Consider the following 55,688-nt stretch of genomic DNA (forward strand, 5'->3'; position numbering starts at 1 on the left):
CGGCACGGCCGAGTTGCCAGCAGCCAAGCGCGATCAGCCCCGGCAGCAGCGCAAGCACCACCAGGGTTGGTACCCAGCCCGGACGAAACGGCCTCATCGGAGCCTCGTCGGGCCGATCGCTATACTTATCCACATCACCGCATCCCCCCGGAGTATCGCCATGCTCAAGGCCGCGATTGTCCTGATGCTGTTGGCCACGATTGCCAGCCTGTTCAGCGGCCTGGTGTTTCTGGTCAAGGACGATGAAAACTCGACCCGTTTGCTGAAGGCACTGACCGTGCGGGTGACCCTGGCGGCCCTCACCATCGGCCTGGTGGCCTGGGGCTTCATCAGCGGTCAGCTGGTCTCACACGCCCCCTTCTGAAGTTTTCACCTGACCCTGTGGGAGCGGGCATGCCCGCGAATGCGATGTTGAATGTACCGACGCATTCGCGGGCGCGCCCGCTCCCACAGGGTTCTCTATTCACAACACATAGACAAAGATGAACAACCCCACCCACACCACATCGACGAAGTGCCAGTACCAACTGGCCGCCTCGAAACCAAAGTGTTTCTCCGGGTTGAAATGCCCGCGCAAGATGCGCACGAACATCACGATCAGGATGATCGTGCCCAAGGTCACGTGGGCGCCGTGGAAGCCGGTGAGCATGAAGAACGTCGCGCCGTAGATACCCGACCCCAGCGTCAGCCCCAGCTTGGTATAGGCCTCGTGGTACTCGTAGGCCTGCAACGCGATGAAGCTGGCGCCCAGGACGATGGTCAGCGCCATCCAGAATTTCAGCGGGCCACGGTGGCCGCGACGCAGGGCATGGTGGGCGATGGTGATGGTCACGCTGGAGCTGACCAGCAAGATGGTGTTGATCAGCGGCAGGTGCCACGGGTCGATCACTTCCTTGGGCGGCGGGAACAGTTTTGGGTCGGGCGTGTGCAGCAGCGGCCAGGTGAATTCGAAGGTCGGCCACAACATGTGCGCAACACCCTTGGCCCCTTCACCGCCCAGCCACGGCCCGGCCAGCACGCGCACGTAGAACAGCGCACCGAAGAAGGCCAGGAAAAACATCACCTCGGAGAAAATGAACCAGCTCATGCCCCAGCGGAACGAGCGGTCCAGTTGCGGGCTGTACAGCCCCGCGCGGCTCTCCCGCACCACCGAACCGAACCAGCCGAACAGCATGTAGGCCAGGAACAACGCACCGATGAAGAAGATCAGCGGCCCGTGCGACTCGGGGTGGCCGGCCTTCATGTCGTTGAACCAGGTACCCAGGCCGAACACCGTGATGAACATGCCGATGGTGGCGATGATCGGCCACTTGCTCTGCGCCGGAACGTAGTAGTGCTCATGACTTGCCATTGCTGTTCTCCTTCCCTTAACGGGCGCCCTGGACGTCCTGGGCCGCGACATGCGCGACCGGCGGGTGGCGAGCGGTGATGTCGAACAAGGTGTAGGCCAGTGTCAGGTGCTTCACGCTGGCCGGCAGGTCGCGGTCGACGATGAAGCGCACCGGCATCTCGATGCGTTCGCCGGGCTGCAGCACCTGCTGGGTGAAGCAGAAGCACTCGGTCTTGTGGAAGTACGCCGCAGCCTCGGCCGGGGTGATGCTGGGGATGGCTTGCGCACTCATCGGCCGGTCGGTCGGGTTATGGGCGACGAAGATCATCTGGTTCACCGCACCCGGGTTGACCTCCAACTGGTCGGCGGTGGAGTAGAAGTCCCAGACCATGTCGCTGGCATTGGTCGACATGAACTGCACCCGCACCGAACGCGTCGGGTCGCTGACCTGGCTGCCTTCGTACTGCCCTCCGGTCTTGCCGTTGATGCCGAAGGCCTTGCACATCACGTCATAGATAGGCACCAGGGCGAAGCCGAAGGCGAACATCACCACCGTCAGCATCAACAGGCGCAACACCAGACGTTTCAGCGAAAGGCCGTTCATGGCACGGTTCCTATTTCACTTCCGGTGGCGTCTGGAAGGTGTGGTAGGGCGCAGGCGAAGGGATCGACCACTCCAGGCCCTCGGCGCCATCCCATGGCTTGGCCGGTGCCGGCGCGCCGCCGCGGATGCACTTGATGACGATGAACAGGAAGAAGATCTGCGTAGCGCCGAACATGAACGCGCCGATCGACGACACCATGTTGAAGTCGGCGAACTGCAGGTTGTAGTCGGGGATTCGCCGTGGCATGCCGGCCAGCCCCACGAAGTGCATAGGGAAGAAGGCCATGTTCATGCCGATGAACGATAGCCAGAAGTGCAGCTTGCCGAGGGTTTCGTCATACATGTGGCCGGTCCATTTCGGCAGCCAGTAGTAGGCCGAGGCGAAGATGCCGAAGATAGCCCCAGGCACCAGCACATAATGGAAATGCGCCACCACGAAGTAGGTGTCGTGGTACTGGAAGTCCGCTGGAGCGATGGCAAGCATCAGCCCGCTGAATCCGCCGATGGTGAACAGGATGACAAAGGCGATGGCGAACAGCATCGGCGTTTCGAAGGTCAGCGAGCCTTCCCACATGGTGCTGACCCAGTTGAACACCTTCACCCCGGTAGGCACGGCGATCAGCATGGTGGCGTACATGAAGAACAGCTCGCCGACCACCGGAATACCGACAACGAACATGTGGTGGGCCCAGACGATGAACGACAGGAAGGCGATGGCGCCGGTGGCGTACACCATCGAGGTGTAGCCGAACAGCGGCTTGCGCGAGAACGCCGGGATGATCGAGCTGACCGCGCCGAAGGCCGGCAGGATCATGATGTACACCTCGGGGTGGCCGAAGAACCAGAACACGTGCTGGAACAGCACCGGGTCACCACCGCCGGCGGCACTGAAGAAGCTGGTACCAAAGTGGATGTCCATCAGCATCATGGTGACGACGCCGGCCAGCACCGGCATCACCGCAATCAGCAGGAATGCGGTAATCAGCCAGGTCCAGACGAACAGTGGCATCTTCATCAGGGTCATGCCCGGGGCGCGCAGGTTGAGGATGGTGGCGATCACGTTGATCGCGCCCATGATCGAACTGATGCCCATCAGGTGGATGGCAAAGATGAAGAAGGTGACGCTGGCCGGCGCGTAGGTGGTGGACAGCGGGGCGTAGAAGGTCCAGCCGAAGTTGGGCCCGCCGCCCGGGCTGAACAGGGTCGAGACCAGCAGCAGGAAAGCTGCCGGCAGCAGCCAGAAGCTGAAGTTGTTCATCCGCGGCAAAGCCATGTCGGGCGCGCCGATCATCAGCGGGATCATCCAGTTGGCCAGGCCGACGAAGGCCGGCATCACCGCACCGAACACCATGATCAGGCCGTGCATGGTGGTCATCTGGTTGAAGAACTCCGGCTGGACGATCTGCAGGCCAGGCTGGAACAGCTCGGCGCGGATCACCATGGCGAACGAGCCGCCGAGCAGGAACATGATGAAGCTGAACCACAGGTACATCGTGCCGATGTCCTTGTGGTTGGTGGTCAGCACCCAGCGCATCAGGCCCTTGGCCGGGCCGTGCGCATGGTCATGGCCGTGGGCGTGGTCGTCGATCACTGCACTCATGTCCTGTCTCCTGCAATCCATTGATTGCCGCGAGTAACCCGGTTCATTGCGCTTCTGCCTGCTTCAGCGCCAGCACGTCCTTCGGCGTGACCATGTCACCCTTGTTGTTGCCCCAGGCGTTGCGCTCGTAGGTGACCACGGCGGCGATGTCGACTTCCGAGAGCTGCTTGCCGAACGCGGCCATGGCAGTGCCGGGCTTGCCGTGGAAGACGATGCCCAGGTGGGCTTCCTTCGGCCCGGTGGCGATCTTCGAGCCCTTGAGCGCAGGGAACATCGGCGGCAGGCCCTGGCCTTCGGCCTGGTGACAGGCCACGCAGGTGGTGTGGTAGACCTTGTCACCACGTTCCACCAGTTCTTCCAGGGTCCATTCCTTGCTGGTCAGCTCCTTGAGCTTGGCAGCTTCAGCCTTGCGCTCGCCCAGCCAGGTGTCGTAGTCGGCCTTGGACTTGACCTCGACCACCACCGGCATGAAACCGTGGTCCTTGCCGCACAGCTCGGTGCACTGGCCGCGGTAGATGCCGGGCTTCTCGATACGGGTCCAGGCTTCGTTGACGAAGCCGGGGATGGCATCACGCTTGACCGCGAAGGCCGGCACCCACCAGGAGTGGATGACATCGGCAGCGGTTACCAGGAAGCGCACCTTGGCGCCAACCGGCAGCACCAGCGGCTGGTCGACTTCGAGCAGGTAGTGCTCGTCCTTGGGTGCCTTGTTGTGGATCTGCTCAGTGGGGGTGGCCAGGTTACTGAAGAACTCCACGTCCTGGCCAAGGTATTTGTAGTGCCACTTCCACTGGTAGCCGGTAACCTGGATATCGATGTCCGACTCGCTGGCATCGTAGATGTCGATCAGGGTCTTGGTGGCCGGGATGGCCATGGCCACCAGGATCAGGAAGGGGACCACGGTCCAGAGGATTTCCACCCAGGTGTGCTCGTGGAAATGCGCAGCCTGCTGGCCGGTGGAACGGCGGTGGATGACCATGGACCAGAACATCGCGCCAAAGACAACGATGCCGATGATCACGCAGATCCAGAAGATGGTCATGTGCAGGTCGAAGACGGCGTTGGAGACTTCCGTCGCGCCTGGGTGCATGTTCACGGTCCAGGCGGCGTTGGCCTGACCAAAAACCGACCACAACAGGAGGCCCATCCAGACATGTGGATGTCGCATCATTGCGGGTTCCCCTTCTCGTTCTTGTAGTCCCGGAGGCGTGGCCTGCGGCAAGAGGGAACGGTGGTCAAGACTACCTGGCTTCGACGACCGAGCCCCTGCTAAAAGCAGTCGGGCCTCATCAACGAATCACGTTCACCGGGAGTATAGACAGCGACCAACGGCACGCAACGAAGCCCGTGAAATGAACTTCATGAAATGGCTGAATGGCCTGAAAACCGCGCGCTTGACACGGCATGGCACAATAATGGCTTTTCGATATGCCTGAGCATGCACACGTTTGCGCGAACTTATAACAAATGCGTCTTAGGTATTCTGTATACCGAGCTAATTTAGTGTCTTCCGTTTGAAACGTAATGTCCCTGGAGTTGTCATGAACATCGCTGCTGTACGCGAGCAGGTAAGCCAAGCCCATCAACACGAAGGCCAGACCGGCCAACTGAAAAAGCGTCTCGAGCTGCAACTGCCCCACCTGCACCCCTCGATCCAACTGCCTGAGCAGGACGCCCAGGGTACTTTGGCGCGCTTCGTCAGCGCCTACATCGACCAGGTTCCGGAACTGCTGGAGGCCGCCCATGAGGTCGCCCGCGAGGCCGGGATCGAATCGCAGATCAAACCTGTACTGAAAATCGCCGAAGCCTACTTCCTGCAGCCGCCCAGCCTGATGCAAGGGCATATGGGCCTGGACTGCCTGCTGGATGAGGCCTACCTGGCGCACCGCCTGGTGGAAGAGGTGAACGACCTGTACATCCGTCACTTCCAGCAACCGTTGATCCCGGTCGACACCACCGTCGCCAACCTAATTGCCCACCAGTTGATTGGCGAGACGTTTGCCAACCAGCTGGATGAAGTGGTGCACCACTCGGTGGATGAAATGTTGAACGACGAAAGCTTCGCGGTGGAGTCGGTGGAGGCCTACCGCGAGAAATTGAGCAGCCCGGAAACGGGCGCGGCGTGGAAGCGCTGGCCGTGCCTGTCGCGGCAGTTGGGGGTGGAGCTGGGCCAGCCGGCCTGAAGTTCCTGTCCCGGCCTCTTCGCGGGTAAACCCGCTCCCACAGGTACTCCACAGGGTTCATAGCCTGTGCAGTACCTGTGGGAGCGGGTTTACCCGCGAAGAGGCCAGTTCAGGCGATACAGACTTTCAGCTTCAGGCCCCAACCCCCGCCGTAGTCCGCATCCGCCCCTCGATCCGCCGCTTCAAGCGCCGCTGCTCGATCAGCAACCGCGACCCATTGGCCGAATTACTGCGCCCCCAATCCTCAAGCAGCTCAAGGCACGAGTGGTCGATATAGCTGAGGTTACCCAACGGCACATGCAGGGTGGTCCCCGCCGGTACGCTATCCAGCACCTGGGTCAGCGCCGGCACCTTGAGGAAGGTGGCCGCGCCACTAAGCCGCAATTCCATGTGCCCAGCCTTTTCCAGGCTGACCAGGTTGATCTTCAACCGAGCCGCCTTCAGTGCCAGCTTCAGCAAGGTCAGGGCAAAGCCCAGCAATACACCGGTCAGCAGGTCGGTAAAGATGATCGCCAGCGCCGTCGCCGCGTAGGTGAACATCGGCATGCGGCCATAGCGGCCCAGCCCACGAAACGCCTTGAAATCCACCAGCTTGACCCCGGTGAACACCAGCACACCCGCCAGGCTCGCCACCGGGATCTGCTGCAGCACGCTGCTCAACGCCACAACGAACGCCAGCAGCCACAGACCATGGAAGATCGCCGAAGCCCGGGTCTGCGCACCTGCCTGCACGTTGGCCGAGCTACGCACGATTACCCCGGTCATCGGCAACGCACCGAGCACCCCGCACAGCATGTTGCCGATGCCCTGGGCCGACAGCTCACGATCAAAGTCCGAACGCTGGCCGCTGTGCATGCGGTCAACCGCTGCAGCCGACAACAAGGTTTCGGCACTGGCGATGAAGGCCAGGGCAAAAGCGGCGACCAACAAGGTAGGGTCGGCCAGTTGCATCAGGTCACCAGGGCGGATCCAGTCGATGGCCTCGGACAGGTCGGCCGGCACCTGTACGCGGTTCACCGGCAAAGCCAGCCAGATGCTGATGGCCGTCATGGCCGACACACCCAGCAGGGCACCCGGGACGAAGCGCAGCCGCTGCGGTCGCAGCCGCTCCCAGCTCCACATGATGGCGATGGTGCCCAGGCCAAGCGCACCGGCCATCCAACCAGAGCCGGCGCTTTCCTGCGGCAGGGCGGCGGCCACGGTCGCTGGGAACTCCAGCAGGTTCTGCATGCCGGATGGCTGCGGCGCGGTGTCGAACATCACATGCACCTGCGAAAGCACGATCAGCACGCCAATCCCCGCCAACATGCCGTACACCACCGCCGGAGCGGTAACCCGGAACCAGCAGCCCAGGCGCAGGCGCCCGGCCAGTAACTGCAGCAAGCCGGCCAGCAGCAGGATCGGCCCGAGCATGGCCATGCCATGCTGGCGTACCAGCTCGAATACCAATACCGCCAGACCTGCGGCCGGGCCACTGACCTGCAGCGGCGAACCGGCGAGGAAACCTACGACAATACCGCCGATAATGCCGGTAATCAGGCCTTTGGCCGGTGGCATGCCAGAGGCGATCGCAATGCCCATGCACAACGGCAGTGCCACCAGGAAGACCACCACCGACGCCAGCAACTCACGCGGCAGGGCCGCTTTCAACTGTGTAATGTTCACCGTGTTTCTCCTTTCTTTGTCACACAGCCATTCCCCTGGCCGTGGGCACGTTTGCCCCTGACGAGCGCGCAGGCGCGGGCCGCCAGCGGGCGTGCCGGCAAGGCAGTCAGGGAATTCAAGGCAGCCGAAGGCCGTGCCACACCCCTACGGGGTGCAGCCGGCTATCAAGGTTCCAGCGGGTGGATGGGTCGCTTAGTAGCGGCCTCTCGGAGTAGCGCAGGGGACCGGCTCGCCAGCAGCCAAGGGCAGGAAGGTATCGCTGGCGGCGTCGTAGGCTTCGATCTTGCTGGTCTCGATGTCGTAGACCCAGCCATGGATGTACAGCTCACCGGCTGCCAGGCGCGAAGCCACCGAAGGGTGGGTGCGCAGGTGATGCAGCTGGGCGATGACGTTTTCCTTGGTCAGCACCTGCATGGTTTCATGTTCGCTGCCGCACGAGCAGTTGTTCTCGACCACGGTGCGGGCCACTTCGGCGTGGCGCAACCAGGCGGACACGGTCGGCATCTTGGTCAGCGATTGCGGGTTGAGTACGGCACGCATGGCGCCGCAGTCGGAGTGGCCGCAGACGATGATGTGATGCACTTTCAACGCCAGTACGGCGTATTCGATGGCGCTGGAAACGCCGCCGTTCATCTGGCCATACGGCGGTACCACGTTACCGACGTTACGGGTCACGAACAGGTCGCCAGGTGAACTCTGGGTGATCAGCTCGGGAACGATGCGCGAGTCGGCGCAGGTGATGAACATGGCTCGCGGGGTTTGCGCGGTGGCGAGCTTCTTGAACAGCTCTTGCTGCTCGGGGAAAACGTCATGGTGAAAACGCAGGAAGCCGTCGACGATGTGCTTCAGGGCGGCATCGGCGCTCTCCGCGGGGACCTGCGGTACGACCTTGGATGGGTCCTTGACGGGCATGATTCATCCTCTTGACGGTGTGTAGGTAAATCCATTTTACCGGTGAAAGATTCTGGCTATGCAGGGATTTAGATGACACGCACGGGCCTTAGATCACAGTCGGTGAAGACTGATTTCCTACGCTAGCGGGGAAAACTTAACTGAAACTTAATTCGAAGGCTCTAGAACGGGTGTTCCAGATGAGAAAGGCGGGTATTGGATAATAGCAAAAAAACATCAACTGCCAAGAGCCATTACTGCAATTATCAACTTGAATTAGTTGCATTGAGGGCTGGCAATGCGCCACACGTGGGAACCCGGAACCTGCGCAGAACCTGTGGGAGCGGGCGTGCCCGCGAAGGAGACAACTCGGTACATGGCACCGGCTGCGCCGGTGTTCGCGGGCGCGCCCGCTCCCACAAAGACCGTGCTCTGCTCAAGCATCAGAACAACGCCATCTGCCCACCCGGCGGGCAAAACGCCGAACAATCCAGCGCATGCGCTTCTCGCCCTTTGAACTCCAGCCGCTTCATGGCCTTGGCAAAACGCTGCGCCAGCAACTCGGCAAACACGCCTTCACCGCGCATGCGCGCACCAAAGCGGCTGTCATACAGTTCGCCGCCGCGGCTCTGGCGGATCAGGCTCAACACATGCGCCGCCCGCTGCGGGTAATGGTCCTGCAGCCATTGCTCGAACAACGGTGCCACTTCCAGCGGCAGGCGCAACATCATGTAGGCTGCGCTCTGTGCACCTGCCTCCCTCGCCGCCTCCAGCAGCCGTTCCAGTTCACTGTCGTTGATCATCGGAATCATCGGCGAACACAACACGCCCACCGGCACTCCCGCCTCGCGCAACACGCGGATCGCCCGCAAGCGCGCCTTGGGTGACGCCGCACGCGGTTCCAGTACCCGTTTCAAGTCATCGTCTAGCGTGGTCAGGCTGATCATCACTCGCACCAGGCGCTGGCGAGCCATCTCGGCCAGCAGGTCGAGGTCGCGCAGCACCAGCGACCCCTTGGTGACGATGGTCACCGGGTGGCGAAAACGCAGCAGCACTTCGAGCAGGCGCCGGGTCAGCAGTTGTTCACGTTCGATCGGCTGGTACGGGTCGGTATTGGAACCCAGGTTGATCGGCGCGCACACGTAACCCGGTTTGCTCAATTGTTGCGCAAGCACCTCGGCGGCGTTGGTCTTGGCAATCAGCTTTGTCTCGAAATCCAGGCCGGGGGAAAGGTCCCAGTAAGCGTGGGAAGGGCGGGCATAGCAGTAGATGCAACCGTGCTCGCAGCCACGGTATGGGTTGATGGAACGGTCGAAGGGCAGGTCGGGCGAGGTATTGCGGCTGATCACCGATTTGGCCGTCTCTACCCGTACCTCGGTGCCCTGGGTTTGCGGCACCTCCTGATACCAGCCGTCATCCTCCGCCATCGAATGGCTGGGGGCAAAGCGGTTGTGCGGATTGTACGCCGTGCCACGGCCCTTTTGCGGTGCTGGAGGAATCATGGCCTACCTCTGATACTGTATTCATGTACAGTATCGCGCATGCCTGATTCTTTCCAGCACCTCCGGTCAGCCCACTCTCACTTCAGGCCATGCCAACGCAGGAAGGGCAGTTGGCTTGACTGCCGGCCGAGAAACGCCTCAATGCCGTCACGTAAAGGTCGCGATGCCCCAGGGGCAAGCAATGTCTCCTGCAGCGCCCGGCCTGTGGCCCGGTCCAGCAGGCCTTGGGCCTTGAAGCGGGTGAACAGGTCGAATGCGTGCACGTCCGACCACAGATAGGCGTAATAACCGGCATCGTAGCCATTTACCAGATGGTCGAAGGCATGCGCCGGGTGCTCGAAATCGGCCAAGGGCCAGTAGCCACAACGCTCACGAGCATCGCCCAGGCGCTGCTCGAGGGACCGGCCATCGTTCGGCGTGCCATGCAGGTCCAGATCGAACAGCGCCATGCTCAGGTCGCGCGCGGTTTCCTCCACACCTTGCTGCCGCAAGCGGCGCAGGCATTCATCGACCCGGGCCCGGGAAAGCTTGCTGCCATCCTGAAGTGGCGAAGAGATCGCCACCAGGTAATCCGCGTCCCAGACCCAGCGCTCAAACAGCTTGCCGAACAGTTCCACGCCATCGGTACCGAGTTCGGTGACGTTGGACATCACGTGGTTGGTCGTGCGCACCAGCAAATGGTGCAAGGCATGGCCAAATTCATGGAACAGCTTGCGCAGTGATAGATGGTCCAGTAACGGCTGGCTACCCGGCAGCGCTGCAGGCACGTCGCTGTAGACCACCACCGAGGCCGCCTGGAAGATTCCCTCGGCATCGACCCGGCGGTTGCGAATGTAGGTGGTGAACACCGAGTCAGGTTGCTTGCCGGCATGCTGTACGGCGTCCAGGTACAGGAAACCGATCAAGGCGTTGTCCTGCCACACCTCGAACGGTTGCACGCTGTCATCCCAGGTTGCCAGCGGCTTGGCCAGCAGCGTTACGCCAAACAGTTTTTCCGCCAACTGCTGCAATGCACTGACCACGGCATTCAGCGGGAAGTGTTCGCGCAAGGCTTCGGTGGAAAGCACCTCGCGCGACGAGGCCTGCAGATAGGCAATGTCCCAGGGCTGGACATTCTCCAGACCTTTGGCTGCGGCCTGATGCTGCATTTCTGCACGCCACTGCAGCACGGCCGGCCGCACATGGTCGGCAAGGTCATGAAGAAAGCCGCGCACCTGGGCAACCGAACCCGCGCTCTTCGAATGCAGGCTCTGCTCCAGATGGCTGGCAAAGCCGAGCAAGTGGGCCTTTTCTTCCAGCAGCCTCGCCAGTTGCTCCAGGTGCGAGCGATTATCCTGCTGTTGGCCAAGGCCGACGCCTCGGGTGTTGTAAGCCCGGTATACGCGCTCACGCAGCTGCCGGTTGTCGGCATGCTTGAGCACGGCGTCGGTAGTCACGCTTTCACACGCAATCAACCACCCCGGCTCACCCGCCTCCTGTGCCCTTGTAGCCAGCTCGTCACGAATGCGTTGAGGTACACCGCTCAGTTCGGACTCATCCGTGATGCTCAGCCCTGGCCGGTTGATGTTGCTGCGAAACGCCTCCCGCGCAGTGCCGATCTGTTTCAGCAGTTCGGCCAGGCGAACCTTGCCTGCGGGGTCGAGCGATGCGCCACTGGAGGCGAACTTGTGCAGATGCCAGCGCAACGTAGCGCGTTTCTGGGCATCCAGCTGCTTGCCGATGTCGCTGTTGGCCAAGCGCTCATACAGGGCCTGCAGTGCGGAGTTGGTGAATTTCTGTTCGAACCGCTCCGTAGCCTTGGCGAAGAAGTCGGAAATGGCACCAGCCCAGGCTTCATCCCGACCAACCAATGGCGAGGCGGCATACAACACCGTCAGAAGCTGACTATCCAGCCCGTCCACCGCCAGCACCATGTCATCCCAGGTTGGCAGTGCCTGCTGGTCGCGGATGATGCGTTCGATGCCTTGCTCGTGCGCCAACAGCACGTGGTCGAAGGCAACTTGCATGTTTTGAAGCGTGATCGACGGATAATCGACGGGGATATGGCTATCTTGCAGAAGTGGGTTATCCATGGTGCAACACCTTGCTCGTAGGGAAGAGCAGGTGAGCTTGCATGGCCAGCGTGCAGTAGGTGGCCTGATTATCTACCACCCGGGCATGCCGGCCCGGGCACGGCGCCCGGGCGGCACGACGGCTTTATTCAGCCGGTTTCTTCAGCTTCGGGTTGGGGAAGAACTGCACCGTCTGTACCTTGGCCGGCGCGGCTTTCGGTTCCAGATGATTGACCCGGGTGCCGAGTTCCTTCGGCACCGACAAGCCCTGCTCGTTGAGGGTGTCGGTAAAGCCGCAGGCCACGCACTCGCGGTGCGGTACGCCGTCTTCGTTCCACATCATCAGCTTGTCGGTCTCGCTGCACGCCGGGCATACCGCCCCGGCAATGAAGCGTTTCTTGGTCTTGTTCACGGCTACCTCGCTCATGCTGCAGCGTCCTCGCTCAGGCCACTATGGCGCAGCAAGGCATCGATGGAAGGCTCACGGCCACGGAAGTCGACGAATAGCTCCATCGGCTCGCGCGAACCACCACGTGCCAGGATCGCCTCGCGGAAGGCTCGGCCGGTTTCGGCATTCAGCACGCCTTCTTCCTCAAAGCGCGAGAAGGCGTCTGCCGACAGCACCTCGGCCCACTTGTAGCTGTAGTAGCCCGCCGCATAACCACCAGCAAAGATGTGCGCAAAGCTGTTGGGGAAGCGGTTGTACGCCGGTGGGCGCATGACGGACACCTCGTCGCGCACGCCTTCGAGCACCTGCAGCACGCTGCGGCCGTCACCATGGGTTGCATGCAGCTCGAAGTCGAACAGCGAGAACTCCAACTGGCGCACCATCATCATTCCCGACTGGAAGTTCTTTGCCGCCAGCATCTTGTCCAGCAGGTCCTGGGGCAGGGGGGCGCCAGTTTCGTAGTGGGAGGAGATCAGTGCGAGGCCTTCCGGCTCCCAGCACCAGTTTTCCATGAACTGGCTCGGCAGTTCGACCGCGTCCCAGGCCACGCCGTTGATACCGGATACACCGGCATGCTCGATGCGGGTCAGCATGTGGTGCAGACCGTGGCCGAACTCGTGGAACAAGGTGGTGACTTCATCGTGGGTCAAAAGCGCCGGCTTGCCGGGCGCGGCCGGGGTGAAGTTGCACACCAGGTTGGCCACGGGGCTCTGCAACTGGCCAGCGGCTGTGCGGCGACGGTCACGCGCGCCATCCATCCAGGCGCCGCCACGCTTGTTGGCGCGCGCGTAGAGGTCGAAGAAGAAGCGGCCGACGTGCTGGCCGTTTTCCTTGATCTCGAACAGGCGCACATCCGGGTGCCAGCTGTCGAACCCCTTGAGCTCGGCAATCTCGATACCGTAAAGGCGCTGCACGATGCTGAACAGGCCACCCAGCACCTTGTCGATCGGGAAGTAGGCGCGCAGGGCTTCCTGCGACACGCTGTAGCGCTGCTCGCGCAGCTTCTCGCCGAAGTACCCGGCGTCCCAGCTGGCCAGCTCAGGGCAGCCCTGCTCGGCGGCATAAGCCTTAAGCTGCTCCAGGTCCTGGGCGGCGAACGGCTTGGACCGCTTGGCCAGGTCACGCAGGAAGCTCAGCACCTGGTCACTGGACTCGGCCATCTTGGTGGCCAGGCTAAGCTCCGCGTAGTTCTTGTAGCCCAGCAGTTCGGCCAGCTCCTGGCGCAGGTCAAGGATTTCTTGCATCACCGGGCCGTTGTCGAACTGGCCGGCATTCGGGCCCTGGTCCGAGGCGCGGGTGCAGTAGGCCGCGTATAGCTCTTCGCGCAGGGCGCGGTCGCTGGCGTAGGTCATCACCGCGTAGTAGCTGGGGAATTCCAGGGTGATCAGCCAGCCGTCGAGGCCCTTGGCCTGGGCGGCCGCGGCCATCTGCGCCTTGGCCGAATCGGTCAGGCCGGCCAGCGCGGCTTCGTCGGTAACATGCTTGGTCCAGGCCTGTGTGGCGTCGAGCAGCTGGTTGGAGAAACGGCTGCCAAGCTCGCTGAGCTTGCTCTGCACTTCGGCGTAGCGCTGCTGTTTATCCGCCGGCAGGTCGATACCCGACAGGCGGAAGTCCCGCAGGGCGTGCTCGAGGATAGTCTTTTGCGCCACATCGAAGCCGGCGGCTTCGGGGCTGTCGATCAGCGCCTGGTAGGCTTCGAACAGCGCACGGTTCTGGCCCAGTTCGGTAGAGTAGGCGCTCAGCGCCGGCAGGCATGACTCGTACGCTTCGCGCAGCTCCGCGCTGTTGCACACCGCATTGAGGTGGCTGACCGGGCTCCAGGCGGCGCCCAGGCGGTCATTCAGTTCGTCCATGGCCAGCACCAGGCCAGCCCAGGTAGGGTTCTTGCCCTGCTTTTCGAGGATCTCGGCAATGGCTTTACGGTTGTCGGCCAGGATCGCTTCGATCGCCGGCAACACGTGTTCGGCACGGATTTGCGAGAAGGGCGGCAGATCGTAGGACTGCAGAAGCGGGTTGTTCGCACTCACGGTTTGGATACCTTGGCAGAAGAAACACTGCCCCATCTTAATTACAATCGACGCCGACCGCAGCAGGCAGCCTGCCTATCGGCACAGATGAGAGACGCTATCATGGCCACCCGAAGCTTCCAGCAACACACTCCGAAAGTTGGGCCCAGGGCCTTCGTCGACCGATCGGCGGTAGTACTGGGCGACGTGGAAATCGGTGAAGACAGCTCCGTATGGCCTTTGACTGTGATACGCGGCGACATGCACCGCATCCGCATCGGCGCGCGTACCAGCGTGCAGGACGGCAGCGTGCTGCATATCACCCATGCCGGCCCGTTCAACCCGGACGGCTTCCCGCTGATCATCGGTGACGAAGTGACCATCGGCCACAAGGTCATGTTGCATGGCTGCACCCTGGGCAACCGCATCCTGGTCGGCATGGGCAGCACTATCATGGACGGTGCCATCGTGGAGGACGAAGTGATCATCGGCGCCGGCAGCCTGGTGCCGCCGGGCAAGCGCCTGGTCAGTGGGTACCTGTACATGGGCAGCCCGGTGAAGCAGGCTCGGTTGCTGAACGACCAGGAACACGCGTTCTTCGCCTACAGCGCCAGTAACTACGTGAAGCTCAAGGACCAGCATCTGGCCGAAGGCTACGATCAACCTGAATGACCGCATTCGCGGGTAAACCCGCTCCCACAGGTACGGCGCCGGCCTCAGGCCCTGTGATATCCCTGTGGGAGCGGGTTTACCCGCGAAGAAGACCACGCAGCATTCAAAGTGGAACCCGCAAATGCATCAGCAAAACATCCTCTTCGACCTCGACGGCACCCTGACCGACCCACGCCAGGGCATCACCCGCTCGATCCAGTATGCCCTGGCCAAACTGGGCATCGATGAGCCGGACCTCACCCGCCTCGAGCACTTCATCGGCCCACCCCTGCTGCAGGCCTTCATGCAATTCTACAGCTTCGACGAAGCCAAGGCCTGGGATGCGGTGAACTTCTATCGGGAACGCTTCAGCGTCACCGGCCTGTACGAAAACCTGGTGTTCGAAGGTGTGCCGGAGCTGCTCGAGGCCCTGAACGGGCAGGGTCGCACGCTGTACATCGCCACCTCCAAACCGTGGAAGTTCGCCCGCGAAATCGCCCGGCACTTCGCCTTCGACCACCACTTCAAGGTGATCTATGGCAGTGAGCTGGATGGCACACGCACCAACAAGGTCGAGCTGATTCGTCACCTGCTTGAGGAAGAAGGGCTGGACCCGGCGAAGACGCTGATGATCGGCGACCGCAAGCATGACCTGATCGGTGCGCGCAGCAATGGCTTGCAGGCGGTGGCGGTGGGGTACGGGTTTGGTAGCCAGGAAGAACTGATGGCGGAAGAGCCGGCCTACCACTTTGCTACCTTGGCCGAGATGCATCAGGCATTTCTCAAGGCTTGATGGCCTGGGGGCTGCTTTGCAGCCCATCGCGACACAAGGCCGCTCCCACATCGATCGGCGTAAGCAGGACCTTTGTGGGAGCGGCCTTGCGTCGCGATGGGCCGCAAAGCGGCCCCAAATTCTCACAGGTTCACCATCAACCGCTGCAACGCCACCTTCCGCTCTTCAATCGGCAACTGCCCCAACTGCTCGACCCGCTGATAAAACCGCTCCCAGTCCCCACCCACCTCACGGAACACCGCCGCAAACGCCGGTACCCACTGGTCATACAGCCCGAACGGCAGCAACTTGGCATTGCTCATCGGCCCATACATCCAGGCGTCATAACGCTTGTCACCACCCCACTGGGCATCACGCACCTGCCGGTATTCCCGCCTAAGCCGCTCGAACTCCGCCTGCTTGGCCGCCCGCTTCTGCACATCATCCAGAGGCCCGGCATAAATCGCCTGCAACCGCTCGCGGCTGGCCAGCACCAAACGGATGAATTGCTCACGCTGCTGCCCCTGCTCCCCGCCAGAGGCAGCCAGGCCCCGCGCCACACGCCATTGCCGCGTGCCTTCCTGCTCGACGAAGGAGGCAAACGACTCGTTGAACTCGGTGTCGTCCTGCACATAGAAGCGCTGGTGGGCCAGTTCATGGAAGATCAGCGTGGCCAGGCGCTCGTCGCTCCAGCCCACCATCGACGACAGGATAGGGTCGTCGAACCAGCCCAGAGTCGAATAGGCCTCCACGCCGCCCACGTACACATCCATGCCATCCTGGCGCATCAACGCCGCCGCCCCACGTGCCGCGCCTTGCTGATAATAACCGCGATAGGCCACACACCCCGCGATCGGGAAGCAGTGCGTCACTGGCTGCAACGACAACTCGGGGGTAGCGAACACATTCCACACCACATAGGGCCTGCCAATGTCGGCATACACCCGGTAGCTGCGATTGTCCGGCAGCTTCAGCTGCTGGCTGGCAAATACCCGCGCCTGCCTGGCGTGTTCCAGGCGCGCGCGCAATTGCGCCGAAGTGGCCGGGTTGGCCACTACTTGCTCCACCGGCTGCCGTGCGCGTAGCAGCTGCCACTGGCCCTCGGCCAACTGCCCATAGTAGGCGGCGCTGTTACAACCGTTCAGCAGGAGCACCGCCAGCAGGGGAACCAAACGGGTGAAAACAAGGTCGAGTGGCCCAGGGCCTGAGCGCTGCATAAGAATAAGTCGAAGCATCCGGAACTGTCTGACTCGCTCAAGGCCGATTCACTCCAAGACTATCTCGCCAAGGGGGCGTTTCGCCATGCGTGCACTGTTGGTCACCGGCTCATTGCTGCTGATATCCGCCTGTTCGACCTTGCCAGACCCGGACCCGAACCAGGCCTGGATCGACCTCACGCCCTACGACAACACCTCGCTGCACGCTGTGCAGGTAGATGAACGCGACTGGGCCGATAGCCGTTACTTCGAAGTACAGCCCGGCAGCCACGAGCTGACCGTGCGCTACCAGTTTCCGGTTACCCCCAGCAATATCGGCCCGGTCGAGGAGCCTTTGTGGCGGGATTGCCAGGTCAAGCTGACCTTCAAGGATTTCAGTGCCGGTCAGCGCTACCAGTTGCAGGCTGGCAGCATCGGCTTCCGCCCCTGGATCAAACTCTATGACCGTCAGCAAAAGCTGGTTGGCCAGGGCTCGCCTGCAGGCTGCCAGCGCACCTGAAACGCACAAACGGCGCTATGCTTGTAGCCTATAAGTCGCAAGTGGGAGTCTTGCCATGCGCCAGCCCATGATGCTGATCGCCCTCAGTGCACTGGGGGCATGCGCCAGCCCCTTGCCGCCCGTCGACCCCAAGCAGGCCTGGGTCGATCTGTACACCATGACTCCCGGCAGGGTGATCATGGCCGACCGCCTCGACGGCAAGCGCCTGGAAGATGGCCGTTACTTCCAGGTGACGCCGGGCAAGCACGAACTGGTAGTGCGCTTCGATTACGAGATCTACGGGGGCGGCCTCATGACCCAGCCCCGGGATCGTACCTGCTACCTGACTGTGCGCTTTGACAACTTCAAGGCCGGTGAGCGCTATCGCCTGGAGGCACGGGCGCCGGTAATGGAGCCGCAAGTGCTACTGTATGACGGCAGCCGCAAGGTGGTGGTGAACGAGCCTAGCGAGGTGTTCTGCATTCCTTGATATGGGGCTGCTTCGCAACCCCAGGCTCTGGAATCTACCGATCATTCTTCTGATAAATGATCTTCTTGGTCCCGCCATCGCAGGTCCCGACGACCATGTTCTGGTCCTTGACCTCGCTGTTGGGCACGATCTCCAGGGTATAGGACGAAACACCCTGGGCCTGGATCTTGGCCTCGATCTCGGCTTTGAGCTCCTCGCACGGCTTGACCGCCGCCAACGCAGATGTGGCGACCAGGGAAGCCAACACGGTGATTGCTACGCGAATCATGAAACGGCTCCTGAAAGGGCAGCGTGCTGCCGACGCTGTTTAGACTACAGCAAACCGCCCTCATTGCACGGCTTCATCCCACCAGCGCTGCATCCAGGCTGATCTTCGCGTTCAACACCTTGGACACAGGGCACCCGGCCTTGGCCTTGTCGGCGATCTGCAAGAACTGCGCTTCACTCGCCCCAGGTACCTTGGCCCTGAGCACCAGATGCACCGCCGTAATGGCAAAGCCATCAGCTTGCTTGTCGAGTGTCACTTCGGCAGCGGTGTCGATCCTGTCCGGGGTGAACCCCGCTTCGCCCAGCATCATCGACAGCGCCATCGAGAAACAGCCGGCATGCGCCGCACCAATCAGCTCCTCCGGGTTGGTACCGGGCGAGCCCTCGAAACGGGTGTTGAAGCCGTAGGGGTTCTTCTTTAGCGCGCCACTTTCGGTAGAAAGCAGGCCTTTACCGTCCTTCAGGCCACCTTGCCAGATCGCCGATGCTGTCTTTTTCATGATGCCTCCTGGTCTCGGGTTACATGCTTATGGCTTCAGAGGTCAGCCGCCTACGGCAAGTTCAGAGCAATCGCACGGCAAGCATTGAATCCGTCGAATGTGCCCATACAGAGTTGAAAAGGCCTGTGGCCAAACACCTTTGCGGAGGCTCCATGACGCAGCTGCGTGACCTGAAGATTTCCACCCTCGACCTGGTGCCGGTACGCGCCGACGCCGGCCCGGCGCAGTCGCTGCGCAACTCGCTGGACCTGGCGCAGCACGTCGAGCGCTTTGGCTACAACCGCTTCTGGGTAGCCGAGCACCACAACATGGACGGCATCGCCAGCTCGGCGACTTCGGTGCTGATCGGCTACCTGGCCGGGGGGACCTCGAGCATTCGCGTGGGCTCTGGCGGGGTCATGCTGCCCAACCATGCGCCGCTGGTGATCGCCGAGCAGTTCGGCACCCTGGCCAGCCTGCACCCGGGACGCATCGATCTGGGGTTGGGCCGCGCACCGGGTTCCGACCAGATGACCGCCTACGCCCTGCGCCGCGACCGCGCCGGCGGCCCGGATGACTTCCCGGACGATGTCGAGGAACTGTCACGCTACCTCGGCCCGCGTACCGATGATCAAAAAGTGATCGCCGTGCCAGGGCACGATACCGAGGTGCCGATGTGGCTCCTCGGCTCTAGCCTGTTCAGCGCTCAACTGGCCGGCATGCGCGGCATGCCCTACGCCTTCGCCTCGCATTTTGCGCCGCGCTACATGCACGAGGCGATCCGCGTGTACCGCAACCACTTCAAGCCCTCGACCACATTGGACAAGCCGTATGTGATGCTGGGCATCCCCATGGTGGTGGCGGAAACCGACGAAAAGGCCGAGTACCTGGCCACTTCGGTGTACCAGCGCATCCTCGCGCTGATTCGCGGGCAGAGCCTGATGCAGAAGCCGCCTGTGGAAAGCATGGATGGGCTGTGGCTGCCCCATGAACGGGACGCGGTGGGTAGCTTCCTCGGCCTGGCGATGATTGGCAGCCCGCAGAAGGTGCGGGCCAAGGTGGAAGTGCTGCTGGAGCAGACCGGGGCAGATGAGCTGATCTTCACCTGTGATTTGTATGAGCATGCGGACCGGATTCGGTCCTATGAACTGATGGCGCAGGCTCTCAAGACCGCGTGATCTTCTTCGCAGGCTTGCCCGCTCCCACAGGTACAGCGTCGCTCTCTGGCCTGTGATATGCCTGTGGGAGCGGGCGAGCCCGCGAAGAGGCCAGCATATTAGCCGCGGCGGTACACAATCTCCTTGGTACCACCCTCGCAGCTGCCAATCACCTTGCCGGCCGGGTCGCCCTTGTCGACGATCTCCAGCTTGTAGCCGGTGACCCCCTTGGCATCCAGCTTGGCCGCAATCTCTGCCTTGAGCTCCTCGCACGGCTTGCCCGCCGCCAGCGCTCCACCGGCCAGCGTCATCAGGCCCAGCGCCAGAATCAGTTTGTTCATCACTCGCTTTCCTTGTGCAGATGAAATCAGAAAAGGCGCCCGCCAAGGCGCCCCCTCCCTAAATACCCCATCATGCCGGGCTCATCCAGCCCGGCAGTGTTTCAGCTATTGGCGATACGGAAGCCGACCTTCAGCGTGACCTGGAAGTGCGCCGCCTTGTTATCACGGATATGGCCACGGGTATCTATCACTTCGAACCACTCCAGGTGCTTTATGCTCTTGCCGGCTTCGGCCAAGGCATTGTTGATCGCCTCTTCGATGCTGGTGGTCGAAGACCCCACCAGCTCGATCTTCTTGTAGGTGTGATGATCGGTCATGAGCGCTCTCCTCGGATGATGGTGAGATTGAGCCTAGCAGCGCAGGCCTGGTTTACCTGCGAGCGGTCACCATTGACGAAAGTTCGATCGCACTTTCCCGCGTGCCCAAGGTCGCAATCCTTACAGTCCATACTGCAAAGGAGAGTCAACATGCACCGCAATTCGCTGCGTAGAACGTCCCTGGAAAGCATGGAAGCGGAGATCGAGAGCCTTCTGAAAAGCCTGGAAAACCTCAAGCATGATGCGTCGGAGGAGTCCCAAAAATCGGTGAAGGCAATCCGCAGCAACGCCGAGAGTGCCCTGCGTCATTCTCGCCACCTGTTGAGCGATGCCTACGAGGAAGTGAAGCACCGCACCCGCCAGACCGGCATCGCCACCCGCGACTATGCCCAGGAACACCCGTACACGACTGCCGGCGTTGCCATTGGCGCGCTAGGCTTGCTGGCGGCGTACCTGATGTGCAAACGCAACTAAGCGCCCTGTCGCGCCAGTTCCGCCCTTAGCCACTGCGCCAACTGCTCGGCGCGCCCGTCCGCGGCGCGCCTGGGCACCCACAGCGCCAATGCCGCAGGGGTAGGTGAAAAGCCCCACGGCGCACTCAAACGGCCAGCTCGCAGGTCGTCAGCGACCAGCGGCTGCGGCGCAATCGCCACACCCAGCCCGGCCACGGCAGCTTCCAGCAGGTAATACAGGTGCTCGAAGGCCTGGCCATAGTGGAGGGCCGCCGGCTCCAAACCCTGTTCCAGCGCCCAGGTCGGCCAAGCCTGCGGGCGCGAGGTGGTGTGCAGCAAGGTTTCGTCCAGCAAAGCCTTGGCCGGCGCGCCATGCAAGCGCTCGAAACCGGCGAAATGCGGGCTGAGCACCGGCCCGATGCGCTCCTCGGCCAGCACATGCACTTGCATGTCCGCCGGCCATGGCGGCTCGGCATACACCAGCAGCGCATCCAACCCTGGCCGCCGTGGGTCCAGGTCGCCTTCACCGGCCGAAAGGTGCAGACGCAGTTCAGGTAAATCCGCCTGCAGCCGCCCCAGTCGCGGGATGAACCAGCGCGCCAGCAGGCTGCCCGAGCAGCCCAGCACGAACGGCGCCTCGCTGACGTTGTGGCTGAGCTCGGCGCACACGCTGCGCAGGCGATCGAAAGCTTCGCCACTTGCATCGCGCAGACGTACGCCGGCATCTGTGAGTTTGATGCCACGCCCGTCCTTCACGAACAGCGCGACGCCCAGGTGCTCTTCAAGTACCTTGATCTGCCGGCTGACGGCGCCATGGGTGACGTGCAGCGCTTCGGCCGCCTGGCTGACGCTGTTGAGCCGTGCGGCAGCCTCGAAAGCCCGAAGGGCGTTGAGGGGAGGGAGGTCGTGGGCCATTTTACCTGTGAGTTTTTCTGACAAGTTTGCGCAATCTTATCGGTTTTCAGCTGGGCTTGCCGTGGTTAGAGTAAAGCCCATCACTCATTCATTACGCCCTGGAGCGCCCCCATGACCCAGTCCCAATACCGCCCCGGCCCCGACGCCAATGGCCTGTTCGGCTCGTTCGGCGGCCGCTACGTGGCCGAAACCCTGATGCCACTGGTGCTGGACCTGGCCCGCGAATACGAAGCGGCCAAGGCAGACCCCAAGTTCCTCGAAGAGCTGGCCTACTTCCAGCGCGACTACATCGGGCGCCCCAACCCGCTGTACTTCGCCGAGCGCCTGACCGAGCACTGCGGCGGCGCCAAGATCTTCTTCAAGCGTGAAGAGCTCAACCACACCGGCGCGCACAAGGTGAACAACTGCATCGGCCAGGTGCTGCTGGCCAAGCGCATGGGCAAGAAGCGCCTCATCGCAGAAACCGGCGCCGGCATGCACGGCGTGGCCACCGCCACCGTCGCTGCCCGCTTCGGCCTGCCTTGCGTAATCTACATGGGCGCCACCGACATCGAGCGCCAGCAGGCCAACGTGTTCCGCATGAAGCTGCTTGGCGCCGAAATCGTCCCGGTCACTGCCGGCACCGGCACCCTGAAGGACGCCATGAACGAGGCTCTGCGCGACTGGGTCACCAACGTCGAAGACACCTTCTACCTGATCGGCACCGTGGCTGGCCCGCACCCGTATCCGGCCATGGTCCGCGACTTCCAGTCGATCATCGGCAAGGAAACCCGCGCCCAGTTGCAAGAGAAGGAAGGCCGCCTGCCAGACAGCCTGGTTGCCTGCGTCGGTGGTGGCTCCAACGCCATGGGCCTGTTCCATGAGTTTCTCGAAGAGCCAAGCGTGCAGATCATCGGCGTCGAAGCCGGTGGCCACGGCGTGCACACCGACAAGCACGCCGCCAGCCTGAACGGCGGCATACCGGGCGTGCTGCACGGCAACCGCACCTACCTGCTGCAGGACGAAGACGGTCAGATCACCGACGCCCACTCGATTTCCGCCGGCCTGGACTACCCGGGCATCGGCCCGGAGCACGCCTACCTGCACGAAGTGAAGCGTGTCGAGTACGTCAGCATCACCGACGACGAAGCGCTGGATGCATTCCATGCCACCTGCCGCCTGGAAGGCATCATCCCGGCCCTGGAAAGCTCCCACGCCTTGGCCGAGGCGATCAAGCGCGCACCGAAGCTGCCCAAGGACCACCTGATGGTCGTGTGCCTGTCGGGCCGCGGCGACAAAGACATGCAAACCGTCATGAACCACATGGCCGCCCAGGAGAAACAGGCATGAGCCGTCTTGAAAAACGCTTCGCCGAGCTGAAGGCCGAAGGCCGCTCGGCACTGGTCACCTTTGTCACCGCGGGCGACCCGGGCTATGACGCCTCGCTGCAGATCCTCAAGGGCCTGCCGGCAGCCGGTGCCGACGTGATTGAACTGGGCATGCCGTTCACCGACCCGATGGCCGACGGCGTGGCCATCCAGCTGGCCACCCTGCGTGCCCTGGAAGCCGGCCAGACCCTGGCCAAGACCCTGCAGATGGTTCGCGAATTCCGTGTGGATAACCAGACCACACCGATCGTGTTGATGGGCTACTACAACCCGATCCACCGCTTTGGCGTGGAAAAGTTCGTGGCCGAAGCCAAGCAAGCGGGTGTAGATGGCCTGATCATCGTCGACCTGCCGCCAGAGCACGACGCCGAACTGGCAACCCCGACCCAGGCAGCGGGTATCGACTTTATCCGCCTGACTACCCCAACCACCGACGACGCGCGCCTGCCGCGCGTACTGGAGCGCAGCTCCGGGTTCGTCTACTACGTGTCGGTGGCCGGTGTGACCGGCGCCGGCTCGGCGACCACCGAGCACGTGACCGAAGCCATCGCCCGCCTGCGTCGGCATACCGATCTGCCAATCAGCGTAGGTTTCGGCATTCGTACGCCGGAGCAGGCTGCGGCCATTGCCCGCCTGTCGGACGGCGTAGTGGTGGGCTCGGCGCTGGTCGACAAGATTGCCCAGGCCAAGAGTGCCGAGCAGGCAGTCAACGATGTATTGAGCCTGTGCTCGGCGCTGGCTGAAGGGGTGCGCGGCGCCCGCCGCTGAACCGCGTCGCCTGCTTCGCGGGCACGCCCGCTCCCACAGGGACAACACAGATGCTGAAAGCTGTGGAGGACCTGTAGGAGCGGGCTTGCCCGCGAAGAGGCCAGCACAGGCTATAGAGGCCTATCCCCCGAAAATCGACAGATCCAGCGGCCGCACCGCCCCCATCCAGATCGCATGGTCACGGTGGTCCGCCAGCTCATCACCGGTCAGCGGGTGCATGAACACCACCAACCCCTTCCGATACAGTGCCAACCACGGCAGCACCACCCCCACAAACTCCGGCTCGAAGGCCAGCTGGCAGCTCCAGTCCGGGTGCGGCCCCACCGGTTTCTGGTGCATGCGCCCCATGGTCACGGGAAACAGCCGCGCCGCTTCCTCACACAGCTCACGGGCCTGGTCCATGGTCGCTGCGTCGTAGTAAACGTGGGCGTGGTAACCCTTGATCCTCTGCACGATAACTCCTGATTGCGGTCCAAACATCACCACCTGCAAAGGGAGTGATGCAGTGAAAAACGCCGAAACCCCAGTGTTCAAACTGGTCTTGTTCGGGCCTGAAAGCAGCCTGGGCAACGCCCTGATGGTAGAGCTGCTGTCGCGCCAGCACGAAGTCACCGCCGTGGTCGACGACCTCAACCGCCACGCGCCGCGCCCCGGCCTGCATTTCAAGATAGGCGGGCTTGGCGATGCCGACCAGGCGGAGCAGGGCGCGGCAGGCGGGTCGGCAGTAATTGCCCTGTTGTCGACGCTGGCGCCGGACGATCTGCCCGGGCAAGCCCGCATGAGCGAGGCGCTGGTGGCGGGGTTGAAGCGTACGACTATACGCCGGCTGTTGCTGGTGGGCGATTTCGATGTGCTGGATGAGCCGGGCAAGTACAGCGAGGCGGAGCGGGAGTGTGTGGACCAGGTGGTGGACGGGTTACAGCGCAGTGCCTTGCACTGGACGCTGATCAATGCCCCACAGGAACTGGCCGGGTTGGGGATTGAGCATTTTCGCAGCACCGAAGGTACGCTGGAGCCGGGGTTGGCCGAGCCGTTGCGGCACCTGGCCAGGGTCGCTGCGGGCATGGTGGATATGCTGGAGCTGGATTTGCACCGAGGCGAGCATCTGAACTTCGTGGTCTAGATTGCCGGGGCTGCTGTGCAGCCCCGGGAATGTCACAGGCTGCGCTCGCGCTCCAGCCAATCCACAAACCGCTCGATCAACGCCCCACGCCGCTTGCGTGGTGGCAGCACCGCGTAATACCCGCGCGCCGAGCGCAAACTCCCCTCCAACGGCCGGCATAGCAACCCTTGCTCCACCAGCCCATCCACCAGGTGCCCCCAGCCAATCGCCACCCCTTGCCCGGCAATCGCGGCCTGGATCAGCAACGTATAGTTATCAAACCGCAACTGCCCGGCCGGCGGCGGGCTGGCCACGCCAAACCCGCGAAACACCCCTGCCCAATCAAACCAGCGGCTAGCCTGCTCTCCCTTCAAGTGCAGCAAGGGCAATCGTTGCAAAGCCACGGCTGACAAGGGTTTGCCATGAATCAGCCGGGGGCTGCACACCGGGAAAACCTCCTCATCGAATAGCCAGCGGCTCTCGCCCTGGTGAAAACGCCCGTCGCCAAACAGCACCGCCACATCGATGTCCGGTCGCAACATGCCCTGGCTGCGCTCACCGGTCACCAGGCTCACATCCACCTGCGGATAAGCCTCGTGAAAACGCTGCAGCCGTGGCATCAGCCAGAACGCCGCAAAGGCGAAGTCGGTAGCCACCTGCAGCACTTCGCGCTGACCGCGCCCACTGGCCTGGGCGATGCCGTCCTCCATGGCCTGCAGGCCCTGATGCACCTGTTCGAACAGCACCTGGCCGGCCTCGGTCAGCTCGATACCCCGGTAAATGCGGTCGAACAACCGCGTGCCCAGCTGTGCCTCCAGCCGTTTGACTTGCTGGCTCACCGCCGGCTGCGTGGTGCCCAGCTCCAGTGCCGCAGCGGTAAAGCCACGCAACCGTGCGGCAGCCTCGAACACGCGCAGTGTATCCAGCGACAAGTTGGCAAGGTGGTCAAACATAAGCAGGGCTAATCCCAGTCATTGCCCGCCATGGGCTTTACCCATGTTATCCACAGTCGCATCTTGATAGGCAAGCGGTTCGCATAACCCTCAACGATGGAAGCCACCATGACGCGCCCGAATATCCTGTTCATCATGGCCGACCAGATGGCCGCGCCCTTGCTGCCGATCTACGTCTCTTCGCCGATCCAGATGCCGCATCTGAGCCGCCTTGCCGAACAGGCGGTGGTGTTCGACTCGGCTTACTGCAACAGCCCGTTGTGCGCACCGTCGCGCTTCACCCTGGTCAGCGGCCAGTTGCCCAGTCGCATCGGCGCCTACGACAACGCCGCCGACTTCCCCGCCGATGTGCCGACCTACGCCCACTATCTGCGCCGCCTTGGCTACCGCACCGCGCTGTCGGGCAAGATGCACTTCTGCGGCCCGGACCAGCTGCATGGCTACGAAGAACGCCTGACCAGCGATATCTACCCGGCCGACTACGGCTGGGCGGTGAACTGGGATGAGCCGGACGTGCGCCCGAGCTGGTATCACAACATGTCCTCGGTACTGCAGGCCGGACCGTGCGTGCGCACCAACCAGCTGGATTTCGACGAGGAAGTGGTGTTCAAGGCGCGCCAGTACCTGTACGACCATGTGCGCGAAAACGATGGCCGACCGTTCTGCCTGACCGTGTCGATGACCCACCCGCACGACCCCTACACCATCCCCCGGCGCTATTGGGATCGCTACGAAGGTGTGGATATCCCCATGCCCCGCGCCGAATTCGATCAGGCAGAACTCGACCCGCACTCGCAGCGCCTGCTGAAGGTCTACGACCTGTGGAACAAGCCGCTGCCTGTGGACAAGATTCGTGACGCCCGTCGTGCCTACTTCGGCGCCTGCAGCTACATCGATGACAACATCGGCCTGCTGCTGCAGACCCTGGAGGAATGCGACCTGGCCGACGACACCCTGATCGTGTTCTCCGGCGACCACGGCGACATGCTCGGCGAGCGCGGCCTCTGGTACAAGATGCACTGGTTCGAGATGTCGGCGCGGGTGCCTCTGCTGGTGCACGCGCCGAAGCACTTCGCGCCAGCCAGGGTCAGCGCTTCGGTGTCTACCTGCGACCTGCTGCCGACCCTGGTCGAGCTGGCTGGTGGTGCTGTGGATAACCACCTTCACCTGGATGGCCGCTCGCTGGTCGGCCACCTGCAAGGGCAGGGTGGCCATGACGAAGTGATCGGCGAATACATGGCCGAAGGCACCGTCGGCCCGCTGATGATGATCCGCCGGGGGCCGTACAAGTTCGTGTACAGCGAAGACGACCCATGCCTACTCTATGACCTGAGCCGCGACCCGCACGAGCGGGAGAACCTCACCGGCAGCCCGGAACACCAGGCGCTGCTGCAGGCATTTGTCGATGAAGCACAGCAACGTTGGGATATCCCCAGCCTGCGCCAGCAGGTTCTTGCCAGCCAGCGGCGCCGCCGCCTGGTGGCCGAGGCGCTGGCCATCGGCAAGCTGAAAAGCTGGGACCACCAACCGCTGGTGGACGCCAGCCAACAGTACATGCGCAACCACATCGATCTCGACGACCTCGAGCGCAAGGCACGTTATCCACAGCCCGCCCCCCTGGATTGAGAAGAGAGGCCGCCATGCACAAGTTCTCCGCCGCCGTGTTCGCCCTGGCCCTGAGCCTGGGTACCGCCACGGCCCACGCCGCCGACAGCGACGCGCAATGCACCACCGTGAAGATGGCCGACCCCGGCTGGAGCGACATCGCAACGACCAACGCCTTGGCCCGCCTGCTTCTGGAAAGCCTGGGTTACCAGGTGAAAATCGACAGCCTGGCCGTGCCGATCATCTACGGCGGCCTCAAGGATGGCCGCGTCGATGCCTTCCTCGGCAACTGGATGCCGGCACAGCAGGGCTTTCATGACAAGTTCATCGCCAATGGCGATGTGCAGCAGCTTTCGCGCAATCTGGAAGGAACCGAGTTCACCTTGGCAGTGCCCGACTATGTGTGGAATGCCGGAGTGAAGGATTTCGCCGACTTGCAGAAGCACGCCGACCAGTTCGACAAGAAGCTGTACGGGATTGGTTCCGGGGCACCGGCCAACCTGTCGTTGAAGGAAATCATCGACAAGAATGAATTCAACCTCGGCCAGTGGAAACTGGTGGAGTCCAGCGAGCAGGCGATGCTGGCGCAGGTCGACCGGGCGGTGAAGAAACAGCAGTTCATCACCTTCCTCGGCTGGACCCCGCACCCGATGAACGTGAAGCTGAAGATGCATTACCTGAGCGGCGGGGAGAAGTGGTTTGGCAGCAAGGGCGAGGTGTATACCCTGACCCGCAAGGGTTATCCACAAGCCTGCCCGAATGCGGCCAAGCTGCTGGGCAACCTGAAGTTCACGCTGGACATGGAAAACACCATCATGGCCGAAGTTGTGGACAAGAAGATCAGCTTCGATGATGCGGCCAAGGCTTGGTTGAAGGCGCACCCCGAGTTGCTGGAAGGGTGGTTGGCCGGGGTGACGACCAAGGCCGATGGCAATGCGCTGGAGGCCGTCAAAGCCAAACTGTAACCTCACAAGCAAAACCTCTATCCCTGTGGGAGCGGGCATGCCCGCTCCCACAGGGATTGGCGAAACAGTAAGGAATGTGGATAACCCATGCATCGCCTCACTCACCTGCTGCCCTTCCTCTCATGGCTCCCCTGCCAATCGGGCCGCAGCCTGCGCCAGGACCTGCTGGTGGGCCTGAGCGGTGCAATCCTCGCCCTGCCGCAATCCATCGCCTACGCTCTGATCGCCGGCCTGCCCGCCGAATACGGACTGTACGCCGCCATCGTGCCAGTGCTGATCGCCTGTCTCTGGGGCTCGTCCTGGCACCTGATCTGCGGCCCGACCGCAGCCATCTCCATCGTTCTCTACGCCAGCATCAGCCCGCTGGCCGTGGCTGGCAGCGCCGACTATGTCACCCTGGTGCTGCTGCTGACGTTCCTCGGCGGCATCTTTCAGTTACTGCTGGGGCTTTTGCGCTTCGGCGCACTGGTCAATTTCGTCTCCCATTCCGTGGTGCTCGGCTTCACCCTGGGCGCCGCTGTCGTCATTACCCTGGGCCAGTTGCCCAACCTGCTGGGCATGGACCTGCCAAGCCAGGCCACGGCGCTGAAGACCGTGCAGGACCTGGCCAGCCATGCCGGCGAGGTCGACCTGCCTTCCTTGATTCTGGGCCTAGCCACAGTGGTGATCGGCGTAGGCTTCAAGCTCTGGCGCCCGCGCTGGCCCAGCCTGTTGATAAGCCTGATTTTGGTAAGCCTGCTGGCCTGGCTGCTGCCCGGGTTCTTTGGGCATGTGCCGCGTGTGCCGGCATTCACCGGCCAGCTACCACCCTTCAGCCCGCTGCCGTTGCTGGATGTGGAACTGATCCTGCGCCTGCTGCCCAGCGCTGTGGCAGTGGGCATGCTCGGGCTGGTCACCAGCCTGTCGATTGCCCGCTCATTGTCGGCACGTTCGGAGCAGTTGATCGACGCAGACCAGGAAATACGCGCACAGGGCCTGTCGAACATCGTTGGTGCATTTTTCTCCGGTTACCTGTCTTCCGGCTCCTTCACCCGTTCCGGGCTGAGCTACGACGCCGGTGCCCGCTCGCCCATGGCCGGGGTATTCTCGGCGCTGTGGGTGGCCGTGTTCGCCGTTGCCGGAGCCGGGCTGATCGCGCACCTGCCGATTCCGGCCATGGCCGGCAGCATCCTGCTGATCTGCTGGGGGTTGGTGGACCACCGGGGGATTCGTGCGCTGTTCCGGGTCAGCCGCTCGGAGTTTCTGGTAATGGCGCTGACGGCGGCAGCGACCTTGTTGCTGGAGCTGCAGACAGCGATCTATGCCGGAGTACTGGCGTCGCTGTTCTTCTATCTGAAGCGCACCTCGCGGCCACGGGTGCAGCAGAGCCGTGAAGGGGAGGCAGATGTGCTGCGGGTGGGCGGGTCGATCTTCTTTGGCGCGGCGCATTACCTGCAGGTGCGCTTGCAGCGCTGCCAGGGGCCGCATGTTGTTATCGATGCGCGGCAGGTGAACTTCATCGATTACTCGGGTGTGGATATGTTGCACCGCGAGGCGCGGCGGTTGCGGCGGGCAGGGGGGAGTCTGACCCTGCACCGGGCCAGGCCGCAGGTGATCGAGGAGTTGCAGAAGCTGGAAGGGGTGGAGTTGTGCCCGATCCGGTTTGAGGAGTGAGGCTGAGATATGGGGGCTGCTTTGCAGCCCATCGCAGGCAAGCCAGCTCCCACAGGGATTTCAGAAGGCCTGAGGCCGGCGCTGTCCCTGTAGGAGCTGGCTTGCCTGCGATGGGACCGCAAAGCGGTCCCCGACAATCTCAGCCGCGAGCCAACTGCCGGCGCAACTCAGCCAACACTGGCGCCGTATCCGGCCGCACCCCACGCCAGATAAAGAACGCCTCAGCCGCTTGCTCAGCCAGCATCCCCAGCCCATCCAGCACCTTGGCCGCCCCCAGCTTCTCGGCCCACTGGCAAAACGGCGTAGGCTCCTTGCCATACATCATGTCGTAGCAAACCGTGCGCCCCGCCTCGACCAGGCTGTCGGCGATCGGCGGCAACTCACCGGCCAGGCTCGCCGAGGTGGCATTGATGATCACATCCACCGGTTCCTGCAACCAGGCAAACCCGCTGGCTACCACCGGCCCCAGCTCATCGAACTCACGCGCCAGCTGCTCGGCCTTTTCCACGGTCCGGTTGGCAATCACCAGCGACTGCGGCTTGTGCGCCAGGATCGGCTCCAGCACGCCACGCACCGCGCCACCAGCACCCAGGATCAGAATGCGTTTGCCTGCCAGCTCGACCCCGGCATTCACCGTCAGGTCGCGCACTAGGCCAGCGCCATCGGTGTTGTCGCCCTGCAGGCTGCCATCGGCCAGCTTGCTCAGCGTGTTCACTGCGCCAGCGCGCCGGGCACGCGGGGTCAGGCTGTCGCACAGGCGGTAGGCCTCTTCCTTGAACGGCACGGTGACGTTGCCGCCGCGGCCTTGCTTGAAGAAGCCGCGCGCGCAGTCGCTGAACTCGTCCAGCGGCGCCAGCAGGGTGGCGTATTCCAGGTCCTGGCCGGTCTGTTCGGCGAACAGGCGATGGATCAGCGGCGACTTGCTGTGACCGATGGGATTACCAAAAACGACGTACTGGTCCATGACGGCTCCTTGATTATCCACAGGCTTACTGGCCGAGCCAGTCGCGGTCCTGCAGGAAGTACTCGGTCAGGCGTGCTTCTTCGCTGCCAGGCGCGGCCTTCCAGTCGTAGCCCCAGCGCACCTGCGGCGGCAGCGACATGAGGATGGACTCGGTGCGGCCACCGGACTGCAGGCCGAACAGGGTGCCACGGTCGTAGACCAGGTTGAACTCCACGTAGCGGCCACGGCGGTATTCCTGGAACTCACGCTGCTGCGGGGTGTAGGGCGTGCCCTTGCGGCGCTGGACGATCGGCAGGTAGGCGTTGACGTAGGCGTCGCCAATGGCGCGGATGAAGGCGAAGCAGGTGTCGAAGTCCCACTCGTTCAGGTCATCGAAGAACAACCCACCAATGCCGCGTGGCTCGCCACGGTGCTTGAGGTGGAAGTAGCGGTCGCACCAGGCCTTGTAGCGCGGGTACACATCGGCACCGAACGGCGCGCAGGCCTGCTCGGCCACACGGTGCCAGTGAATGCAGTCTTCTTCATTGCCGTAGTACGGAGTCAGGTCGAAGCCGCCGCCGAACCACCAGACAGCCTCTTCACCTTCCTTTTCGGCGATGAAGAAGCGCACGTTGGCGTGGGAAGTGGGCACATGCGGGTTGTGCGGGTGGATCACCAGCGACACGCCCAGGGCCTCGAAGCCACGGCCCGCCAGCTCGGGGCGGTGGGCGCTGGCCGACGGCGGCAGACCGGCGCCGAACACGTGGGAGAAGTTGACCCCGCCTTTCTCGATCACCTTGCCATCGCCGATCACCCGCGTGCGGCCCCCGCCACCGGCTTCGCGCACCCATGCGTCCTCGACGAAGCGGGCGCCGCCGTCTTCAGCTTCGAGGGCAGAGCAGATGCGGTCTTGCAGGTCGAGCAGGTAGGCTTTCACGGCCTCGGTGCGGCTAGTCATCGGGTCACCAGGAACGGGCAGGGAAGAATTCGCCGCGTAGCATACCACCCCCAGCCCGCGCGCCGCAGTTGACGGCGATCAAGCAAAGGCGTCCGATAGAAGGTCTTTCCCGACCCATACGACAGGAGTGCGAGATGGCCAAGCGTATCCAGTTCAGCCAGCATGGCGGCCCGGAAGTGCTGCAGTTTGTGGAATTCGAACCTGCACCGCCAGGGCCACAGCAGGTTCGTGTGCGTAACCATGCGATCGGCCTGAACTTCATCGATACCTACTTCCGCAGCGGGCTGTATGCGCCGCCATCCCTGCCTTCGGGGCTGGGCACTGAAGCCGCTGGCGTGGTCGAGGCCGTGGGCGAGGGCGTGACCCGGCTGAAAGTGGGTGACCGCGTGGCCCATGCCGGCGGCCCGTTGGGCGCGTACAGCGAGGTGCATACGCTGCCGGAAGCCAATCTGGTGAAGCTGCCCGACAACATCAGCTTCGAGCAGGCAGCGGCGGTGATGCTCAAGGGTTTGACCGTGCAGTACCTGCTGAAGCAGACCTATGAGGTGAAGGCGGGTGATGTGATCCTGTTCCACGCAGCAGCTGGCGGCGTGGGTTCGTTGGCGTGCCAGTGGGCCAAGGCGCTGGGGGCCAAGCTGATCGGTACCGTGAGTTCTGCCGAGAAGGCCGAACGGGCCAAGGCGCTTGGGGCGTGGGCGACCATCGACTATAGCCGTGAGGACGTAGCCAAGCGGGTGCTGGAGCTGACCGACGGCAAGAAATGCCCGGTGGTGTATGACGGTGTGGGTGCCGACACCTGGCTGACCTCGCTGGACTGCCTGCAGCCGCGCGGGTTGATGGTGAGCTTTGGCAATGCCTCGGGGGCGGTGAGCGGGGTGAACCTGGGGATTCTGGCGCAGAAAGGGTCGCTGTATGTGACCCGCCCGACGTTGGCGACCTATGCCAACAATGCCGAGAATACCCAGGCCATGGCCGATGACCTGTTTGCGATGATCGGCAGTGGCAAGCTGGTTGTGGATATCCAACAGCGGTATCCGCTCAGCGAGGCGGCCAAGGCACAGGCGGAGCTGTCGGCTCGGCGGACTGTGGGTTCCACAATTCTGCTTCCTTGAGTTCACTCCCACAGGTACTGCACCGATCTTAAGTGCAGTGCCATCCCTGTGGGAGCGGGCATGCCCGCGAAGCAAGCACCGCAGTGCATGGCACCGGCTGCGCCGGTGTTCGCGGGTGAACCCGCTCCCACAGGTACTGCGTCGGCCTTGAACAGGGCGCTATGCCTGTGGAGGACGGGTGGTTGGTATCGACTCGATACCATCGAGAATCGCCTCCACCAATCCCTCCGCCAATTCAATGGAATGCAGGCTCGACCAATACATGCCACGGCCTTCTTCGCGCAGGTACTCGAGGGCTTTCGAGCCCGTTTCGTAGGCGCCTCGCAGATACAGAGCTACATGAACCAAGGCGTCCTCGGCGGAAATGTTCGGGTTTACGGTGAACAGCGGTTCGTGGCCGGCATCGCAGCGGCCGAAGGGGCGGGTGGATGTGCAGGGTAGGGGTGGATCGGGGACAATCTTCTTCATCACTAGATCTCGCTTCATGGCACCACCCAGTCGTTACCACACGAATAGGTGGCAGCTGTACGCAGGGTGGTAAACCGGGTGGGAGATCTAAAACCCAGCAGGCACGAAGCCTCCTGCGAACAGCCGCCATGGACTGCCAAGATCACCCAGAACCCGGGTTACCACACCCGATCGCCAAGTTATTCGGCGACGGCTGAAGACTAAGGGCAGAGGTTCCCACTGAGAAGGTGGGCAGAGGTTCCCACTGAGAAGGTGATGGCAGGGGACGCGGCTCGTAGGATATTTCCCAAGCCGCTAGCTGGACAGGCATTCGAAACAAAATCAGAAAAATCTGCGGGGGCTTGGCCCTGACCTGTGGGAGCGGGCATGCCCGCGAACACGGGCGAAGCCCGTGCCAGGCACCGCGTTGGATTCTTCGCGGGCTCGCCCGCTCCCACAGGAGGTCCCGGCCAGGCCTGTGGATATGTATCAGCCCGGGCGAACGACTTCGCCAGTGGCCAGGTTGCGAATCACACTAGGGTTCTTCCTTCCACCCAACGCCCCCCCCAGCACCAGATCCAGCTGACCATGGAAGTACTGCTCCACCCGCAACCGGGTCTTCGCCGCCGGGCGCCCGCCCGGGTTGCACGAAGTGGAAATCAACGGCCCCACCAACGCACACAACTCACGCACCACCGGATGGTCGCTGACCCGCAGCGCCACCGTGTCATGCTCACCGGTCACCCACTCGGGCAACAGGTCCTGGTGCGGCACCAACCAGGTGTTCGGCCCCGGCCAGGTGCTGCCCATGCGGTCGATCCAGTCTTCGGGGAAGTCCTCGAACAAGAAGTCGAACTGGCGGATGTTGTCGGCTACCAGGATCAGGCCTTTATCCACAGGCCGCGACTTCAGCGCCAGCAGGCGATACACCGCGTCCTCGTTCCACGGGTCGCAGCCCAGGCCCCAGACCGCTTCCGTCGGGTAGGCGATCACTGCACCCGCCCGGATCTCACGTGCGGCTTGTTGCACACGAAAACTGCTCACCATTTCTGTTACTCCGCCTATATACCTTGCTTGTGAGCAGTGTACTTAGCCCGCGCGGGCAAACCAACGCCCGGCTTCATTGCTGACCCGGCCTTCCAGCTCCAGTTCGGTCAGCTGCGCCAGCACGTCGGCAAGCGGCAGCTCGCTGCAGTGGGCCAGGCTTTCGCTGGTTTGTGGCGCAGCATGCAGCAGGGCGAGCAGAGGATGGTCGAATTTATCCACAACCGCAGGCGGCAGGTTCTGCCAGCCCTGCAGGCTTTCCAGTATCTGCTCCACGCTCTCCACCAACAGCGCGCCGTCACGGATCAACTGGTGGCAGCCTTTGGCCCCGGGGTGGTGAATGGAGCCCGGTATGGCATACACCTCGCGGCCTTGCTCGGCAGCCAGGCGTGCGGTGATCAGCGAACCACTGGCCAGGCTCGCCTCGACCACCAGCACGCCCAGCGACAGGCCACTGATGATGCGATTGCGCCGCGGGAAGTTGCCAGGTAGCGGCCCGGCATCCAACGGGTACTCGGAAACCAGCGCGCTACCGTTGTCGATCATCGCTTGTGCAAGCGACCTGTGGCGCTGTGGATAAAGTTTTTGCAACCCCGTACCGAGCACGCCAATCGTGCCCCCACCAGCCTGCAATGCGGCCCGATGAGCGGCACCGTCGATGCCCACCGCCAAGCCGCTGGTAATGGTGAAACCGGCCTGCGCCAGGTAGCGGGAAAATGCCGCAGCAGTGTCGAGTGCTGGGGGTGAAGCACGCCTGCTGCCCACAATTGCCAGTTGTGGGCGCTCGAGCAGGGCTGGGTCTCCAGCTACGAAAAGCAGTGGAGGGGCATCGTCGATTTCCGCCAATAGTGGCGGGTAGCCAGGGCCGTCCCACATCAGCAAATGCTGGGCCGGGCGCTCTAGCCAGGCCATTGCGGCCAGTGCACCCTCACGAACTTCGGCACTGCGCCGGGCATCGATGGTGGCCTGGGGTATGCCCAATGCGCGCCAGGCGCCGGCGGGTGCACATAGCGCCGAAGAGGCACTGCCAAAAGCCTCAAGCAAGGTGTTAAAGCGACGCAATCCCGTCTCCGGCAGCCGGTGCAGGCGTAATCGGGCCTCCAGTTCGGCAGGCGGAAGAGGCGACGAATGGTAGGTCTGCATGGGGATCATCCTTGATCGAATCGGGGCCATCGACGTGGCACAAACTGTGGATAACTTTGTTGATAACGCTTTGACAACCTGTCCATCGAATGGGCAATAAGCTGGCCTTGAAAACCCTAGACGAGCTTTCACAGGTGCTGAAATCCCCGTTTCCCTTTATTATGTGTGCTCAGTTTTCAACCGAACGCACAGTGACTGCCTGACCTTATGGCCATCTTGAACATTCTCGAATTCCCGGACCCGCGCCTGCGCACCATCGCCAAGCCGGTGACGGTGTTCGACGACGCCCTGCGTCAGCTGATCGACGACATGTTTGAAACCATGTACGAAGCCCCTGGCATCGGCCTGGCCGCTACCCAGGTCAACGTGCACCAGCAGGTCGTGGTCATGGACCTCAGTGAAGACCGCAGCGAGCCGCGCGTCTTCATCAACCCCACGGTCGAAGAGCTGACCCACGACATGGGCCAGTACCAGGAAGGCTGCCTGTCGGTACCTGGCTTCTACGAGAACGTCGACCGCCCGCTGCGTGTGCGGGTCAAGGCCCAGGACCGCGACGGCAAGCCTTACGAGCTCGAGTGCGAAGGCCTGCTGGCGGTGTGCGTGCAGCATGAATTCGATCACCTCAACGGCAAGCTGTTCGTCGACTACCTGTCGCAGCTCAAGCGCGACCGGATCAAGAAAAAGCTGGAAAAGCAGCACCGCCAGCAAGCCTGATCCCCACCTTCCAGAAGGCTTGCTCCGGCAAGCCTTTTTCTTTTTTGAAGCGAGAACTCCATGCGCATCGTCTTTGCAGGCACTCCAGAGTTTGCCGCCGAACACCTCAAGGCCCTGCTCGACAGCCCGTACGAGATCGTGGCCGTCTACACCCAGCCCGACCGCCCCGCTGGCCGTGGCCAGAAGCTGATGCCGAGCCCGGTCAAGCAACTGGCTGTGGCCCATGACATCCCGGTGTTCCAACCGCCGACCCTGCGCAACGCCGAAGCCCAGGCCGAACTTGCGGCGCTGAAGCCGGACCTGATGGTAGTGGTCGCCTACGGCCTGATCCTGCCGCAGGTGGTGCTGGATATCCCGCGCCTGGGCTGCATCAACAGCCATGCCTCCCTGCTGCCACGCTGGCGCGGTGCCGCACCGATCCAGCGCGCCGTGGAAGCCGGCGACGCCGAGAGCGGTGTGACCGTGATGCGTATGGAAGCGGGCCTGGACACCGGCCCGATGCTGCTCAAGGTGGTCACCCCGATCAGCGCCGAAGACACCGGCGGCAGCCTGCACGACCGCTTGGCCGAGATGGGCCCGCCCGCAGTCGTACAAGCCATCGCCGGCCTGGCCGATGGTTCGCTGCACGGTGAAGTGCAGGACGATGCCCTGGCCACCTACGCGCACAAGCTGAACAAGGACGAAGCGCGTATTGACTGGAGCCGGCCGGCCGTCGAGCTGGAACGCCTGATCCGTGCCTTCAACCCGTGGCCGGTTTGCCACAGCACCCTCGATGGCGAAAGCGTGAAAGTGCTGGCCGCCAACTTGTCCACAGCGACAGGCACCCCGGGTGAGATCCTCTCCGCCAGCAAGGACGGCCTGGTTGTCGCCTGCGGTGACCAGGCACTGAGCCTGACCCGCCTGCAACTGCCCGGCGGCAAGGCACTGAACTTCAGCGACCTGTTCAACAGCCGTCGTGAGAAATTCGCCAGCGGCAAGGTGCTGGGCCAATGAACCCACGCCTCGCCGCCGCCCGTGCCCTTGCCGCTGTACTCAGTGGCAAGGCCTCGCTGAACAGTTCGCTGCCAGCGCAACTGGACAAGGTCGATGAGCGCGACCGCGGCCTGACCCAGGACCTGGCGTTCGGTACCGCGCGCTGGCAACCACGCCTCGACCTGCTGGCGGCGCAGCTGCTGCAGAAGCCGTTCAAGGCCGCCGATGCCGATGTGCAGGCGTTGCTGCTGGTCGGCCTGTACCAGCTGTTCTACAGCCGTATCCCGGCCCACGCGGCCATTGGCGAGACCGTTGGCTGTGCCGACAAGCTGAAGAAGCCGTGGGCCAAGGGCCTGCTCAATGCCGTGCTGCGCCGCGCCCAACGCGAAGGCGAAGAATTGCTGGCCGGCATGGAGCGCGACCCGGTGGTACGCACTGCCCACCCGCGCTGGCTGCAGAAGTCGCTCAAGGCCTTCTGGCCGGAGCAGTGGGAGGCCATCTGCGCCGCCAACAACGCCCACCCGCCGATGATCCTGCGGGTCAACCGTCGCCACCACAGCCGCGATGCCTACCTGGCACTGCTGACCGAGGCAGGCGTTGGCGCCAGCGCCTGCCAGTACAGCCGTGACGGTATCGTGTTGGCCGAAGCCTGCGACGTGCGCGGCCTGCCAGGCTTTGCCGAAGGCTGGGTGAGCGTGCAGGACGAAGCCGCGCAGCTGTCCGCCGACCTGCTGGAACTGGCCCCCGGCCAGCGCGTGCTCGACGCCTGCTGTGCACCGGGTGGCAAGACCTGCCACCTGCTGGAAGCCGAAACCGGCCTGGCCCACGTGGTGGCCATCGACCTCGAAGCCAAGCGCCTGACCCGCGTGCGCGAGAACCTCGACCGCCTGCAACTGGACGCCGAGCTGATCGCCTGCGATGCCCGCGACACCGCCAGCTGGTGGGACGGCAAGCCGTTCCAGCGCATTCTGCTCGATGCCCCCTGTTCGGCCACCGGCGTGATCCGCCGCCACCCTGACATCAAGCTGACCCGTCAGGCCGACGACATCCCGGCCCTGGCCACGCTGCAAGGTGAGCTGCTCGATGCCCTGTGGCCGACCCTGGAAGTGGGCGGCATGCTGCTATACGCCACCTGCTCCAGCCTGCCGACCGAGAACACCGAAGTGATCGATGCCTTCCTTGCCCGCACCCCGGGCGCCCGTGAGCTGGACCTGGCCACCGAAGCCGGCCTGCGCCAGCCCCACGGCCGCCAGTTGTTGGCCCAGGAAGGCGGCCACGACGGTTTCTACTATGCCAAGCTGATCAAGATCGCCGCCTCGCGCGGATAAAAACAAAAGGTAGGGAGTAGCGGATGAAGATCATCATCCTCGGCGCAGGACAGGTAGGCGGTACGCTGGCGGAGCACCTGGCCAGCGAAGCCAACGACATCACCGTGGTCGACACTGACGGCGACCGCCTGCGCGACCTGGGCGACCGCCTGGACATCCGCACCGTGCAAGGCCGCGGCTCGCTGCCTACGGTGCTGCGCCAGGCCGGTGCCGACGACGCCGACATGCTGGTGGCGGTAACCAACAGCGACGAAACCAACATGGTCGCCTGCCAGGTAGCCTATTCGCTTTTCCACACCCCGACCAAAATTGCCCGGGTGCGCGAGTCGGCCTACCTGACCCGCGAAGAGCTGTTCGACAACGACCATATCCCGGTCGACGTACTGATCAGCCCCGAGCAGGTGGTGACCAACTACATCAAGCGCCTGATCGAGCACCCTGGCTCGCTGCAGGTGATCGACTTCGCAGAAGGCAAGGCCCAGCTGGTGGCAGTTAAGGCGTACTACGGTGGCCCGCTGGTAGGCCAGCAACTGCGCCAGATCCGCGCGCACATGCCCAACGTCGACACCCGCGTGGCGGCCATCTTCCGCCGCGACCGCCCGATCACCCCGCGGGGCGACACGGTGATCGAAGCAGACGACGAAGTGTTCTTCATCGCCGCGAAGAAGGACATACGCGCGGTGATGGGTGAGCTGCGCCGTATCGACGAAACCAACAAGCGTGTGGTCATCGCCGGTGGCGGGCAAATCGGCGAACGCCTGGCCGAGGCCATCGAAAGCCGCTACCAGGTGAAGATCATCGAGATGAGCCCGGCCCGTTGCCGACACCTCTCCGACACCCTGGAAAGCACCGTGGTGCTGCAGGGCAGCGCCTCGGACAAGGACCTGATGCTGGAGGAGAACATCGCCGACGCCGACATCTTCCTGGCCCTGACCAACGACGACGAGGCCAACATCATGTCGTCGCTGCTGGCCAAGCGCCTGGGCGCCCGCAAGGTGATGACCATCATCAACAACCCGGCCTATGTCGACCTGGTGCAGGGTGGCGACATCGACATTGCCATCAGCCCACAGTTGGCCACCATCGGCACCCTGCTGGCGCACGTGCGCCGGGGCGACATCGTCAGCGTACACTCGCTGCGCCGCGGCGCGGCCGAGGCTATCGAAGCGGTGGCGCACGGGGATTCGAAGTCGAGCAAGGTGGTCGGCAAGGCGATCGAAGACATCGCGCTGCCACCGGGCACCACCATCGGCGCGATCATTCGTGACGAAGAGGTGATGATTGCCCACGACGACACCATGATCGAATCGGGCGACCATGTGATCCTGTTCGTTGTGGATAAAAAGCATATCCGGGATGTGGAGAAGCTGTTCCACGTCGGCTTGAGTTTCTTCTAGGAGCACAGGGCATGCGCGAATCGCTGGAGAAGATGCTGGCCAAGGGTGTGGATAACCCGTTGTTGAGGTTCGGCCTGGGCAAGGCCTGGCTGGACGAAGGCAATGGTGCTGAAGCGGCGGTGCATCTGGCACGGTGCGTGGAACAGGACCCGAAGTACTCGGCAGCGTGGAAACTGCTGGGCAAGGCGCATCATCTGCAGGGTGACCTGGCGGCGGCGCGCAAGGCCTGGGAGGAGGGGATCGTGGCCGCGCAGGCCCATGGGGACAAGCAGGCCGAGAAAGAGATGACCGTGTTTCTGAAGAAACTCAACAAGACATCAGGTTAACGCAGTCCCTGTGGGAGCGGGTTCACCCGCGAATGCGATGTGGGATTCACCGACGCATTCGCGGGTAAACCCGCTCCCACAGGGGACAGTGAAAATCTCAGTACCAGCGTGGCTCGCCAGCCGGGCGCTTCTTGAAGCGCTTCATGCTCCACATGTACTGGCTCGGGTACTCGCGCACATAGCGCTCGACCACCTTGCTCATCGCCGCCGCCGACACGGTCACGTCGGTGCTGTACATCTCTTCCGGCGCCGCCTCCAGGAACACCTTGAAGCCCGAGCCGTCAGGCAACCGCAGGGCATGCAGGAACACCCCAACCGCCTTGCCCCCGGCCAGCATGTTCGGCACGAACTTGCTGGTCAGCGCCTGGGTACCCAGGAACGGCACGAACACCCCGGCCGACTCCGCCGGCTCCGGGTCGGCAGGAATACCCACCTGGCCACCACGGCGCACTTCCTTGATCACGCTGAGGATGCCTTCCTTGGTCGAAGGTGCCACGCGGTTGCCCATCTGCACCCGCTGCTCGCGCAGCAGGTCATCCACCGCCTTCAGCTTCGGCGGGCGATAGAAGATGATCGGTTTGCACTGGTTGCAGTAGAAGTGGTTCAGCACTTCCCAGTTACCCAGGTGGCTGGTGATGCCGACCACGCCCTTGCCCGAGGCCAGGGCCTGCTCCAGCACTTCCAGGCCGTGCACTTCCTTGACCAGCTCCAGCGAGCGCTGCGGCGGCCAGATCCAGGCACAGGCACTTTCGACGAAGGATTTACCGATATCCTTCAACGCGCGGCCCACCAGCTGCTCGCGCTCGGCCGGGTCCATCTCCGGGAAGCACTTGGCGAGGTTGATGCGCACGACATTGCGCGAGCCGTTGGGGATCTTCCACATCAGCCAGCCGATACCGGCGCCGACGCGCTGCACAGCGCCCCAGGGCAGCTTGGCAAACAGGCGCAGCACCCCGACCATCAGGGCGCCCTTGAACTTTTCCACAGGCGAATTCCTTATTTCAGCAAGGCGCGCATTGTAACCCCTCAGCGCAACAAGGCGGCGTAGCGATCGCAATCGGTGGTGTGGTCCATGACCATGCCGGTGGCCTGCATGAAGGCATAGCAGATGGTCGGGCCAACGAACGTGAAGCCGGCTTTCTGCAGGGCTTTGCTCATCGCCTTGGCTTCATCGGTAACCGCTGGCACCTCGCTGCGGCCAGTGAAGTGGTTGATCTTCGGCGCACCACCGACGAATGACCAGAGCCAGTCGGCGGGGTTGTCCACAGCCAGCCAGGCCTGGGCATTACGCCTGGCAGCCTTGAGCTTGAGGCGGTTGCGGATGATGCCGGCATCCTGCATCAGCTCCTCGATGCGTTCGTCGCTCATGACGGCGAGTTTCACCGGATCGAAGCCGTGCATCACCTCGCGATAACGCTCGCGTTTACGCAATACGGTGATCCACGAAAGCCCTGCCTGGAACCCTTCGAGCAAAAGCATCTCGAACAGCAACGCCGGGTCACGCTGGGGCGTTCCCCATTCCTGGTCGTGGTAGGCCTGGTACAACGGATCGTCGGTACACCAAAAGCAGCGTGGCATAAGGCTCCAATGAGTAGAGGGCGAGGCGAATCAGGTTATACTCCCGCTCTTTACATCCGCATCCCCAGATACAGGTGAATTTCGTGAGCCAGCCTACGCCAGCCGTGCGTACCTTCCAAGACCTGATCCTCGCCCTGCAGAACTACTGGGCCGAGCAAGGTTGTGTGGTGCTTCAGCCCTACGATATGGAAGTAGGCGCCGGCACTTTCCACACCGCTACATTCCTGCGCGCCGTGGGTCCAGAAACCTGGAACGCCGCCTATGTGCAGCCTAGCCGTCGCCCTGCCGACGGGCGGTATGGCGAAAACCCCAACCGCCTGCAGCACTACTACCAGTTCCAGGTGGTACTGAAGCCCAACCCAGCCAACTTCCAGGAGCTGTACCTCGGCTCGCTGAAAGCCATCGGCCTGGACCCGCTGGTCCACGACATTCGCTTCGTCGAAGACAACTGGGAATCGCCGACCCTCGGCGCCTGGGGCCTGGGCTGGGAAATCTGGCTCAACGGCATGGAAGTCACCCAGTTCACCTACTTCCAGCAGGTAGGCGGCATCGAGTGCTACCCAGTCACGGGTGAAATCACCTACGGCCTGGAGCGCCTGGCCATGTACATCCAGGGCGTCGACTCGGTGTACGACCTGGTGTGGGCCGACGGCCCGTTCGGCAAGGTCACCTACGGCGACGTGTTCCACCAAAACGAGGTGGAGCAGTCGACCTACAACTTCGAGCACGCCAACGTCGACAAGCTGTTCGAGCTGTTCGACTTCTACGAAAGCGAAGCCAACCGCCTGATCAAGCTTGAGCTGCCGCTGCCGACCTATGAAATGGTCCTGAAGGCCTCGCACACCTTCAACCTGCTGGACGCCCGCCGCGCCATCTCGGTAACCGAGCGCCAGCGCTACATCCTGCGTGTACGTACCCTGGCCCGGGACGTGGCGCAAAGCTATCTGCAAGCCCGCGCACGCCTGGGCTTCCCGATGGCCACCCCTGAACTGCGTGACGAAGTGTTGGCTAAGCTGGAGGCTGCACAATGAGTGCTCAAGATTTCCTGGTAGAACTGGGCACCGAGGAGCTGCCACCGAAGGCCCTCGCCAGCCTTGGCGAAGCCTTCCTGGCGGGTATCGAGAAGGGCCTGCAGGCCGCTGGCTTGAACTATACCGGCAAGCAGGTTTACGCCGCGCCGCGCCGCTTGGCCGTGCTGATCCGCCAGCTGGACGTGCAACAGCCTGACCGCAGCATCAATATCGACGGCCCGCCCCTGCAGGCTGCTTTCAAAGACGGCGAGCCGACCCAGGCTGCCTTGGGCTTTGCCAAGAAATGCGGTGTGGAGCTGTCGGAAATCGACCAGAGCGGCCCCAAGCTGCGCTTCTCCCAGCACATCCCGGGCAAGGCCACCACCGGCCTGCTGCCGACCATCGTCGAAGATTCGCTCAACGACCTGCCGATCCCCAAGCGCATGCGCTGGGCGGCAAGCCGTGAAGAGTTCGTGCGCCCGACCCAATGGCTGGTGATGCTGCTGGGCGACCAGGTGGTCGACTGCACCATCCTGTCGCAGAAGGCAGGCCGTGAATCCCGTGGCCACCGCTTCCACCACCCGGAAAACGTGGTGATTACCACCCCGGCCAACTACGTCGAAGACCTGCGCAAAGCCTACGTGCTGGCCGACTTCGCCGAGCGCCGCGAGCTGATCAGCAAGCGTACCGCCGAGCTGGCCATGCAGCAGGAAGGCAGCGCCATCGTGCCGCCGGCGCTGCTGGACGAAGTGACCGCCCTGGTCGAGTGGCCAGTGCCGCTGGTGTGCTCGTTCGAGGAGCGTTTCCTCGAAGTCCCGCAGGAAGCCCTGATCACCACCATGCAGGACAACCAGAAGTACTTCTGCCTGCTGGACAGCGAAGGCAAGCTGCTGCCGCGCTTCATCACCGTGGCCAACGTCGAGAGCCGCGACCCGAAGCAGATCGTGCAAGGTAACGAGAAGGTCGTGCGCCCACGCCTGACCGACGCCGAGTTCTTCTTCAAGCAGGACAAGAAGCAGCCGCTGGAAACCTTCAACGAGCGCCTGAAGAACGTGGTGTTCCAGGCTCAGCTGGGTACCGTGTACGACAAGGCCGAGCGCGTCTCCAAGCTGGCCGCCTTCATCGCCCCGCTGATCGGCGGCGACGCCCAGCGCGCCGGCCGCGCCGGCCTGCTGTCGAAGTGCGACCTGGCCACCGAGATGGTCGGCGAATTCCCTGAAATGCAGGGTGTTGCCGGTTACTACTACGCGCTCAACGACGGTGAGCCGGAAGACGTGGCCCTGGCCCTGAACGAGCAGTACATGCCGCGCGGTGCTGGCGCCGAGCTGCCGCAGACCCTCACCGGTGCTGCGGTGGCCATCGCCGACAAGCTCGACACCCTGGTCGGCATCTTCGGCATCGGCATGCTGCCTACCGGCAGCAAGGACCCGTACGCCCTGCGCCGTGCCGCCTTGGGCGTGCTGCGTATCCTGATCGAGAAGCAGCTGGACCTGGACCTGACCGGTGCGGTCGAGTTCGCGGTCAAGCAGTTCGGCGCCAAGGTCAAGGCCGCCGGCTTGGCCGAACAGGTGCTGGAGTTCATCTTCGACCGCCTGCGTGCGCGTTACGAAGACGAAGGCATCGACGTGGCCACCTACCTGTCGGTCCGTGCCCTGCAGCCAGGTTCTGCCTTGGACTTCGACCAGCGCGTGCAGGCTGTACAAGCCTTCCGCAAGCTGCCGGAAGCCGAGGCCCTGGCCGCGGTGAACAAGCGCGTGTCGAACCTGCTGAGCAAGGCCGAAGGCGCCATCGCCGATCACGTCGAGCCGAAGTACTTCGACAACGCCAACGAGTTCTCCCTGTACTCGGCCATCCAGCAGGCCGACCAGGCCGTGCAACCGATGGCTGCTGCACGCCAGTACAGCGAATCGCTGGCCCGCCTGGCGGCCCTGCGTGACCCGGTCGACGCCTTCTTCGAGGCGGTGATGGTCAACGCCGAGGATGCCAAGGTACGCGCCAACCGTTATGCCCTGCTCAGCCGCCTGCGCGGCCTGTTCCTGGGCGTGGCCGACATTTCGCTGCTGGGGTAAGCCTTGAAACTGCTGATTCTCGACCGTGACGGAGTAATCAACTACGACTCCGACGCCTACATCAAGACGCTGGACGAGTGGGTGCCGATCCCTGGCTCGGTCGAAGCGATCGCGCAGTTGAGCAAGGCGGGCTGGACGGTGGCCGTGGCCACCAACCAGTCCGGCATTGCCCGTGGCTACTATGCGCTGACTACCCTCGAGGCCATGCACGCGCGCCTGCGCGCGCTGGTGGCCGAGCAGGGTGGCGAAGTGGGCCACATCGTGTATTGCCCGCACGGGCCAGACGAAGGCTGCGATTGCCGCAAGCCCAAGCCTGGCATGCTGCGGGCGATCGCCGAGCATTACCAGGTCGGCCTGGAAGGCGTCTGGTTCGTTGGCGACAGCAAAGGTGACCTGGAGGCCGCCCTGGCCGTCGGTGCACAACCCGTGTTGGTGAAAACCGGCAAGGGCGAGCGGACCCTGGAAAAAGGCGTCCCGGAAACTACACTGATTTTCGACGATCTGGCAGCTATCGCCAGAGAACTAATTTAAACAGTGCGCCTTCGGGCGCATTTTTCTCAGGCGGGCATGCCCCGCAATGGTACAAGCCACTATGTCGATCCTGCAGGCGATCAGAATCTTTCTTTTTTACCTGCTGCTGGGCACCAGTTCGCTGCTGTGGTGCTCGCTGAGCTTCTTCGTCGCGCCGTTCCTGTCGTTCCCCAAGCGCTACAAGTTCATCAACGTGTACTGGTGCCGTTGCGCGTTGTTCCTTGTGCGCACCATCCTGGGTATCGACTACAAGATCACTGGCGCCGAGAACGTGCCTGATGAGCCTTGCGTGATCCTGTCCAACCACCAGAGCACCTGGGAAACCTTCTTCCTTTCCCAGTATTTCTCGCCGCTGAGCCAGGTGCTCAAGCGCGAGTTGCTGTACGTGCCGTTCTTCGGTTGGGCCATGGCCATGCTGCGGCCGATCGCGATCAACCGCGATAACCCCAAGGAAGCCCTGCGCCAGGTAGCCAGCAAGGGTGACGAGCTGCTCAAGCAGAAGACCTGGGTACTGATCTTCCCGGAAGGCACCCGCGTGCCATTCGGCACCATGGGCAAGTTCTCCCGTGGCGGTACCGCGCTGGCAGTGAATGCCGGGCTGCCGGTGCTGCCGATTGCCCATAACGCCGGCAAGTTCTGGCCCAAGACCGGTTGGGGCAAGCGCGCGGGCACAATCGAGGTGGTGATTGGCGAGCCGATGTACGCCAACGGCACCGGGCCACGGGCCATCGCCGAGCTCAACGACCGCGCCGCGGCGTGGAACGAAGCGACCCAGCGGGCCATGGGTTCGCTGCCGCCAGCAGAAGAAAAACCCCAGGAACAGATGGCCTGACCATCTGTGGATAACTTGTGAACTGTTTTTGGATTAAAAGACTGAAGTGATCGCTAAGTATTTGAATTAGCTGTTTATTTCTGTGTATGACATTTTTCTGAAAATCGTGCATAAGTTTTTTTGGGGCATAAGAAAACCGGCTTTTACAGCCGGTTTTTTTATTGCCTCATGCGGGCGTGTAGAAACGGCCCGTTGCAGCCGTCAGATCTTGTCGATATCCACATCCTTGGTTTCTTTCAGGCAGAAGATCCCCACCACCAGGCTGACCCCGGTCACCAGCACCGGGTACCACAGCCCATAGAAGATATCCCCGGTGTACACCACCAGCGCGAACGACACCGTTGGCAGGAAGCCACCGAACCAGCCGTTGCCAATGTGGTAGGGCAGTGACATGGAGGTGTAGCGGATGCGAGTGGGGAACAGCTCGACCATCACCGCCGCCAGCGGGCCATAGGTCATGGTCGCGATCAGGATCATCGCCACGATCAGCACCACCACCATCACTTGGTTGACCTGCCCAGGGTCGGCCTTGGCCGGGTAGCCAGCCTGTTCCACCGCCGCACGCATGGCCGCTTCGTCGAAGCCGTTGATGGTCTTGTCACCGATGTTCACCACCACATCGCTACCTGCCACATCCACCGAGCTGTATGGCAAGCCCTGCTTGACTAGGAATGTCTTGACCTTGTCGCAGGGGCTGTCGAAGCGCGCCTTGCCTACCGGGTCGAACTGGAAAGTACAGCCTCTCGGGTCGGCAGTGACAACGATCGGCGCCTGGCGGCTGGCCGCGTCGATCTGTGGGTTGGCGTAGTGGCTCAGCGCCTTGAACAGCGGGAAGTACAGCACCGTGGCCAGCAGCAGGCCGAGCATCAGGATCGGCTTGCGGCCAATCCGGTCGGACAACCAGCCGAAGAACACGAAGAACGGCGCACCAATGACAACGCTGATGATCAGCAGGGTGTTGGCCTGGGCCGGGTCCATCTTCAGCATCTGGGTCATGAAGAACAGCACGTAGAACTGCGCCGTGTAGAAGGTCACGGCTTGCCCGGCGTTGATGCTGAACAGGGCAGTGAGCACCACTTTCAGGTTTGGCCAGGAAGTGAACGACTCACGGATCGGCGACTTGCTGACCTTGCCCTGGGCCTTCATTTTCACGAAGGCCGGCGACTCGTGCATGCTCATGCGGATCCAGGTGGAAATCGCCAGCAGCACGATCGACAGCAGGAACGGCAGGCGCCAACCCCAGGTTTCGAACTGGTCGCCACTGATATAGCGGCTGCCCAGCACCACCACTAGCGACAACAACAGGCCAAGGGTGGCGGTGGACTGGATGAAACCCGTGTGGAAACCGCGCTTGCCGGGCGGCGCATGCTCGGCCACATAGGTGGCCGCACCGCCGTATTCACCACCCAGCGCCAGCCCCTGCAGCATGCGCAGGACCACCAGGATGATCGGTGCCGCGATGCCGATGCTGGCGTAGGTGGGCAACAACCCTACCGCGAAGGTGGACAGGCCCATCAGCACGATGGTGACCAGGAAGGTGTACTTGCGCCCGATCATGTCGCCCAGCCGGCCGAACACCAGCGCGCCGAATGGCCGCACCAGAAAGCCGGCGGCAAAGGCCATGAGGGCGAAGATGAAGGCGGTGGTGTCGTTCACGCCAGCGAAAAACTGCTTGCTGATGACCGCTGCCAGCGCACCATAGAGAAAAAAGTCATACCACTCGAAAACTGTCCCGAGGGATGACGCGAAGATGATCTTGCGTTCTTCGCGACGGCTGGAGCTGCTGGCCGCCGCACCCTGCTCTTGGATGTAATCCGACATCGTTGCTGTCCTCGGCCCGCAGGCCACAGTGATTATTCTTGTTGTTCCACTGTCGGCAGCTTCTGACCGCCAGCTGCCGGTACTGCACGCACCCGGGGTCAGGGCGTCGGTATCGCGTCTTCGTTCAGATAGGTCTGGGTGGCAGCTCCTTTGAGGATCAGTTGCGCCGCCTTCTCGGCGATCATCAGGGTGGGTGAACAGGTATTGCCGGAGGTGATCTGCGGCATGATCGAGGCGTCCGCCACGCGCAGGCCGGGAATGCCGTGCACGCGCAGCTGGTTATCCACAACGTCCAGTTCGCCATTGCCCATGCGGCAGGTGCCGACCGGGTGGAAGATGGTGGTGCCGATCTTGCCGGCGGCTTCGAACAGCTCTTCTTCGGTTTGCAGGGCTGGGCCCGGCAGGTATTCCTTTGGGTCGAACGCAGCAAGGGCAGGGGCCTGGACGATACGCCGGGTAAGGCGAATGGCATCGGCGGCGACGCGCAGGTCCTGGGAGTCGCTGAGGTAGTTGGGGTCGATCAGCGGCGTGCTGTTCATGTCGCTGCTGCGGATATCGATACGCCCGCGGCTGGCCGGGCGCAGGTTGCACACCGAGGCGGTAAAGGCCGGGAACGTGTGCAGTGGTTCGCCGAATCTCTCAAGTGACAGCGGCTGCACGTGGTACTGCAGGTTGGCGGTGGCCTGCTCCGGGCTTGAACGCACGAATGCACCCAGCTGGCTCGGGGCCATGGCCAGCGGGCCACTGCGGTCATAGAGGTAGCGCAGGCCCATGCCCATCTTGCCCCACAGGCTGTTGGCCATCTGGTTCAGGGTACGGGAATTGCGGATCTGGTAGATCAGGCGCAGCTGCAGGTGATCCTGCAGGTTGCCGCCAACACCGGGCATGTCGTGACGCACGCCAATGCCCAGGCTTTCCAATAACTGCCGCGGGCCGATGCCGGAGCGCTGCAGAATACAGGGAGAGCCCACAGCACCCGCACAGAGGATGATCTCGCGACGTGCCGAAAACTCGTGCCAGGCACCCTGCCAGAACGCCTTTACCGCCCGTGCACGGGTGTTGTTGAGCAGCACCTGGTCAACCTGAACGCCGGTCAGCACGGTGAGGTTGGGGCGATCCTTGATCGGCCGTAGAAAAGCCTTGGAAGCGTTCCAGCGCACACCGCTGCGCTGGTTGACCTGGAAATATCCACAGCCCTGGTTGTCGCCGGTATTGAAGTCATCGACCTTGCCGATGCCGCTTTGCTCGGCGGCATCACGGAAGGCATCGAGGATCGGCCAGCTATAGCGCTGGCGCTCGACCCGCCATTCGCCATCATTACCGTGGTGCTCGCTGGCGCCGGCAAAGTGGCTTTCGCTGGCCTTGAACAGCGGCAGTACGTCCTTCCAGGCCCAGCCGTCGTTGCCTTGCTCGGCCCAACGGTCGTAGTCGGCAGCCTGGCCGCGCATGTAGATCATGCCGTTGATCGAGGAGCAGCCACCCAGCACCTTGCCGCGTGGATAGCCCAGCGCACGACCGCCCAGGCCGGGCTGCGCCTCGGTCTTGAAGCACCAGTCGGTGCGCGGGTTGCCGATGCAATAGAGGTAACCGACGGGGATATGGATCCAGGGATAGTTGTCGCGCCCACCCGCTTCCAGCAGCAGCACTCGGCAGGAAGGGTCGGCGGACAAACGATTGGCCAACAGGCAACCGGCGGGACCGGCCCCTACGACCACGTAGTCGAAGACAGAATCGGCTGATGGCATGTGCAACCTCGGGCCTGATTATTATTCTTGTCCCGATCCATCTTAGTGAGTAATTTCGTGGAGGAAACACGAGATTTCGCGCAGCCGCTGTGCGTTTTAGCACAGTGGTAAGTCTGTACTGGCCTCTTCGCGGGCACGCCCGCTCCCACAAGGTAACGCGATCCCTGTGGGAGCGGGCGTGCCCGCGAAGAGGCCGGAACGAACTGCCAAAAAGGATCAGCATGTTCGACTGGAACGATCTGCGGTTTTTCCTCGAGTTGCAGCGCAGCGGCCGCCTGCTTACCGCCGCCAAGCGCCTCAACACCACCCACAGCACCGTGGCCCGGCACATCGAGAGCATCGAGCAAAGCCTGGGTACTGCGCTGTTCGTGCAGCATGCCCAGGGCTATGAACTGACCCCCTCGGGCCAGGCCCTGCTCAAGCACGCCGAAGCCATGGAAAACGTCGCCCTGCTGGCGCAGGAAGAAATCACCCAGGCCATCACGCCGCTGGGCAAGATTCGCCTGGGGGTGACCGAAGGCATCGGCATCATGTTCTTCACCCCGCGCATGAATGCGCTGTTCGACCGCTACCCCGGCCTGGAAGTGGAGCTGGTGGCAGTGCCGCGCTTCGTCAGCATCCTCAACCGCGAGGCGGAGATCAGCATCCACCTGGAACGGCCCAACGCCGACCTGCTGATCACCCGCAAACTCACCGACTATCGCCTGGCCCTGTACGCCAGCCAGGACTACCTGGATCGCGCGCCCCCGCTGCGCAACCGCGAGGACCTGGCCCGGCACAGCTGGATCGGCTATGTCGACGACCTGCTGTTCAGCCAGGAACTGCTGTTTCTCAACAGCTTCTGCCGGGCCCCCAACGTGGTGTTTCGCAGCACCAGCGTGATCGCCCAGCAAACCGCCGCCCGCGCCGGGTTGGGCATCGCCGTACTGCCCAACTACATGGCCCGCCACGACCCGACGCTGGTGCGCGTGCTGCCTGGCGAAACCATCCAGCGCAGCTACTGGATCTGTACCCGCCGCGAACTGCACAAGTCGGTGCGCCTGCGGGTAGTGTGGGACTACCTGCTGGCGCTATGCGCGGCAGAACAGAGCGAGCTGCTAGCCCAGTAGCGCCTTGCCGGCCAGCAGCAGGGCCGCAGCCCAACCGGCCACGGCAAACATCTGCTGCAAGCGCGGCCCGGCCAGCCTGGCCGCCAATGGCCGCGCCAGCAACAGGCCGAGCACCGCACCGACGGCGAACGGGGCGCCAACCTGCCAGTGCATTACCCCTGCGAGGCTGGCGCTGACCACACTGCCGGTGGACACCAGCGCGATCACCGCCAGCGAAGTGGAGACGATGCTGGCCATGCGCAGGTTGGTGTAGCGGTTAAGGGCCGGGATGATGACAAAGCCACCGCCCACGCCCAGCAGGCCGGACAGCAGCCCTGACAATGCGCCGGTAAAGGCCAGGGCGCGCGCGCAGGGCAGGGTCCAGCGCAAACGGCCCTGCAGCGGGTTCAGCACGCAGGGTTCGATGTAGCGATGGGCATCATTGGCTTCGCCGCGCAGTTCCTTGGCCGCCTTGCGCCAGATACGCAGGCAGGCATACACCAACACCCCGGCGAACACCAACTGCAGTGGCGTGTTCGGCAGGCGGTGCGCCAGCATCAGCCCGAACGGCGCCGCTGCCACACCGATCAATGCGATGAACAGCGCCGCCCGGTAGCGCACCAGGCCCTGCCGCAAGCCCAGCACAGCACCCACCGCTGCCGCCATGCCTACGGCCAGCAGGCCGACCGGTGCCGCCTCGACCATCGACAGCCCCAGGCCGAACACCAGCAAAGGCACTGCGAGAATGCCACCGCCGGCACCGGTCAACGCCAGCACGGCACCGATGATCGCGCCCAGGCCCGCTCCCAGTATTTGATGTTCGATCACTGCCGACCCTCGGCTACCAACGGCTGTGGCCGTGCCAGCCACTCGCGGCCCTTGAGCATGCCTTTCCAGTACAAGGGTGGCAGCACCTGCGCCTTGAGCAACCAGGCCAGACGTGTCGGCTTGCGGCCATCCAGCAACCAATTGGGGAAGCTTGGAGCCAGCTTGCCGCCATAGGTGAACTCGGCCAGCACGATCTTGCCGCGTTCGACGGTGAGCGGGCACGATCCATAACCATCGTACTGGGCCAGGGTAGGCAGCCTGCCCAGGGCCACCAGTACATTGTTGGCCACGACCGGAGCCTGCTTGCGTGCAGCGGCGGCGGTCTTGGCATTGCTGGTATTGGCCACGTCCCCAAGGGCATGGACATTGGTGAAGTGGCGATGGCGCAGGGTATGCGGATCGACATCGACCCAGCCGGCGCTGTCGGCCAACGGGCTTTCACGAATGAAGTCCGGTGCCACCTGCGGCGGTACTACATGCAGCATGTCGAAGGCCTCAATACGAGTTTCGCTGCTGCCATCGGCCAAGGTACGCACGAAGGTGGCTCGCTTGTTCGGCCCGTCCACGGCGACCAGGCGGTGGGAAAAATTGAGGTCCACGGCGTACTTGTCGATGTACTTCATCAATGCGGGCACGTAGTCCGCCACACCGAACAATACTGCGCCGGCATTGAAGAAACTGGCTTTCACAGCCCCCAGGTGACCATGCCGCAGCCAGTGGTCGCAAGACAGGTACAGCGCCTTCTGCGGGGCGCCTGCGCACTTGATCGGCATGGGCGGCTGGCAAAACAGGGCTCGGCCTTGCTTGAGCTTCTGCACCAGTTCCCAGGTGTAGGGCGCCAGGTCGTAGCGGTAGTTGGAGGTGACGCCATTGCGGCCCAAGGTCTCGCTGAGGCCATCAATGGCCGCCCAATCCAGCTTGAGGCCGGGGCAGACCACCAACTGTTCATAACTGATGGCGCGGCCGCCTTCGAGGAGGACCAGTTGGCCCAGCGGGTCGAACCCCTGCACACGTGCCTTTATCCAGCGAACGCCGCGCGGAATGGTCGAGGCCATGGTGCGAGCAGTGCTTGGCGCCTTGAACACACCGGCACCGACCATAGTCCAGCCGGGCTGGTAGTAATGCACTTCGGCGGGGTCGATCAAGGTCACATCCAGCGACGGGTCACGGCTGATCAAGCTGGAAGCGGTGGCGATTCCGGCGGCGCCGGCACCGACGATGACCACTTTGTGGTGGTCGGTATTGGCAGGGGACAACAAGGCAGGCATGGCGGTAAATCCTGTAAATCTGGTTATGGGGCAGGGCGGTCACAGCTTGTTCAGCGGTATCTTCAGGTAGCTCACACCGTTATCTTCCGGCGCGGGGAACTGGCCGCTGCGCATGTTCACCTGCACCGAAGGCAGGATCAGCACGGGCATGTCGAGGGTCTTGTCGCGGGCTTCACGCATGGCGACGAAGCTGTCCTCATCGATGCCCTGGTGGATATGAATATTGTTGGCGCGCTGCTCGGCCACGGTGGTGACGTACTGCATGTCACGGCCACCTGGCAGGTAGTCGTGGCACATGAACAGCCGGGTCTGGTCGGGGAAGGCCAGCAAGCGACGGATCGAGCGGTACAGGGTGCGAGCATCAGCCCCAGGGAAGTCGCAACGGGCAGTACCGTAGTCGGGCATGAACAGGGTGTCGCCGACGAACACCGCTGTCTCGCCGGCGTCCTCGATCATGAAGCTCATGCACGCAGGTGTGTGCCCTGGGGTGTGCAACGCACGGGCATGCAGGTTGCCAATGCGGAAACCTTCCTCGTCCTCGAACAGCACATCGAATTGGCTGCCATCGCGGGCGAAGCCAGGCTCGGCGTTGAACAACGCACCGAACACTTTCTGTACCTGGGTGATATGCGCGCCGATGGCGGTATGGCCGCCAAGCTTTTCCTTCAAATAGGCCGCCGCCGAAAGGTGGTCGGCATGCACATGGGTTTCCAGCACCCACTGCACCTCAGCTCGCAGCTCCTTCACCCGGCCAATCAACTGGTCCGCAGAAGCAGTGCAGGTACGCCCCGACTTGGGGTCATAGTCCAAGACACTGTCGATCAACGCACACTTGCGCGTTTCGCCGTCCATGACCAGGTAGCTGATGGTGGAGGTCGCCTTGTCGTAAAAGGCGTCCACGTGCAGGTTGTTGCCGATGATCATCGCGTTCTCCAATTTATCCGCCCAGCCTTGTACAGGCGTAGGCAGTGCCAGGAGGTTTATCAAGATGCATGCCAGGCATTTTCCTGCGGTCTGGCCAATAAAACCGGCCCGTTGCTGACAATTGCCGACGACAGTGGCAGCGCAGATGGCAGTCGACTGTCAGCCAATGGCAGTGTTTGGCAGTCCTTGTTACCCTGCGCCGGTCATCCAATCGGTGCCGTCATGCCTGAAGCCCATCCCCTCATCCTAGCTTTGGTTTCCTATCTTGAGCACGATGCCCTGCCAACCATAGTGCTGGATACCGACTACAACATCCTGGCGGCCAACGCTGCCTATCGCCGCCAGTTCGGTCGCCATGAGCAGGCGCCGCTGGGTGAGAAATGCCACAAGGTCTCGCACCACTACGCCGTGCCTTGCGACCAGGCCGGCGAGCATTGCCCGATGCGCAAGGCGTGGCACAGCAAGGCACCGGAGCGGGTTTTGCACATTCATCACACGCCACGCGGCCCCGAGCATGTGGATGTAGAGCTGCGGCCGATCCTGGATGAACAGGGCAGGGTGGTGGCCTTTGTCGAACGCCTGACCAGCATCACCCTCGCGTCGGCGCAGCCTCAGGAACAAGGGCTGGTCGGCCGCGCGCCAGCGTTCAAAGCGGCCCTGGCCAGCCTGCAACGTGCGGCGCCGGCGCAGATCCCGGTGTTGCTGCAGGGTGAGTCAGGTACCGGCAAGGAACTGTTCGCCCGTGCGGTGCACATGGGCAGCCCCAGGGCCAACGGCCCGTTGGTGGTGGTTGACTGTACCGGCCTGACCGAGTCGTTGTTCGAGAGCGAGTTGTTCGGCTACGAGAAGGGCGCGTTCACTGGCGCCAACCAGCGCAAGATCGGCCTGGCTGAAGCGGCGCATGGTGGCACCCTGTTTCTGGATGAAATTGGCGAGGTCCCGCTGGCGATGCAAGTGAAGCTGCTGCGCCTGATCGAGTCCGGCAGCTTCCGCCCGGTGGGTAGCCTGCGTACGGTGCATTCGGATTTCCGCCTGGTATCGGCAACCCATAAACCGCTGAAGCAAATGGTCGCGGACGGCACCTTCCGCGAAGACCTGTACTACCGCATCAGCGGCTTCCCGATCCGTCTGCCGGCGTTGCGCGAACGAGCAGAAGACCTGCCGTTGCTCGCCCAGAGCCTGCTGCAGCGCATGGCCGGCAAGCCGACACCCAGGCTGAGCGACGAGGCCTTGCAGCAGCTTGGGCTGCATCCATTCCCGGGCAACATTCGCGAGCTGCGCAATATTCTGGAAAGGGCGCGCTTGTTTGCGGACGACGGGCTGATCCGGCCCGAGCATTTGCCGGAGGATATTGGCCCGGCGGGGGCGATCAAGACAGGTG

General features: G+C 63.0%; 57 protein-coding genes (2 of these 57 cut by a window edge). 26 read left to right on the forward strand and 31 right to left on the reverse strand.

The genetic code is table 11. The features are described from left to right. Positions 1-97 carry the 5' end (the start) of an SURF1 family protein gene (locus tag QN085_RS25310; protein WP_024087951.1) on the reverse strand. The gene continues 641 nt to the left of window position 1, outside the view, so only the first 97 of its 738 coding nucleotides appear in the window; the start codon lies at positions 95-97; its stop codon lies off the left edge, out of view. A 63-nt stretch (positions 98-160) separates the two neighbouring features. Here QN085_RS25310 and QN085_RS25315 point away from each other — a divergent pair, with 63 nt between their 5' ends. Further along, the gene (locus QN085_RS25315) at positions 161-364 is read left to right on the forward strand and encodes a twin transmembrane helix small protein (RefSeq protein ID WP_003258925.1); all 204 of its coding nucleotides are present in this window, start codon (positions 161-163) and stop codon (positions 362-364) included. Between the two features lie 99 nt (positions 365-463). On the opposite strand, the gene QN085_RS25320 is transcribed toward QN085_RS25315, so the two are convergent. The 4 genes from QN085_RS25320 to coxB are packed head-to-tail and all read right to left on the reverse strand — an operon-like array spanning position 464 to position 4,705. Further along, positions 464-1,351 carry a cytochrome c oxidase subunit 3 gene (locus QN085_RS25320; RefSeq protein ID WP_003258926.1) on the reverse strand — a complete coding sequence of 296 codons (888 nt, stop codon included), beginning with the start codon at positions 1,349-1,351 and terminating at the stop codon, positions 464-466. A 16-nt stretch (positions 1,352-1,367) separates the two neighbouring features. Beyond that, entirely contained in the window at positions 1,368-1,934 is a 567-nt protein-coding gene (locus QN085_RS25325; RefSeq protein ID WP_013970301.1) for a cytochrome c oxidase assembly protein, read from the reverse strand. Positions 1,935-1,944: 10 nt separating this feature from the next. Further along, a complete protein-coding gene (gene ctaD / locus QN085_RS25330; protein WP_013970300.1) occupies positions 1,945-3,534 on the reverse strand; it encodes a cytochrome c oxidase subunit I in 1,590 nt (529 codons plus the stop codon). Positions 3,535-3,577: 43 nt separating this feature from the next. Further along, complete coding sequence (coxB, locus tag QN085_RS25335) at positions 3,578-4,705, reverse strand: cytochrome c oxidase subunit II (RefSeq protein WP_015268462.1); 1,128 nt, start codon at positions 4,703-4,705, stop codon at positions 3,578-3,580. Between the two features lie 370 nt (positions 4,706-5,075). Between coxB and QN085_RS25340 the strand changes: the two genes are divergently transcribed. Then, a complete protein-coding gene (locus QN085_RS25340; protein WP_013970297.1) occupies positions 5,076-5,717 on the forward strand; it encodes a hypothetical protein in 642 nt (213 codons plus the stop codon). A 132-nt stretch (positions 5,718-5,849) separates the two neighbouring features. On the opposite strand, the gene QN085_RS25345 is transcribed toward QN085_RS25340, so the two are convergent. From QN085_RS25345 to prlC, 6 genes are all read right to left on the reverse strand, one after another. Further along, complete coding sequence (locus tag QN085_RS25345; RefSeq protein WP_013970296.1) at positions 5,850-7,382, reverse strand: SulP family inorganic anion transporter; 1,533 nt, start codon at positions 7,380-7,382, stop codon at positions 5,850-5,852. A 192-nt stretch (positions 7,383-7,574) separates the two neighbouring features. Further along, positions 7,575-8,294 carry a carbonic anhydrase gene (locus QN085_RS25350; RefSeq protein ID WP_013970295.1) on the reverse strand — a complete coding sequence of 240 codons (720 nt, stop codon included), beginning with the start codon at positions 8,292-8,294 and terminating at the stop codon, positions 7,575-7,577. Positions 8,295-8,716: 422 nt separating this feature from the next. Continuing rightward, the gene (locus tag QN085_RS25355; protein WP_041506331.1) at positions 8,717-9,775 is read right to left on the reverse strand and encodes a PA0069 family radical SAM protein; all 1,059 of its coding nucleotides are present in this window, start codon (positions 9,773-9,775) and stop codon (positions 8,717-8,719) included. Between the two features lie 77 nt (positions 9,776-9,852). Continuing rightward, entirely contained in the window at positions 9,853-11,847 is a 1,995-nt protein-coding gene (locus QN085_RS25360; RefSeq protein WP_023661441.1) for a M3 family metallopeptidase, read from the reverse strand. 124 nt (positions 11,848-11,971) lie between these two features. Then, positions 11,972-12,253, reverse strand: coding sequence for a YheV family putative zinc ribbon protein (locus QN085_RS25365; protein WP_013970292.1), 282 nt, complete (start codon positions 12,251-12,253; stop codon positions 11,972-11,974). After that, positions 12,250-14,301: an oligopeptidase A gene (gene prlC / locus QN085_RS25370; protein WP_013970291.1), complete on the reverse strand. Its 2,052-nt coding sequence runs from the start codon at positions 14,299-14,301 to the stop codon at positions 12,250-12,252. The genes QN085_RS25365 and prlC overlap by 4 nt, the downstream gene beginning before the upstream one ends. Positions 14,302-14,403: 102 nt before the next feature. On the opposite strand from prlC, the gene QN085_RS25375 reads away from it, so the two are divergent. Beyond that, a complete protein-coding gene (locus QN085_RS25375; RefSeq protein ID WP_023661439.1) occupies positions 14,404-14,952 on the forward strand; it encodes a gamma carbonic anhydrase family protein in 549 nt (182 codons plus the stop codon). Between the two features lie 121 nt (positions 14,953-15,073). Continuing rightward, positions 15,074-15,724, forward strand: coding sequence for an HAD family hydrolase (locus QN085_RS25380; RefSeq protein ID WP_024087950.1), 651 nt, complete (start codon positions 15,074-15,076; stop codon positions 15,722-15,724). A gap of 122 nt (positions 15,725-15,846) precedes the next feature. On the opposite strand, the gene QN085_RS25385 is transcribed toward QN085_RS25380, so the two are convergent. Beyond that, positions 15,847-16,920, reverse strand: a complete 1,074-nt coding sequence (locus QN085_RS25385) for an aminopeptidase (protein ID WP_023661437.1) — start codon at positions 16,918-16,920, stop codon at positions 15,847-15,849. An 85-nt stretch (positions 16,921-17,005) separates the two neighbouring features. Here QN085_RS25385 and QN085_RS25390 point away from each other — a divergent pair, with 85 nt between their 5' ends. Both QN085_RS25390 and QN085_RS25395 read left to right on the forward strand, forming a co-directional pair. Continuing rightward, the gene (locus QN085_RS25390) at positions 17,006-17,419 is read left to right on the forward strand and encodes a PA0061/PA0062 family lipoprotein (RefSeq protein WP_013970287.1); all 414 of its coding nucleotides are present in this window, start codon (positions 17,006-17,008) and stop codon (positions 17,417-17,419) included. A 55-nt stretch (positions 17,420-17,474) separates the two neighbouring features. Beyond that, positions 17,475-17,888 (forward strand): PA0061/PA0062 family lipoprotein, encoded by a 414-nt coding sequence (locus tag QN085_RS25395; RefSeq protein WP_013970286.1) that lies wholly within the window; start codon positions 17,475-17,477, stop codon positions 17,886-17,888. A gap of 34 nt (positions 17,889-17,922) precedes the next feature. Here the strand turns inward: QN085_RS25395 and QN085_RS25400 are convergent, their stop codons facing one another. Together QN085_RS25400 and QN085_RS25405 are read right to left on the reverse strand one after the other, a co-directional pair. Next, a complete protein-coding gene (locus QN085_RS25400) occupies positions 17,923-18,156 on the reverse strand; it encodes a DUF1161 domain-containing protein (RefSeq protein WP_003261043.1) in 234 nt (77 codons plus the stop codon). A 73-nt stretch (positions 18,157-18,229) separates the two neighbouring features. Further along, positions 18,230-18,655, reverse strand: coding sequence for an OsmC family protein (locus QN085_RS25405; protein WP_023661436.1), 426 nt, complete (start codon positions 18,653-18,655; stop codon positions 18,230-18,232). Positions 18,656-18,807: 152 nt separating this feature from the next. Here QN085_RS25405 and QN085_RS25410 point away from each other — a divergent pair, with 152 nt between their 5' ends. Beyond that, positions 18,808-19,812: an LLM class flavin-dependent oxidoreductase gene (locus QN085_RS25410; RefSeq protein ID WP_013970284.1), complete on the forward strand. Its 1,005-nt coding sequence runs from the start codon at positions 18,808-18,810 to the stop codon at positions 19,810-19,812. A gap of 98 nt (positions 19,813-19,910) precedes the next feature. Here QN085_RS25410 and QN085_RS25415 read toward each other — a convergent pair whose 3' ends face one another. Together QN085_RS25415 and QN085_RS25420 are read right to left on the reverse strand one after the other, a co-directional pair. Next, positions 19,911-20,132, reverse strand: coding sequence for a DUF1161 domain-containing protein (locus QN085_RS25415; RefSeq protein ID WP_023661435.1), 222 nt, complete (start codon positions 20,130-20,132; stop codon positions 19,911-19,913). Between the two features lie 101 nt (positions 20,133-20,233). Further along, a complete protein-coding gene (locus tag QN085_RS25420) occupies positions 20,234-20,449 on the reverse strand; it encodes a dodecin (protein WP_013970282.1) in 216 nt (71 codons plus the stop codon). A gap of 150 nt (positions 20,450-20,599) precedes the next feature. Between QN085_RS25420 and QN085_RS25425 the strand changes: the two genes are divergently transcribed. Next, positions 20,600-20,923 (forward strand): ElaB/YgaM/YqjD family protein, encoded by a 324-nt coding sequence (locus QN085_RS25425; RefSeq protein WP_003261039.1) that lies wholly within the window; start codon positions 20,600-20,602, stop codon positions 20,921-20,923. On the opposite strand, the gene QN085_RS25430 is transcribed toward QN085_RS25425, so the two are convergent. Further along, positions 20,920-21,816, reverse strand: coding sequence for a LysR family transcriptional regulator (locus QN085_RS25430; RefSeq protein WP_013970281.1), 897 nt, complete (start codon positions 21,814-21,816; stop codon positions 20,920-20,922). The two genes, QN085_RS25425 and QN085_RS25430, sit on opposite strands and share 4 nt — an antisense overlap. 111 nt (positions 21,817-21,927) lie before the next feature. On the opposite strand from QN085_RS25430, the gene trpB reads away from it, so the two are divergent. Together trpB and trpA are read left to right on the forward strand one after the other, a co-directional pair. Next, positions 21,928-23,145, forward strand: coding sequence for a tryptophan synthase subunit beta (gene trpB, locus QN085_RS25435; protein WP_013970280.1), 1,218 nt, complete (start codon positions 21,928-21,930; stop codon positions 23,143-23,145). Further along, the gene (gene trpA / locus QN085_RS25440; RefSeq protein WP_041506330.1) at positions 23,142-23,951 is read left to right on the forward strand and encodes a tryptophan synthase subunit alpha; all 810 of its coding nucleotides are present in this window, start codon (positions 23,142-23,144) and stop codon (positions 23,949-23,951) included. The genes trpB and trpA overlap by 4 nt, the downstream gene beginning before the upstream one ends. Positions 23,952-24,071: 120 nt before the next feature. Here the strand turns inward: trpA and QN085_RS25445 are convergent, their stop codons facing one another. Next, a complete protein-coding gene (locus QN085_RS25445; protein ID WP_013970278.1) occupies positions 24,072-24,404 on the reverse strand; it encodes a DOPA 4,5-dioxygenase family protein in 333 nt (110 codons plus the stop codon). Between the two features lie 52 nt (positions 24,405-24,456). On the opposite strand from QN085_RS25445, the gene QN085_RS25450 reads away from it, so the two are divergent. After that, on the forward strand, positions 24,457-25,074 hold the full coding sequence (locus QN085_RS25450; RefSeq protein WP_013970277.1) for an NAD(P)-dependent oxidoreductase: 618 nt from the start codon (positions 24,457-24,459) through the stop codon (positions 25,072-25,074). A gap of 32 nt (positions 25,075-25,106) precedes the next feature. On the opposite strand, the gene QN085_RS25455 is transcribed toward QN085_RS25450, so the two are convergent. Beyond that, the gene (locus QN085_RS25455) at positions 25,107-26,006 is read right to left on the reverse strand and encodes a choline sulfate utilization transcriptional regulator (protein ID WP_013970276.1); all 900 of its coding nucleotides are present in this window, start codon (positions 26,004-26,006) and stop codon (positions 25,107-25,109) included. Between the two features lie 108 nt (positions 26,007-26,114). Here QN085_RS25455 and betC point away from each other — a divergent pair, with 108 nt between their 5' ends. The 3 genes from betC (at position 26,115) to QN085_RS25470 (ending at position 30,229) form a co-directional block, all read left to right on the forward strand. Next, a complete protein-coding gene (gene betC, locus QN085_RS25460) occupies positions 26,115-27,632 on the forward strand; it encodes a choline-sulfatase (protein ID WP_023661433.1) in 1,518 nt (505 codons plus the stop codon). Positions 27,633-27,646: 14 nt separating this feature from the next. Continuing rightward, entirely contained in the window at positions 27,647-28,576 is a 930-nt protein-coding gene (gene choX, locus QN085_RS25465) for a choline ABC transporter substrate-binding protein (RefSeq protein WP_013970274.1), read from the forward strand. Between the two features lie 87 nt (positions 28,577-28,663). Next, entirely contained in the window at positions 28,664-30,229 is a 1,566-nt protein-coding gene (locus QN085_RS25470; RefSeq protein ID WP_023662759.1) for a SulP family inorganic anion transporter, read from the forward strand. 139 nt (positions 30,230-30,368) lie between these two features. Here QN085_RS25470 and aroE read toward each other — a convergent pair whose 3' ends face one another. Both aroE and hemF read right to left on the reverse strand, forming a co-directional pair. Next, the gene (gene aroE / locus QN085_RS25475) at positions 30,369-31,193 is read right to left on the reverse strand and encodes a shikimate dehydrogenase (RefSeq protein WP_013970272.1); all 825 of its coding nucleotides are present in this window, start codon (positions 31,191-31,193) and stop codon (positions 30,369-30,371) included. 25 nt (positions 31,194-31,218) lie between these two features. After that, positions 31,219-32,130, reverse strand: coding sequence for an oxygen-dependent coproporphyrinogen oxidase (gene hemF, locus QN085_RS25480; RefSeq protein ID WP_013970271.1), 912 nt, complete (start codon positions 32,128-32,130; stop codon positions 31,219-31,221). Between the two features lie 134 nt (positions 32,131-32,264). Between hemF and QN085_RS25485 the strand changes: the two genes are divergently transcribed. Beyond that, positions 32,265-33,242, forward strand: coding sequence for an NADPH:quinone reductase (locus QN085_RS25485; RefSeq protein ID WP_013970270.1), 978 nt, complete (start codon positions 32,265-32,267; stop codon positions 33,240-33,242). Between the two features lie 159 nt (positions 33,243-33,401). On the opposite strand, the gene QN085_RS25490 is transcribed toward QN085_RS25485, so the two are convergent. From QN085_RS25490 to dprA, 3 genes are all read right to left on the reverse strand, one after another. Continuing rightward, entirely contained in the window at positions 33,402-33,710 is a 309-nt protein-coding gene (locus QN085_RS25490; RefSeq protein WP_031324379.1) for a hypothetical protein, read from the reverse strand. A 468-nt stretch (positions 33,711-34,178) separates the two neighbouring features. Beyond that, positions 34,179-34,736, reverse strand: a complete 558-nt coding sequence (gene tsaC, locus QN085_RS25495; protein WP_023660948.1) for an L-threonylcarbamoyladenylate synthase type 1 TsaC — start codon at positions 34,734-34,736, stop codon at positions 34,179-34,181. A 42-nt stretch (positions 34,737-34,778) separates the two neighbouring features. Continuing rightward, positions 34,779-35,876 (reverse strand): DNA-processing protein DprA, encoded by a 1,098-nt coding sequence (dprA, locus tag QN085_RS25500; protein WP_038408472.1) that lies wholly within the window; start codon positions 35,874-35,876, stop codon positions 34,779-34,781. Positions 35,877-36,083: 207 nt separating this feature from the next. Between dprA and def the strand changes: the two genes are divergently transcribed. Genes def through QN085_RS25525 form a run of 5 tightly spaced genes read left to right on the forward strand, consistent with a single transcriptional unit; the run spans position 36,084 to position 40,613 of the window. Beyond that, on the forward strand, positions 36,084-36,590 hold the full coding sequence (def, locus tag QN085_RS25505) for a peptide deformylase (RefSeq protein WP_003260000.1): 507 nt from the start codon (positions 36,084-36,086) through the stop codon (positions 36,588-36,590). A gap of 60 nt (positions 36,591-36,650) precedes the next feature. Next, on the forward strand, positions 36,651-37,583 hold the full coding sequence (gene fmt, locus QN085_RS25510) for a methionyl-tRNA formyltransferase (protein ID WP_023660947.1): 933 nt from the start codon (positions 36,651-36,653) through the stop codon (positions 37,581-37,583). Further along, the gene (rsmB, locus tag QN085_RS25515) at positions 37,580-38,890 is read left to right on the forward strand and encodes a 16S rRNA (cytosine(967)-C(5))-methyltransferase RsmB (RefSeq protein ID WP_024087943.1); all 1,311 of its coding nucleotides are present in this window, start codon (positions 37,580-37,582) and stop codon (positions 38,888-38,890) included. The genes fmt and rsmB overlap by 4 nt, the downstream gene beginning before the upstream one ends. Positions 38,891-38,913: 23 nt before the next feature. Then, positions 38,914-40,287: a Trk system potassium transporter TrkA gene (gene trkA / locus QN085_RS25520; RefSeq protein ID WP_013970264.1), complete on the forward strand. Its 1,374-nt coding sequence runs from the start codon at positions 38,914-38,916 to the stop codon at positions 40,285-40,287. 11 nt (positions 40,288-40,298) lie between these two features. After that, entirely contained in the window at positions 40,299-40,613 is a 315-nt protein-coding gene (locus tag QN085_RS25525; protein ID WP_013970263.1) for a tetratricopeptide repeat protein, read from the forward strand. A 97-nt stretch (positions 40,614-40,710) separates the two neighbouring features. Here the strand turns inward: QN085_RS25525 and QN085_RS25530 are convergent, their stop codons facing one another. Next, positions 40,711-41,598: a lysophospholipid acyltransferase gene (locus QN085_RS25530; protein WP_003260003.1), complete on the reverse strand. Its 888-nt coding sequence runs from the start codon at positions 41,596-41,598 to the stop codon at positions 40,711-40,713. 41 nt (positions 41,599-41,639) lie between these two features. Further along, the gene (locus tag QN085_RS25535) at positions 41,640-42,191 is read right to left on the reverse strand and encodes a DNA-3-methyladenine glycosylase I (RefSeq protein ID WP_003260004.1); all 552 of its coding nucleotides are present in this window, start codon (positions 42,189-42,191) and stop codon (positions 41,640-41,642) included. 83 nt (positions 42,192-42,274) lie between these two features. Here QN085_RS25535 and glyQ point away from each other — a divergent pair, with 83 nt between their 5' ends. Genes glyQ through QN085_RS25555 form a run of 4 tightly spaced genes read left to right on the forward strand, consistent with a single transcriptional unit; the run spans position 42,275 to position 46,633 of the window. Next, a complete protein-coding gene (glyQ, locus tag QN085_RS25540; protein WP_013970261.1) occupies positions 42,275-43,222 on the forward strand; it encodes a glycine--tRNA ligase subunit alpha in 948 nt (315 codons plus the stop codon). After that, positions 43,219-45,270, forward strand: a complete 2,052-nt coding sequence (gene glyS, locus QN085_RS25545) for a glycine--tRNA ligase subunit beta (protein ID WP_013970260.1) — start codon at positions 43,219-43,221, stop codon at positions 45,268-45,270. The genes glyQ and glyS overlap by 4 nt, the downstream gene beginning before the upstream one ends. A gap of 3 nt (positions 45,271-45,273) precedes the next feature. Further along, a complete protein-coding gene (gene gmhB, locus QN085_RS25550) occupies positions 45,274-45,801 on the forward strand; it encodes a D-glycero-beta-D-manno-heptose 1,7-bisphosphate 7-phosphatase (RefSeq protein ID WP_013970259.1) in 528 nt (175 codons plus the stop codon). 46 nt (positions 45,802-45,847) lie between these two features. Further along, positions 45,848-46,633, forward strand: a complete 786-nt coding sequence (locus QN085_RS25555) for a lysophospholipid acyltransferase family protein (RefSeq protein ID WP_025337179.1) — start codon at positions 45,848-45,850, stop codon at positions 46,631-46,633. Between the two features lie 201 nt (positions 46,634-46,834). Here the strand turns inward: QN085_RS25555 and QN085_RS25560 are convergent, their stop codons facing one another. Further along, entirely contained in the window at positions 46,835-48,454 is a 1,620-nt protein-coding gene (locus QN085_RS25560) for an MFS transporter (protein WP_023662756.1), read from the reverse strand. A gap of 98 nt (positions 48,455-48,552) precedes the next feature. Next, positions 48,553-50,199 (reverse strand): GMC family oxidoreductase, encoded by a 1,647-nt coding sequence (locus QN085_RS25565; protein ID WP_031325586.1) that lies wholly within the window; start codon positions 50,197-50,199, stop codon positions 48,553-48,555. 221 nt (positions 50,200-50,420) lie between these two features. Between QN085_RS25565 and QN085_RS25570 the strand changes: the two genes are divergently transcribed. After that, positions 50,421-51,308, forward strand: a complete 888-nt coding sequence (locus QN085_RS25570; RefSeq protein WP_013970255.1) for a LysR family transcriptional regulator — start codon at positions 50,421-50,423, stop codon at positions 51,306-51,308. Here QN085_RS25570 and QN085_RS25575 read toward each other — a convergent pair. From QN085_RS25575 to QN085_RS25585, 3 genes are read right to left on the reverse strand one after another with little or no spacing between them, the layout of a single operon-like run. After that, a complete protein-coding gene (locus QN085_RS25575; RefSeq protein ID WP_013970254.1) occupies positions 51,297-52,115 on the reverse strand; it encodes a sulfite exporter TauE/SafE family protein in 819 nt (272 codons plus the stop codon). The two genes, QN085_RS25570 and QN085_RS25575, sit on opposite strands and share 12 nt — an antisense overlap. Next, complete coding sequence (locus QN085_RS25580) at positions 52,112-53,383, reverse strand: NAD(P)/FAD-dependent oxidoreductase (RefSeq protein ID WP_013970253.1); 1,272 nt, start codon at positions 53,381-53,383, stop codon at positions 52,112-52,114. Before QN085_RS25580 ends, QN085_RS25575 begins: the two co-directional genes overlap by 4 nt. Before the next feature lie 39 nt (positions 53,384-53,422). Next, positions 53,423-54,307 carry an MBL fold metallo-hydrolase gene (locus tag QN085_RS25585; protein ID WP_013970252.1) on the reverse strand — a complete coding sequence of 295 codons (885 nt, stop codon included), beginning with the start codon at positions 54,305-54,307 and terminating at the stop codon, positions 53,423-53,425. Between the two features lie 222 nt (positions 54,308-54,529). Between QN085_RS25585 and QN085_RS25590 the strand changes: the two genes are divergently transcribed. Beyond that, positions 54,530-55,688, forward strand: partial view of a sigma-54 interaction domain-containing protein gene (locus QN085_RS25590; protein ID WP_013970251.1) — the 5' portion only. Its footprint extends 134 nt past the window's final position; only the first 1,159 of its 1,293 coding nucleotides appear in the window; the start codon lies at positions 54,530-54,532; its stop codon lies beyond the right edge, outside the window.

Source organism: Pseudomonas sp. M2(2023) (assembly GCF_030263955.1).
GTDB lineage: Bacteria > Pseudomonadota > Gammaproteobacteria > Pseudomonadales > Pseudomonadaceae > Aquipseudomonas > Aquipseudomonas asiatica.

Coding starts and splice junctions, on each gene's coding strand:
- QN085_RS25375 (WP_023661439.1), top strand. CDS start 14,404: ATGGCCACCCGAAGCTTCCAGCAACACACTCCGAAAGTTGGGCCCAGG.
- QN085_RS25365 (WP_013970292.1), bottom strand. CDS start 12,253: ATGAGCGAGGTAGCCGTGAACAAGACCAAGAAACGCTTCATTGCCGGG.
- QN085_RS25485 (WP_013970270.1), top strand. CDS start 32,265: ATGGCCAAGCGTATCCAGTTCAGCCAGCATGGCGGCCCGGAAGTGCTG.
- QN085_RS25420 (WP_013970282.1), bottom strand. CDS start 20,449: ATGACCGATCATCACACCTACAAGAAGATCGAGCTGGTGGGGTCTTCG.
- glyS (WP_013970260.1), top strand. CDS start 43,219: ATGAGTGCTCAAGATTTCCTGGTAGAACTGGGCACCGAGGAGCTGCCA.
- QN085_RS25415 (WP_023661435.1), bottom strand. CDS start 20,132: ATGAACAAACTGATTCTGGCGCTGGGCCTGATGACGCTGGCCGGTGGA.
- QN085_RS25410 (WP_013970284.1), top strand. CDS start 18,808: ATGACGCAGCTGCGTGACCTGAAGATTTCCACCCTCGACCTGGTGCCG.
- aroE (WP_013970272.1), bottom strand. CDS start 31,193: ATGGACCAGTACGTCGTTTTTGGTAATCCCATCGGTCACAGCAAGTCG.
- QN085_RS25565 (WP_031325586.1), bottom strand. CDS start 50,199: ATGCCATCAGCCGATTCTGTCTTCGACTACGTGGTCGTAGGGGCCGGT.
- QN085_RS25350 (WP_013970295.1), bottom strand. CDS start 8,294: ATGCCCGTCAAGGACCCATCCAAGGTCGTACCGCAGGTCCCCGCGGAG.
- QN085_RS25490 (WP_031324379.1), bottom strand. CDS start 33,710: ATGAAGAAGATTGTCCCCGATCCACCCCTACCCTGCACATCCACCCGC.
- QN085_RS25555 (WP_025337179.1), top strand. CDS start 45,848: ATGGTACAAGCCACTATGTCGATCCTGCAGGCGATCAGAATCTTTCTT.
- betC (WP_023661433.1), top strand. CDS start 26,115: ATGACGCGCCCGAATATCCTGTTCATCATGGCCGACCAGATGGCCGCG.
- QN085_RS25385 (WP_023661437.1), bottom strand. CDS start 16,920: ATGCAGCGCTCAGGCCCTGGGCCACTCGACCTTGTTTTCACCCGTTTG.
- QN085_RS25430 (WP_013970281.1), bottom strand. CDS start 21,816: ATGGCCCACGACCTCCCTCCCCTCAACGCCCTTCGGGCTTTCGAGGCT.
- QN085_RS25355 (WP_041506331.1), bottom strand. CDS start 9,775: ATGATTCCTCCAGCACCGCAAAAGGGCCGTGGCACGGCGTACAATCCG.
- QN085_RS25560 (WP_023662756.1), bottom strand. CDS start 48,454: ATGTCGGATTACATCCAAGAGCAGGGTGCGGCGGCCAGCAGCTCCAGC.
- trpB (WP_013970280.1), top strand. CDS start 21,928: ATGACCCAGTCCCAATACCGCCCCGGCCCCGACGCCAATGGCCTGTTC.
- trpA (WP_041506330.1), top strand. CDS start 23,142: ATGAGCCGTCTTGAAAAACGCTTCGCCGAGCTGAAGGCCGAAGGCCGC.
- QN085_RS25360 (WP_023661441.1), bottom strand. CDS start 11,847: ATGGATAACCCACTTCTGCAAGATAGCCATATCCCCGTCGATTATCCG.
- QN085_RS25470 (WP_023662759.1), top strand. CDS start 28,664: ATGCATCGCCTCACTCACCTGCTGCCCTTCCTCTCATGGCTCCCCTGC.
- QN085_RS25380 (WP_024087950.1), top strand. CDS start 15,074: ATGCATCAGCAAAACATCCTCTTCGACCTCGACGGCACCCTGACCGAC.
- dprA (WP_038408472.1), bottom strand. CDS start 35,876: ATGCAGACCTACCATTCGTCGCCTCTTCCGCCTGCCGAACTGGAGGCC.
- QN085_RS25570 (WP_013970255.1), top strand. CDS start 50,421: ATGTTCGACTGGAACGATCTGCGGTTTTTCCTCGAGTTGCAGCGCAGC.
- QN085_RS25585 (WP_013970252.1), bottom strand. CDS start 54,307: ATGATCATCGGCAACAACCTGCACGTGGACGCCTTTTACGACAAGGCG.
- QN085_RS25320 (WP_003258926.1), bottom strand. CDS start 1,351: ATGGCAAGTCATGAGCACTACTACGTTCCGGCGCAGAGCAAGTGGCCG.
- QN085_RS25535 (WP_003260004.1), bottom strand. CDS start 42,191: ATGCCACGCTGCTTTTGGTGTACCGACGATCCGTTGTACCAGGCCTAC.
- QN085_RS25395 (WP_013970286.1), top strand. CDS start 17,475: ATGCGCCAGCCCATGATGCTGATCGCCCTCAGTGCACTGGGGGCATGC.
- coxB (WP_015268462.1), bottom strand. CDS start 4,705: ATGATGCGACATCCACATGTCTGGATGGGCCTCCTGTTGTGGTCGGTT.
- def (WP_003260000.1), top strand. CDS start 36,084: ATGGCCATCTTGAACATTCTCGAATTCCCGGACCCGCGCCTGCGCACC.
- QN085_RS25325 (WP_013970301.1), bottom strand. CDS start 1,934: ATGAACGGCCTTTCGCTGAAACGTCTGGTGTTGCGCCTGTTGATGCTG.
- fmt (WP_023660947.1), top strand. CDS start 36,651: ATGCGCATCGTCTTTGCAGGCACTCCAGAGTTTGCCGCCGAACACCTC.
- QN085_RS25400 (WP_003261043.1), bottom strand. CDS start 18,156: ATGATTCGCGTAGCAATCACCGTGTTGGCTTCCCTGGTCGCCACATCT.
- QN085_RS25340 (WP_013970297.1), top strand. CDS start 5,076: ATGAACATCGCTGCTGTACGCGAGCAGGTAAGCCAAGCCCATCAACAC.
- ctaD (WP_013970300.1), bottom strand. CDS start 3,534: ATGAGTGCAGTGATCGACGACCACGCCCACGGCCATGACCATGCGCAC.
- rsmB (WP_024087943.1), top strand. CDS start 37,580: ATGAACCCACGCCTCGCCGCCGCCCGTGCCCTTGCCGCTGTACTCAGT.
- QN085_RS25390 (WP_013970287.1), top strand. CDS start 17,006: ATGCGTGCACTGTTGGTCACCGGCTCATTGCTGCTGATATCCGCCTGT.
- QN085_RS25425 (WP_003261039.1), top strand. CDS start 20,600: ATGCACCGCAATTCGCTGCGTAGAACGTCCCTGGAAAGCATGGAAGCG.
- tsaC (WP_023660948.1), bottom strand. CDS start 34,736: ATGGTGAGCAGTTTTCGTGTGCAACAAGCCGCACGTGAGATCCGGGCG.
- hemF (WP_013970271.1), bottom strand. CDS start 32,130: ATGACTAGCCGCACCGAGGCCGTGAAAGCCTACCTGCTCGACCTGCAA.
- trkA (WP_013970264.1), top strand. CDS start 38,914: ATGAAGATCATCATCCTCGGCGCAGGACAGGTAGGCGGTACGCTGGCG.
- QN085_RS25405 (WP_023661436.1), bottom strand. CDS start 18,655: ATGAAAAAGACAGCATCGGCGATCTGGCAAGGTGGCCTGAAGGACGGT.
- QN085_RS25315 (WP_003258925.1), top strand. CDS start 161: ATGCTCAAGGCCGCGATTGTCCTGATGCTGTTGGCCACGATTGCCAGC.
- QN085_RS25580 (WP_013970253.1), bottom strand. CDS start 53,383: ATGCCTGCCTTGTTGTCCCCTGCCAATACCGACCACCACAAAGTGGTC.
- QN085_RS25455 (WP_013970276.1), bottom strand. CDS start 26,006: ATGTTTGACCACCTTGCCAACTTGTCGCTGGATACACTGCGCGTGTTC.
- choX (WP_013970274.1), top strand. CDS start 27,647: ATGCACAAGTTCTCCGCCGCCGTGTTCGCCCTGGCCCTGAGCCTGGGT.
- QN085_RS25525 (WP_013970263.1), top strand. CDS start 40,299: ATGCGCGAATCGCTGGAGAAGATGCTGGCCAAGGGTGTGGATAACCCG.